The 56,244-nt window shown below is 64.3% G+C and carries 59 protein-coding genes, 1 tRNA gene, 1 other RNA gene and 2 pseudogenes (1 of these 63 only partly in view); 26 read left to right on the top strand and 37 right to left on the bottom strand.

Annotated features, from left to right (window positions below; translation table 11 throughout):
- The 13 genes from BW994_RS10480 to BW994_RS10425 all read right to left on the bottom strand — a co-directional run.
- Positions 1-54, bottom strand: partial view of a hypothetical protein gene (locus tag BW994_RS10480; RefSeq protein ID WP_029312184.1) — the 5' end (the start) only. The gene continues 375 nt to the left of window position 1, outside the view; the window shows 54 of its 429 coding nt (coding positions 1-54); its start codon is at positions 52-54; its stop codon lies off the left edge, out of view.
- 12 nt (positions 55-66) lie between these two features.
- The gene (locus BW994_RS10475) at positions 67-1,623 is read right to left on the bottom strand and encodes a tail protein (RefSeq protein ID WP_029312185.1); all 1,557 of its coding nucleotides are present in this window, start codon (positions 1,621-1,623) and stop codon (positions 67-69) included.
- Positions 1,624-1,626: 3 nt separating this feature from the next.
- A complete protein-coding gene (locus tag BW994_RS19660; RefSeq protein WP_170198552.1) occupies positions 1,627-1,764 on the bottom strand; it encodes a hypothetical protein in 138 nt (45 codons plus the stop codon).
- Positions 1,765-1,773: 9 nt separating this feature from the next.
- Positions 1,774-2,619, bottom strand: coding sequence for a hypothetical protein (locus tag BW994_RS10470; RefSeq protein ID WP_029312186.1), 846 nt, complete (start codon positions 2,617-2,619; stop codon positions 1,774-1,776).
- Positions 2,619-3,263, bottom strand: coding sequence for a hypothetical protein (locus BW994_RS10465; RefSeq protein WP_029312187.1), 645 nt, complete (start codon positions 3,261-3,263; stop codon positions 2,619-2,621). Before BW994_RS10465 ends, BW994_RS10470 begins: the two co-directional genes overlap by 1 nt.
- A 7-nt stretch (positions 3,264-3,270) precedes the next feature.
- Positions 3,271-3,675 carry a hypothetical protein gene (locus BW994_RS10460; RefSeq protein ID WP_029312188.1) on the bottom strand — a complete coding sequence of 135 codons (405 nt, stop codon included), beginning with the start codon at positions 3,673-3,675 and terminating at the stop codon, positions 3,271-3,273.
- Position 3,676: 1 nt separating this feature from the next.
- Complete coding sequence (locus BW994_RS10455) at positions 3,677-3,982, bottom strand: hypothetical protein (protein WP_029312189.1); 306 nt, start codon at positions 3,980-3,982, stop codon at positions 3,677-3,679.
- Between the two features lie 12 nt (positions 3,983-3,994).
- Positions 3,995-5,317 (bottom strand): hypothetical protein, encoded by a 1,323-nt coding sequence (locus BW994_RS10450; protein WP_029312190.1) that lies wholly within the window; start codon positions 5,315-5,317, stop codon positions 3,995-3,997.
- 191 nt (positions 5,318-5,508) lie between these two features.
- Positions 5,509-5,916, bottom strand: a complete 408-nt coding sequence (locus BW994_RS10445; RefSeq protein WP_029312191.1) for a hypothetical protein — start codon at positions 5,914-5,916, stop codon at positions 5,509-5,511.
- Entirely contained in the window at positions 5,913-7,325 is a 1,413-nt protein-coding gene (locus BW994_RS10440) for a phage portal protein (RefSeq protein WP_029312192.1), read from the bottom strand. Before BW994_RS10440 ends, BW994_RS10445 begins: the two co-directional genes overlap by 4 nt.
- A 3-nt stretch (positions 7,326-7,328) precedes the next feature.
- On the bottom strand, positions 7,329-8,732 hold the full coding sequence (gene terL / locus BW994_RS10435) for a phage terminase large subunit (RefSeq protein ID WP_245801557.1): 1,404 nt from the start codon (positions 8,730-8,732) through the stop codon (positions 7,329-7,331).
- A 144-nt stretch (positions 8,733-8,876) separates the two neighbouring features.
- Positions 8,877-9,719 (bottom strand): hypothetical protein, encoded by an 843-nt coding sequence (locus tag BW994_RS10430; protein WP_051657409.1) that lies wholly within the window; start codon positions 9,717-9,719, stop codon positions 8,877-8,879.
- A gap of 146 nt (positions 9,720-9,865) precedes the next feature.
- Positions 9,866-10,123, bottom strand: coding sequence for an usg protein (locus BW994_RS10425; RefSeq protein WP_029312328.1), 258 nt, complete (start codon positions 10,121-10,123; stop codon positions 9,866-9,868).
- Between the two features lie 274 nt (positions 10,124-10,397).
- Between BW994_RS10425 and groES the strand changes: the two genes are divergently transcribed.
- The 3 genes from groES (at position 10,398) to BW994_RS10410 (ending at position 13,105) form a co-directional block, all read left to right on the top strand.
- Complete coding sequence (groES, locus tag BW994_RS10420; RefSeq protein ID WP_029312329.1) at positions 10,398-10,715, top strand: co-chaperone GroES; 318 nt, start codon at positions 10,398-10,400, stop codon at positions 10,713-10,715.
- Between the two features lie 39 nt (positions 10,716-10,754).
- On the top strand, positions 10,755-12,407 hold the full coding sequence (gene groL / locus BW994_RS10415; RefSeq protein ID WP_029312330.1) for a chaperonin GroEL: 1,653 nt from the start codon (positions 10,755-10,757) through the stop codon (positions 12,405-12,407).
- A gap of 116 nt (positions 12,408-12,523) precedes the next feature.
- Complete coding sequence (locus BW994_RS10410) at positions 12,524-13,105, top strand: TMEM175 family protein (RefSeq protein ID WP_029312331.1); 582 nt, start codon at positions 12,524-12,526, stop codon at positions 13,103-13,105.
- Positions 13,106-13,130: 25 nt separating this feature from the next.
- Here BW994_RS10410 and BW994_RS10405 read toward each other — a convergent pair whose 3' ends face one another.
- Entirely contained in the window at positions 13,131-14,267 is a 1,137-nt protein-coding gene (locus BW994_RS10405; protein ID WP_342667845.1) for an MFS transporter, read from the bottom strand.
- Positions 14,268-14,348: 81 nt separating this feature from the next.
- Complete coding sequence (locus tag BW994_RS10400) at positions 14,349-14,867, bottom strand: DUF2244 domain-containing protein (RefSeq protein ID WP_051657410.1); 519 nt, start codon at positions 14,865-14,867, stop codon at positions 14,349-14,351.
- Between the two features lie 132 nt (positions 14,868-14,999).
- Here BW994_RS10400 and nth point away from each other — a divergent pair, with 132 nt between their 5' ends.
- From nth to ftsY, 5 genes are read left to right on the top strand one after another with little or no spacing between them, the layout of a single operon-like run.
- Complete coding sequence (gene nth / locus BW994_RS10395; protein ID WP_175612111.1) at positions 15,000-15,677, top strand: endonuclease III; 678 nt, start codon at positions 15,000-15,002, stop codon at positions 15,675-15,677.
- On the top strand, positions 15,674-17,146 hold the full coding sequence (locus tag BW994_RS10390) for an APC family permease (protein ID WP_029312335.1): 1,473 nt from the start codon (positions 15,674-15,676) through the stop codon (positions 17,144-17,146). Before nth ends, BW994_RS10390 begins: the two co-directional genes overlap by 4 nt.
- Positions 17,147-17,189: 43 nt before the next feature.
- Complete coding sequence (gene dapF / locus BW994_RS10385) at positions 17,190-18,023, top strand: diaminopimelate epimerase (RefSeq protein WP_029312336.1); 834 nt, start codon at positions 17,190-17,192, stop codon at positions 18,021-18,023.
- Positions 18,020-19,255, top strand: a complete 1,236-nt coding sequence (mtaB, locus tag BW994_RS10380; protein WP_029312337.1) for a tRNA (N(6)-L-threonylcarbamoyladenosine(37)-C(2))-methylthiotransferase MtaB — start codon at positions 18,020-18,022, stop codon at positions 19,253-19,255. Before dapF ends, mtaB begins: the two co-directional genes overlap by 4 nt.
- Complete coding sequence (ftsY, locus tag BW994_RS10375) at positions 19,255-20,181, top strand: signal recognition particle-docking protein FtsY (RefSeq protein WP_029312338.1); 927 nt, start codon at positions 19,255-19,257, stop codon at positions 20,179-20,181. Before mtaB ends, ftsY begins: the two co-directional genes overlap by 1 nt.
- 93 nt (positions 20,182-20,274) lie before the next feature.
- On the opposite strand, the gene BW994_RS10370 is transcribed toward ftsY, so the two are convergent.
- The 10 genes from BW994_RS10370 to BW994_RS10330 all read right to left on the bottom strand — a co-directional run bounded on the left by BW994_RS10370 (position 20,275) and on the right by BW994_RS10330 (position 27,009).
- The gene (locus BW994_RS10370) at positions 20,275-21,396 is read right to left on the bottom strand and encodes an NAD(P)/FAD-dependent oxidoreductase (RefSeq protein ID WP_029312339.1); all 1,122 of its coding nucleotides are present in this window, start codon (positions 21,394-21,396) and stop codon (positions 20,275-20,277) included.
- Positions 21,393-22,079: a methyltransferase domain-containing protein gene (locus BW994_RS10365; RefSeq protein ID WP_029312340.1), complete on the bottom strand. Its 687-nt coding sequence runs from the start codon at positions 22,077-22,079 to the stop codon at positions 21,393-21,395. The genes BW994_RS10370 and BW994_RS10365 overlap by 4 nt, the downstream gene beginning before the upstream one ends.
- 70 nt (positions 22,080-22,149) lie before the next feature.
- Positions 22,150-23,226: a type III polyketide synthase gene (locus BW994_RS10360; protein ID WP_029312341.1), complete on the bottom strand. Its 1,077-nt coding sequence runs from the start codon at positions 23,224-23,226 to the stop codon at positions 22,150-22,152.
- A 121-nt stretch (positions 23,227-23,347) separates the two neighbouring features.
- Positions 23,348-23,908: a hypothetical protein gene (locus BW994_RS10355; RefSeq protein WP_139334070.1), complete on the bottom strand. Its 561-nt coding sequence runs from the start codon at positions 23,906-23,908 to the stop codon at positions 23,348-23,350.
- 29 nt (positions 23,909-23,937) lie between these two features.
- Positions 23,938-25,095 carry an aminotransferase class I/II-fold pyridoxal phosphate-dependent enzyme gene (locus tag BW994_RS10350; protein ID WP_245594145.1) on the bottom strand — a complete coding sequence of 386 codons (1,158 nt, stop codon included), beginning with the start codon at positions 25,093-25,095 and terminating at the stop codon, positions 23,938-23,940.
- Positions 25,092-25,664 carry a 5-formyltetrahydrofolate cyclo-ligase gene (locus BW994_RS10345; RefSeq protein ID WP_051657420.1) on the bottom strand — a complete coding sequence of 191 codons (573 nt, stop codon included), beginning with the start codon at positions 25,662-25,664 and terminating at the stop codon, positions 25,092-25,094. Before BW994_RS10345 ends, BW994_RS10350 begins: the two co-directional genes overlap by 4 nt.
- Before the next feature lie 5 nt (positions 25,665-25,669).
- The gene (locus BW994_RS10340; RefSeq protein ID WP_029312345.1) at positions 25,670-26,302 is read right to left on the bottom strand and encodes a YcxB family protein; all 633 of its coding nucleotides are present in this window, start codon (positions 26,300-26,302) and stop codon (positions 25,670-25,672) included.
- A 20-nt stretch (positions 26,303-26,322) separates the two neighbouring features.
- Positions 26,323-26,480: non-coding RNA, 6S RNA (gene ssrS, locus BW994_RS20625), on the bottom strand.
- A gap of 9 nt (positions 26,481-26,489) precedes the next feature.
- Positions 26,490-26,813 (bottom strand): cell division protein ZapA, encoded by a 324-nt coding sequence (locus BW994_RS10335; protein ID WP_029312346.1) that lies wholly within the window; start codon positions 26,811-26,813, stop codon positions 26,490-26,492.
- A gap of 1 nt (position 26,814) precedes the next feature.
- Positions 26,815-27,009 carry a hypothetical protein gene (locus BW994_RS10330; protein WP_029312347.1) on the bottom strand — a complete coding sequence of 65 codons (195 nt, stop codon included), beginning with the start codon at positions 27,007-27,009 and terminating at the stop codon, positions 26,815-26,817.
- 101 nt (positions 27,010-27,110) lie between these two features.
- Here BW994_RS10330 and BW994_RS10325 point away from each other — a divergent pair, with 101 nt between their 5' ends.
- Together BW994_RS10325 and BW994_RS10320 are read left to right on the top strand one after the other, a co-directional pair.
- Positions 27,111-27,728, top strand: coding sequence for a DedA family protein (locus BW994_RS10325; RefSeq protein WP_245801556.1), 618 nt, complete (start codon positions 27,111-27,113; stop codon positions 27,726-27,728).
- A complete protein-coding gene (locus tag BW994_RS10320; RefSeq protein WP_029312349.1) occupies positions 27,725-28,591 on the top strand; it encodes a Rossmann-fold NAD(P)-binding domain-containing protein in 867 nt (288 codons plus the stop codon). The genes BW994_RS10325 and BW994_RS10320 overlap by 4 nt, the downstream gene beginning before the upstream one ends.
- A 125-nt stretch (positions 28,592-28,716) precedes the next feature.
- Here the strand turns inward: BW994_RS10320 and BW994_RS10315 are convergent, their stop codons facing one another.
- Positions 28,717-29,583 carry a formate/nitrite transporter family protein gene (locus BW994_RS10315; RefSeq protein ID WP_051657414.1) on the bottom strand — a complete coding sequence of 289 codons (867 nt, stop codon included), beginning with the start codon at positions 29,581-29,583 and terminating at the stop codon, positions 28,717-28,719.
- A gap of 253 nt (positions 29,584-29,836) precedes the next feature.
- The gene (ppa, locus tag BW994_RS10310; RefSeq protein WP_029312351.1) at positions 29,837-30,361 is read right to left on the bottom strand and encodes an inorganic diphosphatase; all 525 of its coding nucleotides are present in this window, start codon (positions 30,359-30,361) and stop codon (positions 29,837-29,839) included.
- 106 nt (positions 30,362-30,467) lie between these two features.
- On the opposite strand from ppa, the gene BW994_RS10305 reads away from it, so the two are divergent.
- A tRNA-Ile gene (locus BW994_RS10305) sits at positions 30,468-30,544 on the top strand.
- 25 nt (positions 30,545-30,569) lie between these two features.
- Here the strand turns inward: BW994_RS10305 and BW994_RS10300 are convergent.
- Entirely contained in the window at positions 30,570-31,103 is a 534-nt protein-coding gene (locus BW994_RS10300) for a hypothetical protein (RefSeq protein WP_029312352.1), read from the bottom strand.
- A 320-nt stretch (positions 31,104-31,423) separates the two neighbouring features.
- Between BW994_RS10300 and BW994_RS10295 the strand changes: the two genes are divergently transcribed.
- Both BW994_RS10295 and BW994_RS10290 read left to right on the top strand, forming a co-directional pair.
- Entirely contained in the window at positions 31,424-32,941 is a 1,518-nt protein-coding gene (locus BW994_RS10295; RefSeq protein WP_029312353.1) for an acyl--CoA ligase, read from the top strand.
- Entirely contained in the window at positions 32,938-33,900 is a 963-nt protein-coding gene (locus tag BW994_RS10290; RefSeq protein ID WP_029312354.1) for a 2-dehydropantoate 2-reductase, read from the top strand. The genes BW994_RS10295 and BW994_RS10290 overlap by 4 nt, the downstream gene beginning before the upstream one ends.
- Positions 33,901-33,912: 12 nt before the next feature.
- Here BW994_RS10290 and BW994_RS10285 read toward each other — a convergent pair whose 3' ends face one another.
- The 3 genes from BW994_RS10285 to BW994_RS10275 form a co-directional block, all read right to left on the bottom strand.
- Positions 33,913-35,553 carry an AMP-binding protein gene (locus tag BW994_RS10285; protein ID WP_029312355.1) on the bottom strand — a complete coding sequence of 547 codons (1,641 nt, stop codon included), beginning with the start codon at positions 35,551-35,553 and terminating at the stop codon, positions 33,913-33,915.
- Positions 35,554-35,647: 94 nt separating this feature from the next.
- Positions 35,648-36,451, bottom strand: a complete 804-nt coding sequence (locus BW994_RS10280; protein WP_029312356.1) for a sterol desaturase family protein — start codon at positions 36,449-36,451, stop codon at positions 35,648-35,650.
- Between the two features lie 91 nt (positions 36,452-36,542).
- A complete protein-coding gene (locus BW994_RS10275) occupies positions 36,543-37,346 on the bottom strand; it encodes a DUF642 domain-containing protein (RefSeq protein WP_035229175.1) in 804 nt (267 codons plus the stop codon).
- 666 nt (positions 37,347-38,012) lie between these two features.
- On the opposite strand from BW994_RS10275, the gene BW994_RS20420 reads away from it, so the two are divergent.
- Together BW994_RS20420 and BW994_RS20500 are read left to right on the top strand one after the other, a co-directional pair.
- The gene (locus BW994_RS20420) at positions 38,013-38,138 is read left to right on the top strand and encodes a hypothetical protein (RefSeq protein WP_281174440.1); all 126 of its coding nucleotides are present in this window, start codon (positions 38,013-38,015) and stop codon (positions 38,136-38,138) included.
- Positions 38,135-38,197 (top strand): annotated as a pseudogene (locus BW994_RS20500) (hypothetical protein); the annotation flags it as partial. The gene BW994_RS20420 and the pseudogene BW994_RS20500, both read left to right, overlap by 4 nt.
- Before the next feature lie 66 nt (positions 38,198-38,263).
- Here the strand turns inward: BW994_RS20500 and BW994_RS20495 are convergent.
- Positions 38,264-38,440: pseudogene (locus BW994_RS20495) on the bottom strand (AMP-binding protein); the annotation flags it as partial.
- A 196-nt stretch (positions 38,441-38,636) separates the two neighbouring features.
- On the opposite strand from BW994_RS20495, the gene BW994_RS10265 reads away from it, so the two are divergent.
- The 7 genes from BW994_RS10265 (at position 38,637) to BW994_RS10235 (ending at position 46,143) form a co-directional block, all read left to right on the top strand.
- Positions 38,637-39,665, top strand: a complete 1,029-nt coding sequence (locus BW994_RS10265; RefSeq protein WP_029312359.1) for a sugar ABC transporter substrate-binding protein — start codon at positions 38,637-38,639, stop codon at positions 39,663-39,665.
- Between the two features lie 271 nt (positions 39,666-39,936).
- On the top strand, positions 39,937-40,884 hold the full coding sequence (locus BW994_RS10260) for an ABC transporter permease (RefSeq protein WP_051657416.1): 948 nt from the start codon (positions 39,937-39,939) through the stop codon (positions 40,882-40,884).
- Entirely contained in the window at positions 40,884-41,624 is a 741-nt protein-coding gene (locus tag BW994_RS10255; protein WP_035229179.1) for an ATP-binding cassette domain-containing protein, read from the top strand. Before BW994_RS10260 ends, BW994_RS10255 begins: the two co-directional genes overlap by 1 nt.
- Positions 41,578-42,606, top strand: coding sequence for a LacI family DNA-binding transcriptional regulator (locus tag BW994_RS10250; RefSeq protein ID WP_175612110.1), 1,029 nt, complete (start codon positions 41,578-41,580; stop codon positions 42,604-42,606). Before BW994_RS10255 ends, BW994_RS10250 begins: the two co-directional genes overlap by 47 nt.
- The gene (locus BW994_RS10245) at positions 42,603-43,499 is read left to right on the top strand and encodes a ribokinase (protein ID WP_029312363.1); all 897 of its coding nucleotides are present in this window, start codon (positions 42,603-42,605) and stop codon (positions 43,497-43,499) included. Before BW994_RS10250 ends, BW994_RS10245 begins: the two co-directional genes overlap by 4 nt.
- 10 nt (positions 43,500-43,509) lie before the next feature.
- A complete protein-coding gene (locus tag BW994_RS10240) occupies positions 43,510-43,944 on the top strand; it encodes an RbsD/FucU family protein (RefSeq protein WP_029312364.1) in 435 nt (144 codons plus the stop codon).
- Between the two features lie 117 nt (positions 43,945-44,061).
- Positions 44,062-46,143 carry an AsmA family protein gene (locus BW994_RS10235; protein ID WP_051657417.1) on the top strand — a complete coding sequence of 694 codons (2,082 nt, stop codon included), beginning with the start codon at positions 44,062-44,064 and terminating at the stop codon, positions 46,141-46,143.
- 115 nt (positions 46,144-46,258) lie between these two features.
- On the opposite strand, the gene hydA is transcribed toward BW994_RS10235, so the two are convergent.
- The 3 genes from hydA to BW994_RS10220 all read right to left on the bottom strand — a co-directional run bounded on the left by hydA (position 46,259) and on the right by BW994_RS10220 (position 50,270).
- Positions 46,259-47,695 carry a dihydropyrimidinase gene (gene hydA, locus BW994_RS10230; protein WP_342743247.1) on the bottom strand — a complete coding sequence of 479 codons (1,437 nt, stop codon included), beginning with the start codon at positions 47,693-47,695 and terminating at the stop codon, positions 46,259-46,261.
- An 86-nt stretch (positions 47,696-47,781) separates the two neighbouring features.
- Positions 47,782-48,798, bottom strand: coding sequence for a hypothetical protein (locus tag BW994_RS10225; protein ID WP_051657418.1), 1,017 nt, complete (start codon positions 48,796-48,798; stop codon positions 47,782-47,784).
- A complete protein-coding gene (locus tag BW994_RS10220) occupies positions 48,798-50,270 on the bottom strand; it encodes an MBOAT family O-acyltransferase (RefSeq protein WP_245801555.1) in 1,473 nt (490 codons plus the stop codon). Before BW994_RS10220 ends, BW994_RS10225 begins: the two co-directional genes overlap by 1 nt.
- A gap of 408 nt (positions 50,271-50,678) precedes the next feature.
- Between BW994_RS10220 and BW994_RS10215 the strand changes: the two genes are divergently transcribed.
- From BW994_RS10215 to acuI, 3 genes are all read left to right on the top strand, one after another.
- Positions 50,679-51,818, top strand: coding sequence for an ATP phosphoribosyltransferase regulatory subunit (locus tag BW994_RS10215; RefSeq protein WP_029312369.1), 1,140 nt, complete (start codon positions 50,679-50,681; stop codon positions 51,816-51,818).
- 3 nt (positions 51,819-51,821) lie between these two features.
- Positions 51,822-53,111, top strand: a complete 1,290-nt coding sequence (locus BW994_RS10210; protein WP_029312370.1) for an adenylosuccinate synthase — start codon at positions 51,822-51,824, stop codon at positions 53,109-53,111.
- A 62-nt stretch (positions 53,112-53,173) separates the two neighbouring features.
- Positions 53,174-54,163, top strand: a complete 990-nt coding sequence (gene acuI / locus BW994_RS10205) for an acrylyl-CoA reductase (NADPH) (RefSeq protein ID WP_029312371.1) — start codon at positions 53,174-53,176, stop codon at positions 54,161-54,163.
- A 144-nt stretch (positions 54,164-54,307) separates the two neighbouring features.
- On the opposite strand, the gene BW994_RS10200 is transcribed toward acuI, so the two are convergent.
- The gene (locus tag BW994_RS10200; RefSeq protein WP_139334068.1) at positions 54,308-55,210 is read right to left on the bottom strand and encodes a glycosyltransferase; all 903 of its coding nucleotides are present in this window, start codon (positions 55,208-55,210) and stop codon (positions 54,308-54,310) included.
- Positions 55,211-55,255: 45 nt separating this feature from the next.
- Here BW994_RS10200 and pcp point away from each other — a divergent pair, with 45 nt between their 5' ends.
- Positions 55,256-55,900 (top strand): pyroglutamyl-peptidase I, encoded by a 645-nt coding sequence (gene pcp, locus BW994_RS10195; protein ID WP_029312373.1) that lies wholly within the window; start codon positions 55,256-55,258, stop codon positions 55,898-55,900.
- 153 nt (positions 55,901-56,053) lie between these two features.
- On the opposite strand, the gene BW994_RS10190 is transcribed toward pcp, so the two are convergent.
- A partial coding sequence (locus BW994_RS10190; RefSeq protein ID WP_175612109.1) for an ATP-binding protein occupies positions 56,054-56,244 on the bottom strand: 191 nt, incomplete at its 5' end.

The raw sequence follows: 56,244 nt of genomic DNA, 5'->3' as shown, positions 1-56,244 counted from the left end.
CCCCATCACCACGATCTGGCAGTCATTGCCGACTGAAAAACTGTTATATGGCATGATCTATTGTCCTCACACGGTTCCCAGCGGCAACGTCTGCTGACTGACCTGCACGGTCTGCCCGCCTTCGACATTGACGATGAATTTTTCATTGATCGCCTGATACTGCACCTGCACATCCGCCTGCACGTACCCCAGGCCCGTGCGCGAGGGCGGATTGTTCGAGATGTCGCACACCACCGCAAAAGGCAGCGAGCCGTTGGTCGAACCCAACATCCTCTGGCCCAGCATTGCGTTCAAAAACGACAGCAACGTCGAGCGGATATTCTGGAACAGCGTGGTATTGACCAATTGTCCGACATACCCGCCCATCCCGGCTGAGAGCGTATCAGCAATATAATTGGTCATCCTAGTGTAGTTATCGCCATTGGTCGCACTGTCGGACGATGAATTATGCCCCCCACGCACCCCCCAGAATGCACCACCCGGCTGCGGATTACTGATGACGTCGATCCCCGCCGAGAGCAGTGCCGCCAGGTCAGCCGTCGAATACGTATTGCTGGTCCCCGCCACCGCCTGACCGGATTTCTGGCTCCCGACCACACCATACAACGGCTTGTTCAGCGAAGACTGCTCCGGCGACAAATTCGCGAGCCGCCCCGCCACAAACCCCTGCGGCGAAACCAGACGCGTCACGCCGTTCGCCTGATCATACCACCACAGCCAATCGCCGAACATCAGCTTGGCTGCATAGGAATCGATGCCGGCCGTCTGCTTCGTCAGAACCGCGTTCGCGATCGTATCGCCCGGCGGCCCCGCCAGGATCATATAGCAGCCCTCATCGAGTCCGAACGCAACCTCAGTGCTCCATTGTGTCGGATCATCAAGATCGGCCAGCACAATGATGCTGCAACCCTGGCCCCGCAGCGCATACATTCCCGATCGGGGCAGCACATCCTGACCGATCACCATGCCCGAGGTCATTGCGGTCGCCCCATCGGTACCCGGCGAACCCGCCAGGAATGGAAACGCCCCCACCGATGGTGCCAAAGAGGACGTACCGGCACTCGCCACCACCAGGCGCGATGCGCCGCGCATCGGGCCGGTACCCGTGTTGATCGCACTCGCCACTGCCTGCCAGAATGCCGCGTCACTGCCGATGATGTTGTCAAACACCTCCGGCGTCTGCCCCGGCAAAGCAATCGTCACCCGCCAGGAATTCGCCGCCGATCCGGCCGAAACAGTCGCAACCAGGGCATTACCCAGGCTGCCGGTATACAAAGCGGTCAAGGTCAGCGCGCCCAGAATCGAAACCGACGCCGCCGTATCGGTCCCGTCGGTCACCCGCACGCAACGGAAATTGGATGCCCCTTGCTGCACACCGATGGCCACGACCGTCCCGATGTCATACTGGCGCGCCACCACTGGGCCGAACGCGGTCGCGTAATCGCCCATCGAGCCCACGATCATCGGTTCGTTCACCGGCCCCCAACTCGCACTACCCACCACACCCAGTACGTCGGTCGGCACACCGTTGAGCAGCAAGCTTTGCGGCGGCACGATCTGCACGTACAAATCCGGCACGATCAACGCGGTCGTGTTCAGCGCACCCGCCTGTGAAATCGGCATTGCTCAGCCCTCCGCCATGACGCGCACGACCGATTGCGCATGGCCATCGGCCACGATCTTCGCCATCGCCGCCGGATCGGCAATCATGTCACCGCGTTTGAAGCCGCCAAACGGCTTCACCACTACCATCTTGATTGTCATGAAATCTCCTTAACCGGATATACCGGCAATAAACGCGCCATTCGCCTCAATACCGCCAACCCCGAACAGCATCGCAGGCGTGATAGCGGCCAGCGTTGTCGGGTATTCAACAGTATAAATCAGATCGCGCCGGTACAGCGCGGCATCCGCACCCGCATCCGTGCTCGTCCCGCCCGCAAAAACCAGATGGCCGCACGACCCATCCGCCAGCTGAATGAAGTTCGGTGCCGCCAATGCCGGATCGATCTTAGCCGCCGCCGCATCCCGCGTCAGCGGGTCACGGCACCACAGCGAAATCCGAAACGCCTGCACCTGCCGCTTGATCTCCTGCAGCGCCAGGCCGCCCGCCACCACGCGCGCGGTGAACAGCCGCGCCGCCGGCACCGTCACGGTCGTGCCGGCGTAGTCGACCAACCATCCCGCCGCCCGCAGCAGCGCCGCCAGATTGCTCGCAACCGTCGGCGGCGTGTCGCGCGCCTGCACCGCATAGGGAAAAATCGCCCCATCCACCGCAATCCCGGCCAACTGCCCGGCCGCACACACGCCCGAAAAAGTCGCTGCTTGGTTCCCAATCATCACCGAAAGTGTAGCGGGCACCGGCGCCACAGCCTGCCAGACCCGTGGAAACCGCGTCGTATTCTTCACCACAGGATCGGCCGTGAACACGGTGGCGTGCATCACCCCCTGCGCCAGATCAGCCTCCAGCGCCGGCGCGTTCGGCAGGCCGCGATACACCCGGCACGTCACCGCACCACGAGGCCCCACCACGGCTGAAACCTCGCCCGTTCCGTTCGGATACACCGCAGTCGCGACCAGCGCAGCCAGCGCGTTTTCAACATCCGCCTGGTCCGCCATCACATCACACTTTCAGTCAGTGCAAGCCGCCAGATCCCGCCATAGGCGATCACCGCATCCACCACGAACTGTCGCCCCCGCGCATCGCGCACAATATCGGCCACCTGCGGCGTGAGCCCGGCAACCGCCGCAACCGCGCCCACATACCCCGGCAGCTTGGTATCGTCCGGCAGCCCGACCCGCCCACGATCACTCACGCCCCCCGGCAACAGCGCCGCCGGAAACCCCGCAAGAACAGCGGTCGCCGTCCCCGACAGGATCGCCCCATACGGATTGACCCCCGCCAACACCTGCGAACCCGGCCGCCACAGCGTCACCGTCTCATTGCACTGCACGCCCAGCACCGGCGCCGGTGGCTCATTGGTCGCCACCAGCAACACCCCCAACGGCCCGGCAATGTAATCTCCCGGCGCAACATACGCCTGATCCAGTACAAGCTGACGATACGGCACCCCGAACGGCGCCGGCCCGCGCGCCGAACCCGAAACCGGCACCGATAGCACCGCGAGCCGCACCGTCCGGTTCACCGCCACAATCGGGCAAGCACCATCCCGCGGTCGGTACGCATCACAGATCACGCCCGCCTTGCGCGCCGCCATACCCCCGCCATACGCGATGCGGTCAGCCAGCCTGACACCGTCCATGCAATCCTCAAACAATCAAAGTGATGCCGGCAGATTCCAAAGCAGGCCCCGGCGGCACCCCGATGAAACCGCACAGCCGCCGCCGCCAGCCATCGAACAGCGCATCGCGATCGCGCACTTCGCGGTGGTTATGCTGCCAACTCGCCGCAGCATCGGTATCAAGATTACCGCTCGCCAGCGGCACCGCCGCCTCCAGCCCGTTCAAGGTCGCCAGATAATTCACCACAACCACAACCTCGGTCGGAGCAAAATTATTCATCCGGTACTCGAGCGAACCATAAGCCTGGAAGAACCGCCAGGACTGAAATCCAGACGCCCCGGCACCATAGGCGGGATAGCCGCAGAACCGCCGTACATCGACCTTCTGCGCCTCGGTCAAAACCCCAGGCGCGCTGTCATAGCTGCCCGACATCTCAATACACCGAGCCGTCACCACGCGTGAAAAACACCGACCCAGTGCCCGAACCCAGCACCGCACTGGCGGTCGTCACCAGCTGCCCGGCGTCCACCAGCATGCGCGCGCCAGGCGGCACAGGGGTATCACGCACCCCTGCGGTAACCCCCGTCATACCAAACCGCACGAACGCAACCGACCCCGCCGCATTGTACACCAGCACGCTCGATCCGCCGCCGACCAGCGCGACGGACGCTGCACTGGTCGAGCCGGCCACGGAAGCCGTCCCGGCAGGCCGGAACGGTAACGAAGCTCCTGACGACATGATCGATCTCCTTCAGCCGATATGCTCGATCATCACCGCCCGCTTGAAATTCGCATTTGTCGCGGTCGGCACCACGATCGGGGTCGTCGTCGTGTCGGAAGGCGCACAGAACCCGCCGATCCAGTACCAGGATTGGGCAATGATCTGCTGCAGCCGATCGATCGGTTCACGCGTGACCATCGCGACACTGTCGATAATGTTCACGAGCGCATCCTTCGGCGCGACATCCTCCGCCCCGATCCCGGCAAAATCCGCCTCGATCAGCGCGCCCTTGCCGCAGATAATCGGCCGCCGTATGGCCAGGCCACCCGAATTCGTGAGCGGCTGCACGATCGCCTCGGTCGTCGTGACAAACCGCAGACCCAGGAAATCATTGACCATGCCCTGACGAAACACCGGGTTGTTCGAAGTCGCACCCTGAAACAACTGCCGGAAATCAGGATCGGAAAACAGCTGCCGCGCCGAGACCGGATCGAGATAGCAATTATACGCGCCATCGATTTCCGGCACCGCATTCTGCCGCAACGAGGCCACGGCATCCAGCAGCACCGACATCGTCAACGTATTGCCCGCCTGCAGGGCCGATGTCGTGAGCAGGCCGGACGGGCGGATGATCTTGCTCGCCGTTGCCGCAATCACCGGATTGCCGGCCGTGCCGTCACTGACAACAACGTCACTGGCAAACGTCAGTTGGCCCGAAAGACCACCCGGTGTCGACGATGTACTGTTCAAATCCGGCGTCACCGAAATCAGCGAATACACGCTGCTCCCCACCGTCACCTCCAACGGATAGGAAGCCGAAACCGCCGTCTGCACGCCATTGACATAAATCGTGGTGAATCCACGCACGTCATCAACCGCGATCGTCGGACCGGTGGTGCCCAGCGTCGTCAGCACGCGGGTATTGCCGCCGAAATACGGCGCGAACAACGCATTCCGCGCCAGCTCATCAAGGCTGCGTGCCGCCTGCTCGCCATTGGTCGAAGCGTTCTGCAAAAACTGCGACGCAATTCCCACGCGGCTGGTCACCATATTCAAATCCTGCGTCGCTGCATAGAAATTCAGCGTCACAGTATATTGCTCGACACCCCAGCCCTGCGGCGTCAAACCATTGTCCAGATTGGTATTGGTGCTGGCCGCCAACGGGGTCGTAACCGATGGTTTCAGCCCTGCCCTCGTCTTGGTCAGCGTCTCGCCGATCCCGACGGCGAAACTCTCGCGGTCCGCCACCATCCGGTAGCCCAGCCGCGACCGCAGCGCCTGCTCGAACTCACGCTCCAGAAACCCCTGCTGAATGATCGGCTGCAAAGATGCCGGAAAATTGGAAATACCCATGTTTGTCCCCTTGCGATGAACGCAAAAAAACCGCGCTTCCTGCGGAGGCGCGGCGAAATAAGAAAGCTGTTCTTTTTTGTAAAAAAGAACCAAAAAACTTCTATTACTTTAGTCTGTAGAATTGGACCGGCACGTACCTCAACGAAGAAAAGTTTTTTGCTCCTTTTTTGCAAAAAAGAAGCCTTCCTTTCTCACTGACTCCCCGCCCGCCGTAACAACGCAGCCCGCGCCGACCGCCACTCCTCTTCACTCAACTCCCGCGCATGCCGCGCCCGCGGCGGCTCGGCCCGCGGCACCGCCGCCGTCGAGGATGACGACCCGGCCCCGAACAACCATGGCTTCGCACGCTTCAACGCCACCATGATACCGGCCGGATCGGCAACCGACCCATCCTCCGCCAACGCCACACCATCCAGATCGATCAGCTTCAGCCCATCGAGATCGACCATCCCCGCGCGCACCGCCTCAACCTTGAGCTCCGCACGCTTCAGCCGCTCACCGGCTTCCCGCTGCACCGCGCCCAGCGCCAGCTCGGCCGCCTCAGCCCGCGCCTGCCAATCAGCCGGCGGCGATCCATCATCCGTTCTGTCTTCACTCATGCCACATCCTGTTGAGATTGATCTTGTTCCGCAACAATCCGGTCAAGCTCCGCCGCCACATCGACCACCGCATGGCTCGACGCGAGCGATTTCACAGCCGTCTCGCGCGACATCTGCCCAGCGTTCACCAAGGTCGCAATCGCCTGCGCCTCCTTCAGCCGATCATCCGCCGAGGCCGGATACCACCGCGGCCACCGCAAACTCAGCCGCACGTCCGCATCCACATCGGGCATCGCCTGCCCCATCACCCGGATCGCAAATCGCGCCCGTGCCCGCAGCACCATGCGCAGCAAAGCGAGCAACCCACCCTCGCCATACGAAATCCGCAAATTGTCCGCGAGCCAGATCAGACCCTGGTTCATCAACTCCAGCGCCCGACCCGATTGCGCAGCACTCAGCCGGTCCGCATTGGCCCGGTTACCATGCACGCTTTCCAACGCCATCTCGCGCAGCGTCCGCACATAATCGATCACCGCGGCCGAAGCTGTGCCCCCAATCTCCAGCAGCTTGGCATCACCCTTCTCGGAGACGATCAGAGCATTACCAGCGCCTTTGACCAGTTCGCGATCGGTGGTGGCGGGTTCCTTGATCAGCAACGTCGGATCAGACGCATATTTCAAGCCACGGCCCGCCTGCGATAACTGATAATCGATCTCGATGCCGGTATCGATTGCCGCCCTGAACGTGCAGGCCCCGTCGATCCCATCGCCACCCGGCAAGTTCTTGATCCACACGATCGGCACGAACCCCAGCCCATGCCGCACACTCCGCCCCTCGTCGATCTGCGGCAGCGCCTCATCGGCCACGGCCTGAGGCAGAAACCAGGTTTCACCACCGCCATCCCAGACCCGCTGAAACCAGTAGAACTGCCCAGGATCAACGTCCGGATAACCCTGCACCAGCAACTCCGCACCCCGAACCTTGTAGCGCTCAGTCACCGATGCCAGCGTGTCGGGCGCATCCTCCTGCCACACGGGCGTCAGATGCTGCGTCTCCAACACCGAGCAGAACAACCGCCCCTTCAGAACCCGCAACAGAATCGCGACCGACCCGACCGATCCGCGCAGCGCCGCATCGATCATCACCTCGTTCAAGCGGCATTCGCGCATCACATCGCCGAGTAATGCCTCGATGGCCGGGTCCTCGCACACGACCGCCGGAAAATGCCCGGCACTGAACAGCAGCGCTACCGAATCCTCCACTACGATGCGGCACAACCCATACCGAACCGATGGCCGGCGTGCCCGCAGCGGAATATATTCTCCCGCGCCGTTCCGCTCGTCGCCGAACGCATATGGCAGCGCATCGTAGATCGTCCCCTCCAACACCCGCCGATAGAGTTCGATCCGCCGCGCCCGCGGCGCCATGTGCGGATCGGCAGGAATCGTCTGACAGATCGTTTCAAACATCTTCTATCGCCCCATCAGAGTATGCAAAGCCGTCCGACTGACCGCCGGTATCTCCCCGATTGTCGTAACCGCCCGGGATAGTGCATCGACCTGGTCATCCTTGTCGCCGTTCGGAAATAATTGCAGTTCTTCAATAAAATCAGCTGTCCATCGAGCATCGACCAGCAGCATCCCGCCACGGCCGATCACCGCCGAAGACTGCAACGCCCGCACCAGTTTCGAACCGGTCTCAGGGCTCGAAACCACGTTGAAACCCGAAAGCGCACGCTTCAAATAAGCCATCTGCGCAACCCCGGCCTGCCCAGGGTCCTGCGCCAGGGAAATTATGGTCGCCACGCCATCGCCCCGCGCCGTCTGCACCAACAACCGCTCGACCTCTGCCGGGCCCACGCGCACCCGAATAACGTCGAGCACCACCAACCGCCCGTCCTCCAGCGCCCCCAATTTCAAGCCCACGGTCCAGTCAGGATCACGACCCGGCGACGCAACCGTCGCGGCCAGATCCCAAGCCCGAACGGTACGCACCACCGCAGGCGTGCCGGTAAATCGGCCGAGCAGCGGCACATCGAACGCCTCACATTGATCCACTGTCGGACTTTGTTGATAGAGCGCACTAAAAACCCGCTTGCCGACCGTTTCGCGCCGGCGGATGATTTCGGCTGTAGTCTGCCACTCGGGCCAGAGCGCCTCGCCAAGCACCCGTCCCAGCGGATCATCAGCCTCGGCCAAGGCGGGAAACCGCAGTGTGGACCAGTTCTGATCCTCCTTCATCAACCGCCCCGCCAGATCATCCACATGCCAGCGCGTCATGATCAACACGACCCGCCCGCCCGGCTTCAACCGCGACAGCAACTCCGCCCGATACCAGTCGAACAGCGAGCGTCGCGCAACCTTGCTGTCAGCTTCCGCCCAGGATTTCACTGGATCATCGATCAGGATCAGATCAGCCCGCCGTCCGGTAATCGGGCCGCGCACACCCGCGGCGAAATATTGCCCGCCACCCGTCAGCGAAAAGCGCCCAGCGGATCGGCTGTTCGCCTCCAGCGCCAGACCGAACGGTGCGCCTTGCTCGGCGATCACACCACGCAACCGCCGGCCGAAATGTTCGGCGAGGGAAGCAGTATGGCAAGCGGCGATCACCTCACTCTGCGGTTTGGAGGCAAACCAGTACGCCGGAAACAGCACCGAAGCGTAGGTCGACTTGGCAGCACCCGGCGGCATCTGCACCATCAACCGGTCGGTCGACCCATCCGCCACTCGCTGTAGCGCATCGATCAATACCAGATGATGCCGGGCCGGCTTTTGCCCCCATGTCGCACACAGCGTCTCGGCAAAGGCCTTGAAGTCCGTCACCCCGCCCGACGAGGCCGCTGGGCCCAGATCGTCGTCGCCTGCCGAACACTTCAACGCCGTGTCCGTACATAAAACCTCATCATGAAAGAATGGATAGCCCAAACTGGGGCAGGTGGGAAAGCTAAAATAACGTCGTGTTAGAAATTATTTTCCTGACCCGGAAAAATCCTCGGAATCATTTGTGTTTCCCGGTCGGCGTCACCGAAAGCCGAATGCCACCCCAACTTCACTGCGCACCACCAGCGTACTACTCGGCGGCTCGTAAAAACCATTGTTCAACGCCGATCCGGCATAATTGAAGTGCCGAACCCCAAGCCCGGCGAACAGATGCAAGGCATTGCTCAACCGCCAATCGGCACCGAGATGAACCGCCTCCTCACCGCTGGTCCCAAATCCCGCAGCAAACCCCAAGGCGGGCGCCGAAGCACGCCCGCCAACCACCGCAAGCCCCTCCGCCGTCGCTGAAATCACTAACCGATCACTCACTGCAACGTCGAACCGCGCGCCGACACCAGCGATCGCCGCCCGGTAGAACTCACCGTACCCACCGGCACCTCCGACATCGCGATACCAGTTCTGATACCCGGCCGTGACAAACGGAATCACATCGACCGCCGTCGAAAGCGCCAACGCCCTCCCCAATCGCACTTCAATCGAATTGAAGCGCGCATGATCGGTCGCGTCATACGGCGACAATCCCGGTGCCGCGCCACCCTGGATAAACCCATTATAGGCCAGCGGACCGCCGGCAAAATCATACACCACGCCGGAATAAATGCCTGGCATTCCCAACAGCGACCCCAAGCGCGATGCCTCCGCGCTAAAACCCGGCAGCACGCCGCTTTCCTGGTCCGATGCGCCGGCGAAACCCTCACTATACCGAGTACCCTGCACCGCAAATCCAAGCGCCACACGGGTTTCCGCCGCAATCACCGCCGGATTGAGCGCCACTGCCACACCATCCGCCCGCGCGACCACCCCTGTCACCGCCAGCAGAAACAGCACACCCACCAACCTGAAGATGAACGCCAACCGACTCATTGCCCGACCTTGCAAGACGAGCACTTATCGCACCAAATCGTTAAAATTTACTGACCAAACGCGGCTGGGCAATCCAAAAACCCGCGCCGTGTCCGCCGCGCAACGCTAACGCCCGCGACGTTCACGCCATCCGCAGTCGCCCGGGACTATTGCAACGTCAGCAAACTTCCATGCCGCATCTCACCCGGCGAAATCAACGCCGCCGAACCCACGCGTACCGAGTGCAACCGCCCCTCGATCTGCCGCGCCCAAAACGCCAGAAATCCGTTCAGAACCGGGTAGCGCGGCGCAATGTCCAACTCCTGCCAGACAAAACTCTGCAAAACGCCCGGATGATCCGGCATATGATACAAAATTTCCGCCGTCGTCAGCCGATACCCTTGTAATTGCTTACTTAAACTCATGGCATCACCCTCATAATCCGTTGAAAAAACCTTGTGCCACCGCGTCCTCTGTTTCATGAACATGGCATGACAACCGGGGGGTCTGGCAAGAAAAATCTGCGATATCAACGGATTAGCACTCAACACCCCAAACTGCTGCCGGCCTTGACACATCACCACCCAAGATTTAAACGTCTGGCACTCTCCCGATGAGAGTGCTAGCAGCGCCTGATGCCTCTTCAGGGTCGGCGCCGGCTGAGCCGTTTACGACCGTAACCAAATCAGGAGCGATCCGATGAAATTCCGTCCCCTCCACGACCGTGTGGTCGTCCGCCGGCTGAACGCCGAGGAAAAGACCGCCGGTGGCATCATCATCCCCGACACCGCCAAGGAAAAGCCGATGGAAGGCGAAGTCATCGCCGTCGGTGCAGGCGCGCGCAATGAAGCCGGCGCAATCGTGGCGCTCGACGTCAAGGCCGGCGACCGCATCCTGTTCGGCAAATGGTCCGGCACCGAAGTGAAGCTCGACGGCGAAGAGCTGTTGATCATGAAGGAATCCGACATCATGGGCGTCATCGAAGGCACTCCGGCCGCCAAGAAAAAGGCCGCCTGAACCTTCCCGACCCCATAATTTTCTAAAAGGAACACAACCATGGCTGCCAAAGACGTTCGTTTTTCAGCCGATGCCCGTGAGCGTATGCTCCGTGGCGTCGACGTTCTCGCCAACGCGGTAAAAGTCACGCTCGGCCCCAAAGGCCGCAACGTCGTCCTCGAAAAAAGCTTCGGTTCGCCGCGCATCACCAAGGACGGTGTCACCGTCGCGAAGGAAATCGAGCTTTCCGATCGCTTCGAGAACATGGGTGCCCAAATGGTCCGCGAAGTCGCTTCGCGCACCAACGATCTCGCCGGTGACGGCACCACCACCGCCACCGTTCTCGCCCAGGCCATCGTCCGCGAAGGCGTCAAAGCCGTCGCCGCCGGCATGAACCCGATGGATCTGAAGCGCGGCATCGACAAGGCCGTCATCGCTGTCGTCGAAGAGCTGAAGAAGCGCACCAAAAAGATCAACAACCCGACCGAAACCGCCCAGGTCGGCACCATCTCCGCCAACGGCGAAGCCGAAATCGGCAAGATGATCTCCGAAGCGATGCAGAAGGTCGGCAACGAGGGTGTCATCACCGTCGAAGAAGCCAAGGGCATCCAGACCGAGCTCGATGTGGTCGAGGGCATGCAGTTCGACCGCGGCTATGTCTCGCCCTACTTCATCACCAACCCGGAAAAGATGGTCGCGGACCTGGATAACCCCTACATCCTGATTCACGAAAAGAAGCTCTCCGGCCTCCAGCCGATGCTGCCGCTGCTCGAATCCATTGTCCAGTCCGGCAAGCCCTTGCTGATCATCGCTGAAGACGTCGAAGGCGAAGCCCTCGCGACCCTGGTCGTGAATAAACTCCGTGGCGGCCTCAAAATCGCAGCCGTCAAGGCACCGGGCTTCGGTGATCGCCGCAAGGCGATGCTGGAAGATCTCGCGATCCTCACCGGTGGTCAGGTCATCAGCGAAGACCTCGGCATCAAGCTGGAAACCGTAACGCTCGCCATGCTCGGCCGTGCGAAGAAGGTGTTGATCGAGAAGGAAAACACAACCATCGTCGAAGGCGCCGGCAAAAAGGCCGACATCACCGGCCGCTGCAACCAGATCCGCGCGCAGGTCGAGGAAACCACCTCGGACTACGATCGCGAGAAGCTGCAGGAACGCCTCGCCAAGCTCGCCGGTGGCGTCGCGGTCATCCGCGTCGGTGGCGCCTCGGAAGCTGAAGTGAAGGAGCGCAAGGATCGCGTTGACGACGCTTTGCACGCAACCCGCGCAGCCGTCGAAGAAGGCATCGTCCCCGGCGGCGGCGTCGCCCTCGCACGCGCCTCGCTGATCCTCTCCAAGGTCAAGGCCGACAACGACGATCAACGCTTCGGCATCGACATCATCCGCAAGGCAATCCTGGTCCCGATGCGCCAGATCGCCGAAAACGCAGGTGAAGACGGCGCCGTGATCTCCGGCAAAGTGCTCGACAAGGACGACTACGGTTGGGGCTTCGATGCCCAGTCCGGCGAGTTCAAGGATCTGGTCAAGGCCGGCATCATCGACCCGACCAAAGTGGTCCGCACCGCCCTGCAGGACGCCGCCTCGGTGGCCGGCCTGCTGGTGACGACCGAAGCCATGGTCGCCGAACGCCCCGAGAAAAAGGCACCCCAGGGTGGCGGCGGCGGCGGTATGGGCGGCATGGGCGGCATGGGCGATATGGATTTCTGATCCACCGCCTTCCGCTGATACGTCAAAAAGGCCGTGGAGCAATCCACGGCCTTTCTTTTTGCCGAACCGACCACGCCGCGTTGCACCGATTTTGAAACCATGAAAAAGCTCCAGGAATGGAAAAAGACCGTCTGGCCGCCTTCAGCGATGGCGTCATCGCCGTCATCATCACCATCATGGTGCTCGACCTGAAAATCCCGCACGGCACCAGCCTCACCGCACTCGCCACCGCCGCCCCAACCTTCGTCAGCTACATCCTCAGTTTCGTCTATGTCGCAATCTACTGGAACAACCACCACCATTTCTTCCAGCTCGTCCCGCGCGTCACCGGCGCCATCCTCTGGGCCAATTTGCACCTGCTGTTCTGGCTGTCACTCATCCCCTTCGCCACCGCCTGGCTCGGCGCACACCACACCGCCCCAATCCCAACCGCCCTCTACGGCCTCGCCCTGCTGATGCCCGCCATCGCCTGGTACATCCTGCAAACCACCATCATCCGCGCCCAAGGCAACAACTCGGCCCTCTCCAAGGCACTCGGGCGCGACCTGAAAGGCAAAACCTCCCCCATCCTCTACACCACCGGAATCATCCTCGCCTTCATCAACACCACCCTGGCCGATGCCCTCTACGCCCTGGTCGCCCTACTTTGGCTCATCCCAGACCGCCGGGTCGAACAAGCGATACCGCGGGAGGACTGATGCTGATCGCCTCATGATGCAGCCCTCAGGCGGTCCGCTGCTCGAGCCGGAAGGTCCACAGTGCGACGCCTAGGCCCAGCACAGCCATCAAGGCACCCACCAACGGCAGATCCAAATAGCTGACACCAACGCCCAGCGCCGCGCCGCCAACCCATGCCCCTGCCGCGTTGCCCAGGTTAAACGCGCCCTGATTGATGGTGGACGCCAGGTTCGGCGCATCCCGTGCGTAGTCGATCACGCGCGTCTGCAACGGCGACACCATCGTGAACACCGCAATCCCCCACACCAGCAACACGCCAATCGCCAGCACACCGCTGAAACTCACCAGCCGCAGCACCACCAGGATCACCGCCAGCGCCGAAAACGTCAGCACGATGGTCCGCGCCGAGTGCCGGTCCGCCAATCGCCCGCCGAGCAGGCCGCCGGCCGTCAACCCCGCGCCGAAAATCAGCAAGGCAACGCTCACCCAATGCGGTGACAGGCCGCTCACCTTTTCGAGCAGCGGCGCGATATAGGTGAACACGCTGAACAGGCTCATCGAACTCAGCACCGCCATCAGCATCGCCAGCAGAACCTGTGTGCGGCCCAGAATCCGCACCTCGTTCAGCAACCGCCCGCTGCCACCCGGCATGCCCTTCGGCAACAAAACGGCAATCGCCGCCATCGACAGCAGCCCGATTGCCATCACCGCCCAGAACGTCGCGCGCCAGCCTGCCGCCTGCCCCAGAATCGTCCCCGCCGGCACGCCCAGCACGTTCGCCATGGTCAGGCCCAGAAACACCAGCGCCACCGCCCGCGCCCGTTTTTCGCGCGGGACGAGATCCGCCGCGACCACTGAGCCGATCCCGAAAAACGCGCCATGCGACAGCGCGGTGATCACTCGCGCCGCCATCATCGTCCAATAACCGGGGGCCAGCGCGCACAGCGCATTGCCCAGCACGAACACGCCCATCAATGAAATCAGTGCGGTGCGCCTCTGCCATCGCCCGACCAACACGGCCACGAACGGCGAGCCGAACGTCACCCCGAGCGCGTAGGCGGTCACCAGATACCCGGCCTGCGGCACCGATACCGCGAAGTCCCGCGCCAACTCGGGCACCAGACCGACAATCACGAACTCGCTGGTGCCGATCGCGAAACTCGCGACGATCAGCGCTATCAAGGGTAAGGGCATACGCAACCGAAAAAAGTGAAGCGCGCAGAAGGCGCTACTTTTTCAAAAAACAGAAGCAGAAAACTTCTGTTAATTTCGCGTCTGAGGGTTGTCGAAACGCGGGGAGCGCAGGCGCGCGAACGCATCACCCAGCGCCGCCGCCAAATCCCGCCGCTCCGCCTCGCCGAGCGCCATGCCGACAATATGCCGCCCCTCGCGGTTTGCGATCGACAGGATCGGATTGCTGCCGGCGTTTTCTTCGAGTTGCACCCGCAACCACCCCGGCGCCATCGAAACCTGGGTCCGTCGCCCGCGCGGCGTTGTTCGGGTAATGGTCAACCCGGCCTCGGTCAGCAGAATCACCTCCGAAGCCCGCGCGCCGCGCATGTTCATCGAATATAGCACGATCGCGAGAACCAGCTCTGCGCCATTGAACCCGATCACCGGAAACGCGCCAAGGAAATACATCAGGCTGGTCACCAGGAACGATCCCGCGGCCATCACCCCGAACACGACATACATCCCGCGCCGGTCCATGCTGCGGTGCGGCGTCAAAATGGCTTCGAAAATCGGGGGTGGCCCCAGGTCAGCGGCGATGGTGTCGGACATAGCCTTAGTTTCGCATCGATTCCCGTCACCGCAAGAGCCGACGGCAGCCTTGCCAAACCCGCCCCACCCCGACACTAATCCGCCATGCCGACCGCACAAGCGCCAAAACCCAGACAAATCAAACCGAAATTGATGAAGCGGGCCGATATCGCCCCCTTCCTCACCGCCATCAGCCAGAACAACCCGACGCCGCAGACCGAACTCGTCTACACCACCCCGTTCACCCTGCTGGTCGCCGTCGTCCTCTCCGCGCAGACGACCGATGCCGCGGTCAACAAAGCCACCCCCGCCCTGTTCGCCGAAGCGCCCGATCCTGCGGCGATGGCCGCCCTGGGTGCGACCGGCATCGCGCGCCACATCCGGTCGATCGGGCTCTGGCAGGCGAAGGCGAAAAACGTCGCCGCCCTGTCCCATCTGCTGCTCGAACGCCACAACGGCGACGTCCCCGCCGACCGCGAATCGCTCGAAGCTCTGCCCGGCGTCGGCCGCAAGACCGCCAACGTCGTGCTCAACGAAGTGTTCGGCCACGCCACCATGGCGGTCGACACGCACATCTTCCGCCTCGGCAATCGCACCGGCCTCGCGCCCGGAACCAATGTCCGCCAGGTCGAAGACGGCCTGGTCGCCCGCATCCCACCGGCCATGCTCCGCCCCGCCCACCACTGGCTGATCCTGCACGGCCGCTACATCTGCAAAGCCCGCAAACCCGAATGCTGGCGCTGCCCAGGTGCCGGGTGGTGCGTTTACAAACCGAAGCCGACCTCCGCCGCATCACGATCTGTGGCCGCGATATCGAAAGGCAAATCATGAGCGCCGCCATACCCACCTACCGACTCGAAAAATCCCTGGGCCTGATCGCCATCGTCGCCTCCGCTGTGACGCAGGAATACGGTGCAGGGATCAATTTCGTGGTCACCCAGAGCATCGGCGTCTATCCGGCCATAAAAAATCTCGTCCCGTTGGCAATGTTCGTCACGGGCGCGGTCATCTTTCTGAAAGTCTTCCTGTACGCGCGCTTTTCCCAGGCCATGCCGCGCGCCGGATCGTCATATGTATGGACGGTCCGTGCCCTGAACCTGCCGCTCGGATTCATCCTGCATTTCGTCTGGTGGGCCAGCATCACCGCCGCCATGGGCTTCATTGCGTTCGCCTTCGGCAATTTCCTCGGCAATGCCCTGATCGCCGCCGGCATTCCGGGCGGCCACGCCATCCTGACTCCGCTCGGTCACGTCGTCACCGGCCTCGCCGCCCTGTGGGTTATCTACGGGATTCATATCGCCGGCATCCGCGACTACGGCCGTCTCGTCACGATTCTCCTGATTCTTGTGGCGCTCACCGCTCTCGCCGTCTGCATCATCGGGTTCACCACCAGCCCCGCCACCTTCGTCAGCACCGCCGGTGCCCGCACCGGCCTCACCTTGACCGCACCACCCCACCCCGGCCCGTTCGATGCCCACGCGTTTCTGGCCGTATGCACCCTGTTCATCTTTGCTTATGGCGGATTGTCCGGCGCACCCGCTTTGTCCGGGGAAACCCGCGATGCCGAACACACCATGCCGCGCGGCATCCTGCTCGCCTGGATCACCTCGGTCATCCTGTTCACCCTGGTCAGCGCCGCCCTGCTCCATGCCGCGCCGTGGTGGGCCGCCGAGGCATTGATCAAGCACAAACACGCCAATCTGGTCACGGCGCCGGGAATTCTCGGGCTTACCGCCCCGCATGACGTTGCTGCCGTTATCGGCCTGATCATCGCCCTCATCGTCGGCAAAACCCTCGCGCCGCAAATGGTCGTAACATCCCGCATGCTGTTCGCCTGGGCCGAGGATGGCCTGCTGCCGCCGATCTTCGCGCAAACCTCGCGTCGCCATGCCCCTGTCGCAGCCCTTACGCTCACGGTGGTGCTCGCCTCGCTGTTTCTCCTGCAAGCCACCTATATCGGCTGGGCGTTCGGCGTGGTCGCCCGGTCGATCACCATTCTGCTCGTCTGGCTCGCCGTCGCGGTCGCCGCCCTCAATCTTCGGCTGAACCCACGATTCCGAGCCAGCCCATGGTCGCGCCCCTTCCGCAATTCGGTCTTCACGATCCCGATCGCACTGCTTTCGATCGTCGTGACCCTCGCGTTCATGCGTTCCGTGATCATCCTGGCGCACGCGCCCTTCTATGTGCAGCCCTTGTTCCAGGGCGGGGTCATGGCGATCATCGGCGCAGCGCTCTATCGACGCGCGAAGGCCGCCCATCCAGACCTGGCCGAAACCACCGCAAGCCTCCCCCTCGAATAGCCACCCTTCCAACCACCGCCCCAACGCCATATACCGGGGCACCATGGACGCCAGCCTCTCCTTCGTGAAAATGCACGGCGCCGGCAACGACTTCGTCGTGCTGGACGCCCGCACGCACGCCATTCCGCTCACGACCGCCCAGGCCACCACCATCGCCGACCGAAGGCGCGGCATCGGCTGCGATCAGATCATCCTGATCGAAAACGCACCGACGGCCGACGCCTTCATGCGTATCCTCAACGCGGACGGCTCGGAATCCGGCGCCTGCGGCAATGCCACCCGCTGCGTCGCCGCCCTGCTCGCCGCCGAAACCGGTGCGCGCGCTCTCACCATCCAGACCAGCGCCGGCATCCTCGCCGCCACCATCAAAGGCCCCAACCTCGTCGAAATCGACATGGGCGAACCCCTGTTCAACTGGCAGGACATCCCCCTGCTCGAACCGATGGACACACTCAACCTCCGCCTCGCGCTCGGCCCGGTCGAAAACCCCGCCGCCTGCTCGATGGGCAACCCCCACGCGACGTTTTTCATCGAAGACTTCAAGCATCTCGCGCTCGACAGCATCGGCCCCCGCCTCGAACACGCCCGCATCTTCCCCGAACGCGCCAATATCGGCTTCGCCCGGATCGAGGGACGCGGCCGCATCCGCCTGCGCGTCTGGGAACGCGGCGCCGGCCTCACGCTGGCCTGCGGCTCCGGCGCCTGCGCCGCCCTGGTCAACGCGCACCGCCGCGGCCTCACCGACCGGCGCGCCGAGATTGAAATGGACGGCGGCATCCTCACCATCACCTGGCGCGACGACAACCACGTCCTGATGGAAGGCCCGGTCGCCCTGGTCTACGAGGGCACCATCGCCCCCGAACTGCTGCCCGCATGAGCATCGACATCCTCACCTTCGGCTGCCGGCTCAACGCCTTCGAATCCGAAGTCATGCGCGGCCACGCCGAGGCCGCGAACCTCACCGATACCATCATCGTCAACACCTGCGCCGTCACCGCGGAAGCCGAACGCCAGGCCCGCCAGGCCGTCCGCCGCGCCCATCGCGCCAATCCCGGCGCCGATATCATCGTCACCGGCTGCGCCGCGCAGATCGACCCGGACTCCTGGCGCACCATCGCCGGTGTCACCCGCGTCATCGGCAATGTCGAAAAACTCACGCAAGCGGCCTGGATAGCGACCGAACCGGTTCTGGTCGCCGAAATCATGCAGGTCCGCCAGACCGCGGCCCATCTGATCGATGGGTTCGGCACCCGGTCTCGCGCCTTCATCGAGGTTCAGCAAGGCTGCGATCATCGCTGCACCTTCTGCATCATCCCCTACGGCCGCGGCCCGTCCCGCTCGATCCCGATGGGCGCAATCGCCGATCAAATCCGCACCCTGGTCGCCAACGGCTATCAGGAAATCGTCCTCACCGGCGTCGATCTCACCTCCTATGGCGCCGACCTGCCCGGCACACCCAAACTCGGCCACCTCGTCCGCCGCCTGCTCGCCGCCATCCCAGAACTGCCGCGCCTGCGCCTGTCCTCGATCGACCCCGCTGAAATCGACGATGATCTCTGGCACGTGATCGAACACGAACCCCGCCTGATGCCCCACCTTCACCTTTCGGTGCAGGCCGGGTCGGATATGATCCTCAAACGCATGAAACGCCGCCACCTCCGCCACCACGTGATCGAGGCCACATCCCGCGCCCGCGCGCTGCGCCCCGGCATCGCCTTCGGCGCCGACCTGATCGCCGGCTTCCCGACCGAGGATGAAACCATGTTCAACGACAGCCTCCGCCTGATCGACGAAGCCGGGCTCGACTATCTGCACGTTTTTCCCTACAGCGCCCGCAACGGCACGCCCGCCGCCCGCATCCCCGCCCTGCCGATGGCCGAACGTCGCGCCCGCGCCGCCCGACTGCGCCAGGCCGGCGAACGCCGCGCCGCCGCCCGCTTCAAATCCATGATCGGCAGCACTATCACCGCCCTCGCCGAATCACCCTCCAACGGCCACTCGGAAACCTTCGCGCCGGTCCGCTTCGCCACCAGCGCCATCCCCGGCAGCCTCGTCACCGGCCGCGTCACCGGCGCCGATGCCACCTCGATCACCCTGGAAACCGCATAATGGCGCTCGGCTTCTTCTCCCGCCTCAAGGCCGGCCTCACCCGCAGCACCACCAAACTGACAACCGGCATCACGGATACCTTCACCAAACGCAAACTCGACGATTTCGCGCTCGAAGAACTCGAAGAACTGCTGATCGCCGCCGACCTTGGCCCCACCGTCGCCGCCAAAGTCATCCGCGCCTTCCGCCGCGCCCGCTTCGGTCAGGATGTCTCACCGCCCGAAATCCGCGCCGCCCTGGCCGATGAAATCGCGAAAATCCTCGCCCCCGTCGCCCAACCGCTCACCATTGACGAGACCAAACAACCCTTCGTCATCCTGATGGTCGGCGTCAACGGCACGGGCAAAACCACCACCATCGGCAAACTCGCCCAAATCTATGCGGATGCCGGGCAGAAACCGATGCTGGTCGCAGGCGATACCTTCCGCGCCGCCGCCGTCGAACAGCTCCAAATCTGGGGCAACCGCGCGCACGCCCCGGTCGTCATCGGCGCACAGGACGCCGACCCCGCCGGCCTCGCCTTCGACGCCATGACCCGCGCCGAACGCGAAGGTGCCAAAATCCTGCTGATCGACACCGCCGGCCGCCTGCACAACAAAGCGGCGCTCATGGAAGAACTGCGAAAAATCATCCGCGTCATCAAAAAACGCGACCCGACCGCCCCCCACGCGATCCTCCTCACCCTCGACGCCACCACCGGCCAAAACGCACTCACCCAGGTCAAAACCTTCAAAGACATGGTCGACCTCACCGGCCTGATCGTCACCAAACTCGACGGCTCAGCCCGCGCCGGCGTCGTCGTCGCCCTCGCGGAATCCACCGGCCTGCCGATCCACGCCGTCGGCGTGGGCGAACAAGCCGCCGACCTGCGCCCCTTCGACGCCACCGAATTCGCCCGCGCCCTCACCGGCGCCGATCCGGTCTGATACTCAGGGGTTCCGGAGGTGATGGCTAAGGAAGTAAGGCCAGGGGTTCTGCCCTGGCGTTACTTACCTTCACTACCACCCGCAACACCCTCCTCAGTACAGCGCCGACCGCGCCCGGGGCGGCACGCGCGTGTACTGGGCCGCGAGGCGCAGGAGGCTTGGGAACGTGCCGGCGACGCCGAACAGGGCGCGTTGCGCCAGCGGCATGCGGGCGAGGCGATAGAGGGCGGCGGCGCGCCTGATCTGCCCGCTGATGTCGCGCCGCAGGGCGCGGTGATAGGCGGATGCGGTGTGTCCGGCGATGATCGCATTTGCCGCGCGGGTTGCGCTGTGCAGGGCGATCGCCATCCCATCGCCGGTGAACGAGGGGATCACCCCGGCCTGATCGCCCAGGCGGTATATACGATCCGGGTCGTTCGCGGTCGGCCGGTGGACGAAGCCGTAGGGCACGCGAAAAATCGTCAGCGGTTGTTCGAGCAGCGGCACGGAGCCGATCAGCCGGTCCGCCAGCAGGGTGTTGCGTTTTACTAAATCGGCCAGCAGTGCTGTCCAGGTGCCGCCGACACGCTGCAACCGCGCCCGGTCGACCAACAGCGACAGGTTGGCCATACCGTCCTCGACCATCTGCAACCCGGCGTAGCCATCGTCGAACAGGATCAGGTCGATATGACCGGCCAGCGCCTGCCGCGCCGCGGGGTTCAGCTGGAAATACATTTTGAACCCGACCAGCGCTTCCGGTTCGGCCGCCTGTCGCCGCACGCCGCGCAGGTCGTGCTTGCCGGTGGCCAGCAGCAGCATATCCGGGCGGATCGGCGCCTCGCCGGCCAAATCCAGTCGCAGCCCATCGCTGCAATCCACCCCGCGGATGGCAACGCCGCGCCGCACGACCGCGCCGCATGATGCCGCGTGGTCGAGCAACGCCGCATCAAGCCGCCGCCGGGTGATCCCCAATCCCTCGAACGGCAGCCCGACGCTCACCGCCGCGTCATCGCGCACCAGGCGCAGCCGTGAAATCCGGTGGCCACCCAGCACTGCGGCGTCAAAGCCGATCGCCGCGAGCGAAGCCTGCGCCTCGACGCTCAGAAACTCGCCACAAATCTTGTGCGCCGGCGCCGCATCACGCTCGAGCACCGTAACGTCCCTGCCCGCCCGCGCCAGCGCAGCGGCGGCGGCGGCACCCGCCAATCCCCCACCGGCCACGACAATTGCTGTCATGACGCGCGCGACACGCCGTACCGGAACGGAAACTGCCAGCGAATATCCGCCTGCACGCCCGCCGCCGCGAGTGCTGCCTGCCAATCGCCCCGGCGAAAACCTCGCGCGATCGAAACCGTTCCGTCGGAGGCCACAATCCGGTGCCACCCCATCAGCCGCGCCAGCACCCGAAACCCGTAATACGGCACCGCATGCCGATGCAGATCCGTGATATACCACCCTCGTTCCGCCGTCCGGTCCAGCCAGCGCAAAAACTGCACCAATTGCCGGTCATCCAGATGATGCGTGAATTGCGACGTCACGATGAAATCGGGTTTCGGGTCCGGCGCCGCCTCGAATACATCGCCGGTGCGATAGACAATATCCATGCCTGCCGGCGTCGCCGCGCGCGCGGCCACGGCGCTGCGCGGATTGAGATCGATCCCGCTCAACCGCATTGCAACGCCGCGCTTGTCTGCCCAGCGTGCAATCGCCCGCAGCAAATCCCCATCGCCAAACGCGACATCAAGCACGGACACCCCACCCGCCGGCGCCACCGCGGCCAACCAGCGCAACACCGGCCGATGCGTGAACGTCACCCGGTTCACCTTCGCCAGATCGCCGATGCAGCGCGCATAAACCGCAGGATCAAGGCCAGGGTCGTCCATGACTTCGGGTTCGGTACTGCGGTAGGTCAGGGTCATGTGATATTCCGTCAGCAAGCAAAACGAAGCAAAAACCGTCTAGTCCCGCGACGAACCGTGTGGCGCACCGTCACACCACGCTGAACCGGAACGTTTCGGCCACCATGCCGGGCCCGAATGCCATCGCCATGCCGCGCGCGCCCGCGGTCGCCCGCTCCATCATCCGCTTGAGCACGAACATCACGGTCGCCGATGACATATTGCCATGCGCCGACAGCACCGCGCGTGACGGTGCCAACGCCTCCGGCGCGAGCCCAAACCCGGACTCGACCGCGTCGAGCACCGTGCGCCCGCCGCCGTGGACGGCCCATAAGTCGACCGCCTGGGTCCCCTCGCCGCGCAGCAACCCGCCCGCATCCGACCGCGCCAGATCCTCGCGCAACGCCTGCGCAATCTTGCCCGGCACCCCGCCCGAAAGATGCATCAGAAACCCCTGCGCCCCGATATGCCAGGTGATAAGATCCTCCGTTTCGGGAATCGTCGCTGCCCGGAAATCCGCCATCGCAAACCCTTCGGGCTCCGCGGTCACCAGCGTCGCCGCACAGCCATCGCCGAACAGCATGAACGTCAGCGCGGTTTCAAGGTCATCGGTCTCCTGCAAATGCAGCGTGCAAAGTTCGAGGTTGACGACCAGAACCTTCGCCGCCGGATCGGCCAGCACCGCCGCCTGCGCAATCCGCAGCGCAGGCACCGCGGCCGAACACCCCATGAACCCTACCAGCGTCCGCTGCACATCCGCCCGCAGGCCCAATCGCCACGCGATATGCTGGTCCAGCCCCGGCGCCGTGAAACCCGTACATGAAGCGACGACCAGATGCGTAATCCCATCCATCGCGTCGCCCAACCCCAGCGCACCGATCGCCTGACCGGCCAATTCCGGCGCGGTTCGCTCATATTGCGCCATCCGCTTACCGATATCGGGAAAGTCGCCACGCCGGTAGAAATCCTGCGCATCGACATCCCCGGCGACCAGATCACCCATGGCCAGATGCGAATACCGATGCCCGATCGCGGCGCGCTCCGCCATCCGCGAAAACACCGCGGCCTTACGAGGGTCCAGCATGGTTCGCGCGTAATCGACAAACCCTTGATGAATATCGTTTTCGGGCACCGCAGTGCCAATCCGGTTGATATAAGCCGTGGTCATTGCGCTCGCTTCCATGACATTGACGCGGCACACCGCACCGTCTTCACTAAATGAGCATCGTCAAGGCAAAGACAAGCAAGCAGGGTCAAATCGATCGATCGCACACGCCGAACCGCGCCATCTACCAGCCGTGATGGTGCCAATAGCCGCCATGATATGCCCGATATCGCCGCTCCGGCCGTGAATTATCCGGCTCAGGCCCCAGATAGCGCCGGTACGCCGCCACCCAGTCCCCCGCCATCATCGCCCGCGCCTTATCGAGCGACAGTTGACGCCGGCACACCAGCCGCACCATCCGCGCCTCCAGCCGATCCTTGGCGTATGATCCCCATTCACCCGGCCCGAAATGCGGCTCCGGCCACAGGTTGAGCGGCGAATCAGGCGATCCTCCCAGATCGAGCGGGATCAAATGATCCTCCTCGTACTTCCAGGGCCTGGTATCCGCGTAACCATAAGCCCGGATCTGCGATTTTTTCAGCCGCTCGGTATAGCGCACGCCCGGCCGCACCGATCGCGTCCATCCCCGCACACAAATCGTCTGATCGATCGTCCCCGGCGTCACAGCCGGATTGATCGCCCCGGGCGTCATCGCCCGATCCGGCAACGATGCGGTCGGCAAAATGGTGCGCGCCCAACCCGTTACCGGCAGCCACAACGCAAAGATGATAAATAAAATCTTCACACGCAGTCTATAGCGCAAATTCATTAAGATCAGGTTAGCGCCGCAAGACCCATCCGCAACCGATCCATCGCGCGCGCCAGTTTTTCCGGGCTCTGCGCAAAACACACCCGCAAATGCCCTTCCCCCGCCGCACCGAACGCCACACCGGGCGCCACAGCCACCTTGTGCTCCACCACCAGGCGCCGCGCCAACGCCAGGCTGTCATCCACACCGTCGATCCGCGCGAAGGCATAGAAACTCGCCGCCGGCGCCTGCAATTGCACCCGGTTCAACCCCGCCAGCCCCTCCAGCACGATCGCCCGCCCGCGTGCACAGAAATCGCGGAAATCCGCCACGAAATCCTCGCACCCCAGCGCCGCCAGTGCCGCCTCCTGCGAATAGGGTGCCACGGTCGAATGCGTCGCCTCGGTCAACTCGCCGATCGCATCGCGCAGCCCCGCCGGCACCACCAGCCAGCCCACCCGAAACCCGGTCATCGCCCAGGTTTTCGACACCGAATTTGCCACCATCACCCGATCATCCGGCAGCGCATGATCCAGCACGGAGGGTGCGGCCACCGCCCCATCGAAGGTCAGACGCGAATACACCTCATCGGAGAGCAGCCACACGCCATGCCGCCGGCATAGTGCGAGAACCCCCGCCACCTCGGCGTCGCTCGCCATCCACCCGGTCGGGTTGTTGGGCGAATTCAAACAGAACACCCGGGCGCCGGCCAGCACCGTGTCCAGCCGCGCCAGATCAAGCCGAAACCCGCCCGCGCCATCCTCATCCAGCCCAAACCGCGTCACCTCGGCCCCACGCGCCAGCGCCGCACCGGCCAAATTCGGCCACTCCGGCTCATGGATCACCACGCGATCCCCGGCCCGCACGATGGCGGCAAACGCCACCGCAATCGCCGCCATACCCGAAGCGGTCACCACGATCCGCCCCTCATCCACCGGCAATCGATGCAGCCCCGTCAAATAATCCGCCAGCGCCGCCCGCAACGCCGGCTTGCCGCGGCTATCGACATAATGCGTATCACCCGCCGCCACCGCCCGCATCAAAGCCGCTGTCGCCGCTTCCGGCGGCGCGAAATCGGACTCCCCGAACGCCAGATTGACCACCGAGCGATCACCGAACGCGATCCGCCCGATATCACCGATCTTCGAGCGCGGAATCTGCGAAATTCCCATCAAATCAATCATGCGGCTCGTCCATCCATCCTGATCACCCCAAGCTCCGTCGCCACAGCATCCAACCGCTCATCCTTCGGTCCCACCGGTACCGCCGGAATTTCCTGGCAGGCAAACGCGCAACCCAACCGAAACGCCCCCGGCAGTCCCGCCAGCGTCCGATCGTAATACCCACCACCATACCCCAGCCGATTGCCCGCCCGGTCGAACGCCAGCAAGGGCACCAGCACGAAGTCAGGCACCACCACGTCTCCGACCGGATGCGACGTACCGAACCGACCTGCCACCAGCGCCTCGCCCGGCACCCAGCGCCGGAATATCAGCGGCAGACCGCGTTTCGGCGTCTCCGGCAGGCATAATTCGTGCCCGAACTGTGCCAGCGCCAGCATCAAAGGCCGCACATCGATCTCATCGCCGATCGGCCAGAAGCCGGATACGACTGCCCCTGCCTGCGGCTTACAAACACTGAGACTATGCGCCATCAAACGCATACCGGCTTGCGCGGCATTATCCCCGCGTCGTCGCGCCGACGCCACTTGTCGTGCCATGCGCTTGGCATCGCGGCATGTGTCGTCATCCATCGGCATTACCGGCGACGCGCTGCCGATCTGGCCTGGGTCCGATCACGCAACGCGACTTTCAATTGGCCGAGCGCGGTTACAAACCCCTCGTCCAAGTCGCGCTTCGGCAGAACGATCCATGAAGTTCCCAATATTCCAATTCTGAAAATCCGCCCCGTTTCGATCATATCCGATACGTCCGTCCAAGGATGGTCTAGCCTTGAACTGAAATCCTGGACGTGCAAACCATTTAAATCCAACGATATATCAACCTCGCGTGGCACATCACCCCGCGCATCGCGCGCTCGTTTCGCAAGTCCACTAAGCGCTGCTCGGTAGCCAAGAAAATACATGAGAGACAGCACAACGGCGCTAATTGCCGTTGAGATGAAGATATCATCGGCCAATGCTACACCGACGAGTGCAGCGGCATGTCCGCTGATATTGATCCCCTCGCGTAAGCCCTGGTGTACGGCGTAATATAGCCATTCATAATTCAGAAATGCGGAAATTGCTGCAAGGTCCAAGAATATCAGTGGCAAAAACAAAAATCGCTTTCGCGGAATGTATCCGCCCGCATCTACGCAGTCTTTCGGTGTTACCCTCAAAGTCGCACTTACCGGCTCGATCGCGGCAAAAAACGCCGTCTCGTCACTCATTGAGAAACAATGGAATCATGTGCGAAGCCGCCCTGGCCGTTGACGATGTCATCCTCCCAAGGCCTGCAGAGCAGGTGGGCGCCGGAAATACCGGAACCACGGTTCCGACAGAGCCAGCTCCCTGGGAGTACTTATTGGCCCCGGGGATGAACGTGCCTGACGCACCGGGCAGCCTCGCCGACATAACTTAGGACTCCGCGAGGTCCGCTGCAATCTCTTCCGCACGCGCGGCAATGCGCCGCAGCCGCGCGTTATGCTCGGGTGAGGACGGCTTGGCCGGTTTGCTCGCCTTCGCCATGTCCAGCGCCGCCTTGGTATCGTGCAATTCATCAGCCAGCAGCAGCGACGCCAGCACCAGCAACCGCGATTCACCCGACTGCCCGCCGATCGCCTTGATGCTGCTGATCCGCCGGTCGATCTCCGATGCCATCTCCGTCAGGCGCGGCTCCTGCCCATCCTCGCAGGTCACGGCGTACGAATATCCGTTGATCCGAATGGTTACCTGCGCCATCTCACCCGTGCTCCGCTTCGCCGATCGATGCGAGCGCATCGCGCAACTGCGCGATCAGCCGATCGAGCGCCGCCGCCACATCCGGGCGCGTACACGCCGCAGCCGCCGCATCGGTTCGCGCCGCCCGCGCGGCGATCTGGCCCAGAGCAGCCTCCAGGCGGTCAAGCGTGTCGATTTCAGTTTCCGGCTCAGTCATGCCATGACTATCGGAGATTTTGCGTTACATGGGAAGCCGGTAAACCTTATCAAAATAACCAACCCACCAAGGGATCAATGCTCCACTTCTTTCACCACGCGATGGAACCATGGATTGCCGCCTACGGCAGCGTCGCCGTCGCACTCCTGATCCTGCTCGAAAGCCTCGGCCTGCCGCTCCCAGGCGAAACCGCTTTGGTCTCGGCCGCAATCTATGCCGGCACCACCCACCGGATCGATATCTTCATCCTGATCGCCAGCGCCGCGCTTGGCGCCATCATCGGCGGCGTCCTTGGTTACTGGATCGGCCGGCGCGCCGGCTACCCGACCATTCTGCGCCACGGCTCGCGCATCGGCCTCACCGAACGCCGCCTGCTCGCGGGGCGCTGGCTGTTCGCCAATCACGGCGGTAAAATCGTGGTATTCGGCCGCTTCTTCGCAGTACTGCGCGCCCTCGCCGCCCTCATCGCCGGCGTCACCATGATGGACTGGCGGCGCTTCGTCGTGTTCCAAAGCATCGCCAGCATCCTGTGGGCCACCCTCTACGGCGGTGCCGCCTATGTTTTCGGCAAACAGATCGAACACGTCGCCGGCCCCATCGGTGTTGCGATCGCGGTTGCCATCGGCATCGCGGTCGTCGTCACCATCCTGCTGTTCCACCGCCATGGCGACAGGTTGGAACGCATCGCCGCCGCCCGTGCGCGCCGCGAGCAATCATGAACGATCATCTCGTCATCGCCGGCCTCGGCTTCTCCGGCCGCGCCATCGCCATCGCGGCACGCAACGCCGGCTTTCGCGTCACCGCCACCGCGCGCAACCCCGCCGCCAAGCACGCCCCCGCAGGCATCGCACTCATCCCCTTCACCGAAGCCGGCGCCGCCATCGCCACCGCCACCCACCTCGTCGTCACCGCGGCGCCCACCGAATCCGGCGATCCGGTCCTGACGCTGCACCAAACCAGCCTCGAAGCCGCCACCCACCTGCGCTGGATCGGCTATTGCTCGACCACCGGCATCTATGGCGATCACGGCGGCGGCACGGTCGATGAAACCACCCCGCCCGCCCCCGGCACCGACCGCACCCGCCGCCGCGTCGCCGCCGAAACCGCCTGGTCCCAACGGTCGCACCGCTGCGCGATCGACATCATGCGCCTCGCCGGCATCTACGGCCCCGGACGCTCGGTGCTCGACGATCTGCGCGACGGCACCGCCCGCCGGATCGACAAACCCGACCATAAATTCAGCCGCATCCATGTGGATGACATCGCCCACGGCACACTCGCCGCCATCGCCACCGCCACAACCGGCACCCGCACCCTGAACTTCAGCGACGACGAGCCCGCTCCCAGCGCCACCGTCATCGCCTACGCCGCCGGCCTCCTCGGCATCGAACCGCCCCCCCTGATCGCGTTCGACGATGCCAAACGCAGCATGTCACCCATGGCGCTCTCGTTCTGGGGCGAAAATCGCGTCGTGCTGAACCAGCGCACCAAAGCCAGCCTGAACCTCGCCTGGCGGTACCCGACGTATCGCGAGGGACTGGCGGGAATACTTGAGAGCGAGCGCGGGACGTCAAGTGAGTGAAGCAAGCACTGCTTTTTTGTAAAAAAGCAGCAAAAAACTTTCTTTAATTCAGGGTACGGGCGTTTCCACGGGCACAGTCCAAGACAAACAAAAGTTTTTTGCTTCTTTTTTACAAAAAAGAAGTCCTACCCTCCCTTATCCTTATTCTCACCCTCATGAATTTCCTCAGCCACAGTCCCATGATTCAACAGCGCCACCAGCGCCACGCCGCCCAAAATATTTCCAAGCAAAGTCGGCGCCAGAAACCCTCCAAAATACTGCCCCAGCGAAGCCGTACCGGTCAGCACGGCATAGGCCGCCTCAGCCGACCCCGCGACCACGTGGGATAGCTTGGCGATCGCAACCACATAGGTGATCAGCAGCACGGTCAGCAACCGCGCCGATCGCGCGCTCGGCAGAATCCACACCATCAGCGCGATCAACCAACCGGCAAACATCGCCTTCACGAAGGTCACACCGAACGCGGCATGCACCGCCTCACGCCCGATCACCCCGAGCGAGGCCACCACCGCATCCGAGAATACGCCATGCACCAGCAACAGCGCGGCAAACACCCAGGTTCCCACCAAATTCATCACCAGCACGATCGCCCATAACCGCCCGATCGCCACCGCCGTCGCACCATCACGCCGCGTCAACAGCGGCAGCACCGCGGTCAGCGTGCTCTCGGTGAACAATTGCTGCCGCCCCAGCACCGCGATGATAAACCCGACGCTATAGCCAAAACTCGCGATCAGATGCCGCCACGTGCTCGCCGGCAGATCCGCGCGGATCAACGCCTCGGTCAGAAACGAAAACCCCATCGACAGGCCGGCGGCAAACCCCGAAAGCGTCAGCGCGCCGTTCGATCGCTCAAGCTCGTCCTCACCCTCTTCACGGATGATTTCGTGAATCACCAGTGGCCGCAGCCCGGAATGCTGCGCGGCCTGCGACTGCTCGCCCTGATCCAGATGCGGCGAGTCCGATCCAGCAGCCTTGGAGCCCTCAGCCACAACAAACCCCAATCATCATGCGTTTCACTCCGTTCGAAGCGAAGCACATGATGATCGGTCTGGTCAGACTCAAGATCATATCGGCAACGGTTTGCTAGCGCAGTCTCCTAAGGCTAGGCCGCCAAAAGGAGCACTGCTTTTTTGTAAAAAAGCAGCAAAAAACTTTTTTAATCTGGGCCGTGGGCGGTTTCACCAGCACGACCCTACGAATAAACGCTTTTTCTTCTTTTTTGCAAAAAAAAGAAGCCCTAACCTAACCCTTATACCGCGCCAAACTCCCGGCAATCGCCGCCTCGGCCGCCGCACGACCCTCCCAACCGGTCACCTTTACCCATTTCCCCTTCTCGAGGTCCTTGTAATGGGTGAAAAAATGCTCGATCGCGTCGCGCGTAATCGCCGGCAATTGTGAAACCTCGTTGATGTCGCTCCACTGCGGATGGATCTTGTCATGCGGCACACAGACGATCTTTTCATCCATCCCGGCCTCATCTTCCATCCGCAGCACCCCGATCGGCCGCGCCCGGATCACCGCGCCCGGCACCACGGCCGCCGGCGTCAGCACCAGCGCATCCGCCGGGTCGCCGTCATCGGCCAGCGTGCCCGGGATGAACCCGTAAGCCGCCGGATAGGCCATCGGCGTGAACAGAAACCGATCGACCATGATCGCCCCGCTGTCCTTGTCGACCTCATATTTCACCGCCGACCCCTGCGGGATCTCGATCACTACATGAATATCCGACGGCGGTGCCTTGCCGGCCGAAAGCTTGCTCACATCCATGGAAAAACTCTCCTGCTAATCCCGCGCGCCTCATACAAGCCCAGCCCGCCATTGCCAATCGCCCCCCTTGCCCAGACCGAGCGGCTTGCTCATACAGGCCCGGTGTGCGCCGGTAGCTCAACTGGTTAGAGCGGACCGCTCATAACGGTTTGGTTGCGGGTTCAAGTCCTGCCCGGCGCACCACGCAATCAGCGCACAGCCAACCGGCTCAGCCCCGCTTGCCAGCCGGCAGCGTCACCAGCCCGAACGGAAAGAACCGATCACAACCCTGCAACTTCAACGACACCGCGGCATCGATGCCCCGGGCACGGTGCGCTTCGGTCAGCGCAGCAAGCGTCGCGATCGCGGCGGTACGCTCGGCATCCTCGGCACAGACGTTAAGGAACCCGAACTCGGCCGGCTTCGCCGCATCGGCCTGCCGCCGCAGGCGCCGGGCACGCGCATCGACCTTCTTCGCATGGATACATAGCTCAATCGCCCGGGCAAATGCTTGCGCGCTCATCCGGCGCAACGTTGCCTGAAACGCAGCCGCGTCCGCCGCATTCAACGCGGCAATCCGCTCCCGCGCCTCGGTCTCCGCCACATCGATCAGGTCGAACGGTAGAATATCAAGCTCATACCGCTCCGATAGCTGATCCGCCTGCATGATATCCGGCTCCACCGCAATCAGCGCATCAAGATCGAAGCAGCGCAACTCCCGCGGAAATCTGACAACATTGGTATCAGTATAGGTCAGCAGCACGGTCGGTTCCTCTTGCGGTTATTCTGATTTCGGCGGGACGGATGTCAAACGCGCCAGTGACGGTAACAGAGGGAGCCCGAAAACACGAAATCAAGAGACGTGCGCATCCCACAAGCATCATAGCCGCGGCCTTGCGGCGAAGACGACGATCGGGTTCATCGAACGTCCCACATCTGGCTAACGACAAATACCATGCAGGCGTGACTACGCGATTGCGGTCCACCTGGATGTGACAAACGTCACATTGCCGTATCGCAAGGATCGCCCGCCCTTGCCGCCCCGATCGAACCGCGCGAGACATGGTCCCGAGGAGACGGCACATGAGCGAAACAATCCACCATCTTGCAACCAGCCACACCGGCCCGGCCACGGTCGGCGCGCCGGGCCAGCCCTGGCTTGACGGCCCCGGCCTCGCCACGCTGGTCCGCACAACATGCGCCACGCTCAACACCCACGGCATCGGCCGGGGCGACCGCGTCGCGATCGTGCTGCCCAACGGCCCGGCAGCCGCCACCGCCTTCATCGCCATCGCCGCCATGGCCGCCGCCGCCCCGCTCAACCCGGCCTATACCGAGGCGGAGTTCGAATTCTACCTCGACGATCTCCGCCCGCGCGCGGTCATCGTGGCGGCCGGCACCGCATCGCCGGTCCGCACCGTCGCGTCCCGGCTCGCCATCCCATTGATCGAACTCACCGAAACCGCCCCGGCCGGCGCCTTCACGCTCGATTGCACAAGCCTGCCCCAAACCCCGCCGTCCCGTCCCGGCCCCGCCGAACCGGACGATGAGGCCCTGGTCCTCCACACCTCCGGCACCACCGCACGGCCGAAAATCGTGCCGCTCACCGGCCGCAACCTCTCCGCATCCGCCCATCACATCGCCACCAGCCTCGCCCTCACCGCCGACGATACCTGCCTGAACGTGATGCCGCTGTTCCACATCCACGGCCTGGTCGCTGCAACGCTCGCCTCCCTCGCCGCCGGCGCGCGCGTCTGCTGCACCCCCGGCTTCAACGCCTTCCGCTTCGCGACCTGGCTGCACGAAGTCCAACCCAGCTGGTACACCGCCGTCCCGACCATGCACCAGGCCATCCTGATGCGCGTGCGCGGCGAGCCCGCCGCCATGCGCGCCGCCCGCCTGCGCTTCATCCGCTCCTCCTCCGCCTCGCTGCCGCCGCAGGTCATGACCGAACTGGAAGATGTATTCGCCGCCCCGGTGATCGAGGCCTACGGCATGACCGAGGCCGCCCACCAGATGGCCGCGAACCCGCTGCCGCCACGCCCCCGCAAGCCCGGCTCGGTCGGCCTGCCCGCCGGCCCCGAAATCGCCATCATGAACGACGCCGGCACCCTGCTCGACCAAGGTGCCACCGGTGAAGTCGTCATCCGTGGCCCCAACGTCACCCTGGGCTACGCCGGCAACCCCGAAGCCACCGCGCGCGCCTTCACCAACGGCTGGTTCCGCACCGGCGATGAAGGCCGCCTCGATGCCGATGGCTATCTGCACCTCACCGGCCGGCTCAAGGAAATGATCAACCGCGGCGGCGAAAAAATCAGCCCACTCGAAGTCGACGTCGCCCTCCTCGATCATCCAGGCGTCGCCGAAGCCTGCACCTTCGCCGTGCCCCACGCCAAACTCGGCGAGGAGGTCGCCGCCATCGTGGTGCCGCGACCCGGCAGCTCCCTCACCGCGCAGGACGTCCGCGATTTCGCCGCCGCCCGCCTCGCACCGTTCAAAGTGCCCCGCCAGATCCTGATCATGGATGCCATCCCCAAAGGCGCCACCGGCAAGGTCCAGCGCATCGGCCTCGCCCAGCGCCTCGGGCTCGTCACCGCATGAGCCGGATCTGCGTCTTCGGGGCGGGCGCCATCGGCGGCCTGGTCGCAGCCCGGCTTCAAGCCGCCGGCACCGATGTCTCGATCGTCGCGCGCGGTCCCCATCGCGCCGCCATCGAGGCGAACGGCCTGATCCTGCTCTCCGGCGGTGAACGCATCACGACCCGCCCCCGCGTCGCCGACGCGGCGGACCTCGGGCCGCAGGACTACGTGCTGATCACGCTGAAAGCCCAGGGCATCGAACCCGCCCTGCCGCAACTCCGCCCCCTGATCGGCCCCGCCACCACCATCATCGCCGCCATCAACGGCGTGCCCTGGTGGTACACCCACGGCCTGCCCGCCCCCTTCACCGATCGCCGGATCACCGCGGTCGATCCCACCGGCGCCGTCACCGAGGCGCTGCCGCCCGGCCAGACGCTCGGCTGCGTGGTCTACCCCGCCGCCGAAATCCTCGAACCCGGCGTGATCAACCACACCTACGGCGACCGCTTCGTGCTCGGCGAACCCGATGGCACGCGCACCGACCGCGCCGAGACCATCAGCCGCGCCCTGATCGCCGCCGGGCTGAAAGCACCGCTCCGCCCGCGCATCCGCGACGATATCTGGGTCAAGCTCTGGGGCAACATGGCGTTCAACCCGATCAGCGCCCTCACCGGCGCCACGCTCGACCGCATCACCGCCGACCCCGGCACCAGCGCCGTGGCCCGCGCCATGATGGCCGAAGGCCAGGCCGTCGCCGAAGCGCTCGGTGCCCGCTTCAGCATCGATCTTAACAAGCGAATCGCCGGCGCCGCCGACGTCGGCGCCCATAAAACCTCGATGCTGCAAGACCTCGAACGCGGCCGCCCGATCGAAATCGAGGCCCTGCTCGGCGCCGTCGTCGAAATCGCGGGCTGGGTCGGAATCCCGGTCCCGATCAGCACAACCATCCTCGCCCTCACCCGCCAACGCGCGCAGCGTTAGTTCGGACCTCGATCAGCCCGCGATCCCCAGTTCCGCGACCATGATATCCCGCATGATGAATTTCTGGATCTTGCCGGTCACCGTCATCGGAAACCCCTCGACGATGCGGATATGGCGCGGAATCTTGTAATGCGCGATCTGCCCCTCGCAGAACGCCACGATCTCCTCCGCCGTCACGCTCTCGCCCGCCGCCGGCTGAATCCATGCGCACGGCACCTCGCCGAACCGCGCATCCGGCACCGCGAACACCGAGGCCCCGGCCACTTTCGGATGACGGAACAAAAACTCCTCGACCTCGCGCGGATAAATGTTTTCGCCACCCCGGATCACGATATCCTTGCTGCGCCCCACGATGGTGCAATACCCCTCGGCATCGATCACGCCGAGATCGCCGGTATGCATCCACCCCGCCTGATCAATCACCTCGCGGGTCTTCTCCGCCTGATCCCAGTACCCGAGCATCACCGAATACCCGCGCGTGCAAATCTCGCCCCGCTCACCCACCGGCACGATCCGCCCCTCCGGATCGATAATCTTGACCTCCAGATGCGGATGAATCCGCCCCACCGTCGCCACCCGCCGCTCTGCCGTATCATCCACCGCCGACTGAAAACTCACCGGTGATGTCTCGGTCATGCCATAGCAAATGGTAATCTCGGGCATATGCATCCGCTCCATCACCCGCCGCATCACCTCGATCGGGCAGGACGTCCCGGCCATAATGCCACCCCGCAGCGATGACAGGTCGAATTCGCCAAACGCAGGATGCTCCAACTCCGCAATGAACATGGTCGGCACGCCATACAGATGCGTGCATCGCTCATCGCTTACCGCCGCCAGCGTCGCGCGCGGATCGAACCCCTCACCGGGATAGATCATCGCCGCCCCGTGCGTCACCGCCGCGAGATTACCCATCACCATGCCGAAACAATGATACAGCGGCACCGGAATACAAATCCGGTCCCCAGCCCGCAGCCCGATCCCCTCGCCCACGAAAAACCCGTTGTTCAACACATTGTTGTGCGACAACGTCGCCCCCTTCGGCGCGCCGGTCGTCCCCGAGGTGAACTGAATGTTGATCGGATCATCAAACTGCAAATCCAGGCGCAAACGGGCAAGCGTTGTCCGCGCCGCATCGGTCGCCCCGGCGGCAACATCGTCGAACCGCATCATCCCCGCCGGCGCCGGCCCATCGCCGATCACGATCCGCCAGCGCAGATGCGCAAGCCGCGCCGGCGGAATACTCTCCAGCATCGCAACGTAATCGCTGCTCTTGAACCGCCGCGCCAACACCAGCGCCTTGCACTGCACGGCATTCAAGGCGAATTCCAGCTCGGAAACCCGATACGCCGGATTGACCGTAACCAGGATCAACCCCGCCTTGGCCGAGGCAAATTGCAGCACCGCCCAGGCAACATTGTTCGGCGAAAAAATCCCGACCCGATCGCCCCGCTCAAGCCCCAACGCAATCAACCCGGCCGCGCACGCATCAACCTGCGCATCGAACGCCGCATAATCCAGCCGCACACCCTCGGCGCAGGCGATCAACGCATCCCGCGCCGGATGCGCCCGCGCCGCCGCCTCCAGCGCCGCCCCAATCGTCACGCCAAGCCGCGGCGTCGCGCTCAACCCCTGGACATAGCTTGGCGTCATCGCGTCACTCCGATTTTTGCCGGAGCCTAGACCACGGATCGCCGCGTGGGAATGGCGATCGCGCGGGGCGTTTCACCCGTGCTGCGGCACGACCCTACTCGCGGACGGTCATGACGCTCGGCCCGCGCGGACCAAGCGGGCTCATCAACTGGCCACCTAACGTGGCCGGCATCTGCGTGTCGATGCCGTATTCGGTCGGCCAAGCCGCCGGCAGATGAAACGTGCCGAACACCCGGTCGAGCACCGGCAGCATCGCGGCGTAGTTTCGGTCACGCCAGGCGTCGTTGGTATGATGCCACCGGTGAAAAAACGGCGTTGCAACAACCGACTCCAGAAACCCGAACCGCCAACGCACATTGGCATGCACGAAAAAGCCCCACATCGTCCCGATCACGACAACCACCGCCGGTAGCGCCGGCCCTTGCGCGAGCCCCAACGCGAATACCGGAACGAACCCGCACAGCCGGGTCAATACCATGTCGACCGGATGCGCCCGGGTATTGCTCAGAAAATCAACTTCCTCGGCACTATGGTGCACAGCATGAAACCGCCAGAGCAGCGGCACCTCGTGCGACCACCGATGCCCCCAGTAAAACCCCGTCTCGGCCAGCAGCACCGATAAGCCCAGCCGAACACCAACCGGCAGACCCGCAACCGCGGCCAGAAACCCACCGGGCATCAGATTATGAACAGCGGCCCCAAGCAATGAAAGCGGTACCGCGAGAACCACCCCGATCAATACGGAGTTCATCACGTAATACGCCAGGTCGATCGCAATCTGCTTGCGAAACACCCGCTGCGGCCGCACCGCGACCAACCGTTCGAGCGGCACGAAAATCGCCGCCAGCAACACGAGCCAGACCGTCAGCCGAAGTGCTTCAAGAATAAATGCTTGCATTGCAAACCCCCCCAAGCCCAACGTGAAGCAACCGCCCGGGCCGTCAAGCCCGAGCGGTTGTATCCCCAGACGATGGTATCGTCGTCCAGACTCAGACCTTGTCGGACTTCCGCGCCGTACGCCGGCGGCGGATCACCAGACCAAGCCCGACCAGACCCGCACCAAGCAGCGCGAGCGAAGAAGGCTCCGGCACGGCCACTTTCTGCACCGAAACGCCATCGAGCAGCGCCACCGGCGGGTAGCCGGTCGGCGTCCCGATCGACAGGAACGACAGCGTCTCATTGGCTGCGTTGGCGACGAAGTTGAACGACGCAGTCTGCCAACCGGTGAAACCCTTGCTCGCATTATTCAAAACATTGGTGTTCTGTGTCGAACCGCCGAACGAAACCGCCAGCTGCTCAGTCGTTGCGCCTGTACGGCTCTGAAGCTGTGCGCCCGCCCAGTCGAAGGACACGGTATAGGTGCTGCCCGATACCAGATTCGAAATCGCCTGGCTGATGCTGCTGCTGACGCCGTTCGTCGGATCGCCATCGAGACCGATAAACGCGCCGCCATCCGGCGAGGCCGTCACCGTCGGAGCTGAGCCCGACCAAAGCTTCTCAACTCCAGTATTAGAATTAGACCCTTGACCCCATTCCGAGTACGCATCCTGGGTGGTCGATGCCGTGGCGCTTGGAAACCAGAGTTCATAGCCATTGTTACCGGTCCAACCCGTGATGAACTGAGACGCGGTAAACCCGTTCAACTTACCCGTGCCGAACTGAGTGCTCGTCGTCACCGACGGGGAGGTTTGTTCAAACCCACCGTTCGTAACGAGATTGGTGCCTGCATGGGCAACCGCCGCAGAGCCCGCCGCCGCCAGAGCACTCGCCAATAAAATCGTCGCAATACGCATTGTTAAGTCTCCATCGTCTAAGGACATCAGAACTGTTAGGCGGTCCCCGCCGACCCAATCCTCGCGTCCGCCACCACGGCAGATTGCTCTTTAAATGTCCAATTTTGTAGCGCTTTTTTTAAAGCAAACACCGTGCCAAAAATATTTATCTATCTGAATCAATAGGTTAAAAGTTATTCGCAACAATTAGATTCAAAAATGTAAAGAATCCCGACACATCGGACAGCTCGACTGCCCCATCCACCGAGACAAAACCAAGGAGTCTAGCCCAGTCGCGCGACATCCCTTGAGATTGCCCTGCCCCCCGCAACCGACCCTCACACGGCTGTATCGTGGTAATCCGCATGCGACGAAATCGGGCGCGACCCTTGCAACACAGCGCTCAATGCCACGGACCGGTATGGCTCCGGCCGGGCCTCGCTCGAAACATCCTTCATGGAGGCCCTCGCCACACGGCTCTATGGCACCCTTAATCTGCCGCACCGTTCGAACATCTACCACGAAAGCGCGCCGGTCGGCTGAAAGCAGAGCGTCGGCGTCCCCGTCGCAACAAACGTTCCGGAAGATCTGGACAAGACCGACTCCATCCTATGTCTCCACGAGCATCCCGCCTCCCCGACCGAGGCCCGTGCGGTCGGTATCGAAACGGTGTATCAGGATCGCGCTTTGGTCGAAGATCTCACCGTGTGGCAGAATATGTATCTCAACCGCGAGCTCAAGCGCGGCATCGGCCCGGTCCGCTGGCTCGATCGGCGCCGCCGTCGCCGGCGGCGAGGTCTGATCGGCCGGTGAAGCGCGCCCGCGGCCCCACCCTGCGCGATGTCGCGAACACCGCCGGCGTCTCCGCCGCCGCGGTGTCGTTCGTCCTGAACAACACCAAGCCGATCGCCCCGCTCAAGCCCCAACGCAATCAGCCCGGCCGCGCACGCATCAACCTGCGCATCGAACGCCGCATAATCCAGCCGCACTCCCTCGGCGCAGGCGATCAACGCATCCCGCGCCGGATGCGCCCGCGCCGCCGCCTCCAGCGCCGCCCCAATCGTCACGCCAAGCCGAGGCGTCGCGCTCAATCCCTGGACATAGCTGGGTGTCATCGCGTCACTACGATCTTTGCCGGAGCCTAGACCACGGCCCGCCGCGTGGGAATGGCGACACCGACCTAAATCGCCAGCACGATTCGCCATTTACAATCGACCCGACCCACAATATAAATCGATTAACCCCGTTGGGTTGCGCTATGAAGACGTCCAAATTAATGAACCTGATCAACAAAATCATGCGGAGGAATCAATGAATCATCGCCACAATCGGCCGGCCCGCGCCGGCGCGCTGAAGTCCCTGCTCGCCGCCGCGTCGGCCAGCGCCATTGCCCTGTTCGCCGGCGCCCCGGCCCATGCCGCAACGCCAAAAACCCGCGTCGCCATCATCGTCCGTGACTTCGGCAACCCGTATTGGCGCGCCCTGCGCGACGGCGCCGTCGCCGAAGGCAAAAAACTCCATATCCCCGTCAGCGTGCAGGCCGGCGCCACCGAAACCGACTCGATCGGCGAAAATGCCAAAATCTCGACCATGGCGAACGAAGACTTCACCTGCTTCGGCGTCGTCCCCGTCAACGCCACCAACATCATCACGCCGCTGATCCCGGTCTCGAACAAACACATCCCGATCATCAACCTCGACAGCGGCCTCGATCCCGCCGCCGTCAAAGCCGCCGGCCTCACCATCACCAGCTTCATCGGGTCCGACAACACCAACGCCGGCCAGATCGCCGGCGCTTACATGCTGAAAATGCTGCACGACAAAGGCAACGTCGCCATCCTGCAAGGCATTCCCGGCGAAGAAAACGGCATCAACCGCGACAACGCCTTCCGCAGCACCACCGCCGGCAAACTCACCGTCGTGCAAGCCGAAGCCGCCGACTACGAACGCAGCCGCGCCCTGACCGAAGCCGAAGCCATGCTGCGCGTCCACCCCGATCTCAACGGCATCTTCGCCGCCAACGACGAAATGGGCCTCGGCGCCGCACAAGCCATCGCCAACGCCGGCAAATCCGCCACCATCAAAGTCGTCAGCATCGATGGCGTCAAAGAAGCCCTCGAATCCGTCAAATCCGGCAAACTCTCCGGCACCGTCTCGCAATACCCCTACGCCGAAGGCGAAATGGCGGTCCAGGCCTGCCACCAACTCGCCATGGGCAAATCCATCCCCGCCCACGTCACCGCCCCCATCAAACTGATCACCCCCCAAAACGCCGCGAAAGCCCTGAAATCCTTTCCCCGCCCCTTCTTCACCTTCACCGACCCGTTCGGCACACCCTGAGACCGATGGTCGTGGGGATTGGCGTGTCGGCTGAGCAAGGCCAGGGGGCTCTGCCCCCTGGACCCCCGTTAAAGGCGGAGCCTTTAAAATCCACTAGTTTTAGGCAAGGGGAGGGCGCTACCTTGGTAGCTCCGTCGATCTGGTCTGGACAGCCCTCCCCTTGCCTAAAACTAACGGGTTCTAAGGGCTCCGCCCTTAGCGGGGTCGAGGGGCAGAGCCCCTCGCCTTCTTCGTCCCACAAGCCAACCCCCACAACCATAGGTCTAAGCGTATGACCAACCGGGTGGGGGTGATGCTGCGGGACCCGGGGTTTTGGGGGGACAATGCGGCGTTGATCGGGTTGGTGGTGATTGGGGCCGTGTTTTCGGTATTGACGCCATTTTTCCTGACCTGGGCGAACATCAGTGACTTGCTGGTATCGGCCTCGATTTTGCTGGTGTTGGCCACGGCGCAGCAGTTTTCGATTGTCACGGGCGGCATCGATCTATCGATCGCGGCGAATCTCCCTTGGGCGGCGGTGGTATTCGGGCTGGCCTATAATGGCGGGCTGGGCATGCCGGTTTCGATCATCGCGGCGATTCTGGCGGGCACGCTGGTCGGCGTCGTGAACGGTCTGGTGATCGCGAAGCTGAAGGTGAACGATTTCATCGCAACGCTGGGCATGCTGGGCGTGATGAACGGTGTGGCGCTGATCGTCAGCGGCGGACAGTCCTTTGCGGTGAACAGTCATTTCCTGCAGGGCCTGGCGCTGGGTTCGATCGGCCCGATCCGATATTTCTACCTGATTGCCATTTTGATCGCGGCGGGCGCGCATCTGTTGTTTACGCATACCGCGTTCGGCACGCACGTGCTGGCGACCGGCGGCAACCGTGATGCCGCCCGCAACATGGGCATTCCGACCGACCGGATGAAAATCGCGGTCTATGTGATCGATGGTGCGCTGGTCGGCCTGGCGGCTATTTTGCTGGTTGCGCGCACCGGCGGGTCCGACCCGTCGTTGCAGACCTCGCAATTGCTGACCTCGATCGCCTCGGTCGTGCTCGGCGGCAGTTCACTGTTCGGCGGCAGGGCGGCGGTGCTTGGCACGGTGGCCGGCGCGCTGGTGCTGACCACGCTGTTGAACGGGTTCACGCTGTTGCAGGTGTCGGAATATTATCAGCCGATGGCGGTCGGCATCGTCGTCATCGCCGCCGCGGTCCTGAGCCGGTTGCAGAAATAATGAGCCCCATTCTCGAAATCCACGATCTGAAAAAATCCTTCGGCGCGGTCGAAGCGTTGCGCGGGGCCGAACTGATCTGCCCGGCCGGTGAGGTCACTGCCCTGGTGGGTGACAACGGCGCCGGCAAATCCACCCTGATCCGCTGCATCACCGGCGTGCACCCGCCCGATTCCGGCACGATCGCCTTCAAGGGTGCGCCGATCCATTTCGCCTCCCCGACCGAGGCCCGTGCGGTCGGTATCGAAACGGTGTATCAGGATCTCGCTTTGGTCGAAGATCTCACCGTGTGGCAGAATATGTATCTCAACCGCGAGCTCAAGCGCGGCATCGGCCCGTTCCGCTGGCTCGATCGGCGCCGCATGATCGATGAAACCCATGCCAAGCTCAGCCGCCTGCTGGTCAACATGCCGCCGGTGCGCGCCAAGGTGCGTCGCCTGTCGGGCGGCCAGCGTCAATCCATCTCCATCGGCCGCGCGGCAAGCTGGGGCTCGGCTCTGGTCATCATGGATGAACCCACCGCCGCACTCGGCCTGCGCGAGCGCGGCGCGGTCGAAACCTTGATCGGCAATCTGCGCGGCGAGGGCATCGCGCAATTGGTCATCAGTCACGATCTCGAACAGGTCATGCGTATCTCCGACAGTGTCTGGGTCATGCGCGCCGGCCGTACCATCGCGCATTGGCGCACGCAGGAGGTTGACCGCACCCGCATCGTCGCCGCCATCGCCGGCGGCGAAGTCTGACCGGCCGGTGAAGCGCGCCCGCGGCCCCACCCTGCGCGATGTCGCGAACAGCGCCGGCGTCTCCACCGCCACGGTGTCGTTCGTCCTGAACAACACCAAGCCAGTCGCCCCGGAAACCCGCGCCCGGGTCGAGGTCGCGCTGGCCGCGCTCGACTATCGGATCAGCCCGTCCGCCCGCGCCCTGCGCACCGGCCGCCACCACGCGATCGGGCTGCTCCTGCCTGACCTCGCGAACCCGTTCTTCCCCGCCCTCGCCCAAGCCGTTACCGATGCCGCATGGGCGCGCAACCACGCCCTCATCCTGGCCAGCAGCGGCAGCGACCCGGCAACCGAAGCCGAAGCCCTGGCCGCCCTGGCCGAACGGGCCGACGGCATCATCTGGATACCCGGCACCGATGCGCCGCACCCCCTGCCCACCGGCCCCACCGTCATTCTCGATCGTCCCAGCCCCGCCCTCGCCGCGTTCGACAGTATCAGCGCCGACCACCGCGCCGGCGGCGCCCTGGTCGCGGCCGCGTTCCGCGCCCAGGGCCGCCACCGCATCGGCCTGCTCGCCGGCCCCGCCGCCTCGCCGAGTGCAGCCGCGCGGGTCGAAGGTTTCCTCGCCAACGCCACCGACCTTACCCTGATCTGGCACCACGAACTGCCCTTCACCTTCGCCTTGCCCGAAGCCGCCACCGCCTGGCTCGCCGATCCGCGGCTCGATGGCGTGTTCGCCGCCAGCGATGTCGTGGCGATCGGCGCCCTGCGCATCCTGCGCAGCCTCGGCCGCATCGTGCCGCACGATGTCGCGGTGATCGGCTTCGATGACATCCCCTGGGCCGCCCTCACCGAACCCCCGCTCACCACCATCCGCCAACCGGTCGCAGCCCTCGGCGCACAAGCCGTCGCCACCTTGTTCGACCGCATCGCCCACCCCGATCACGCCGCCACGCAGCATCGCCTGCCGGTCACCCTGATCGAACGCCAATCCACGCCATGATCGTTCTCGGCAGCGCGAACATGGATATCGTGGCCCGCACCGAGCGCGCCCCCGCCGCCGGTGAAACCGTGCTCGGGCGCGACTACGCGCTCTACCCCGGCGGCAAAGGTGCCAACCAGGCCGTCGCCGCCCGCCGCGCCGGTGCCGCCATCAACTTCATCGGCTGCCTCGGGCGCGATGCCTACGGCGAAGCCCTGGTGCACGCCCTCACCGTGGAGGCGATCGACTGCGCCGCCACCATCCGAACCGCCACCCCCACCGGCATCGCCATCATCACCGTCGAAGCCGGCGGCGAAAACCGCATCATCGTCATCCCCGGCGCCAACCACGACCTCACGCCGGACCATCTGCCGCCCGCCCTCCCGCCCGCAACCATCCTGCTGACCCAGCTGGAAATCCCGATCCCCACCGTCCTCGCCGCCGCCGCCCGCGTCCGCGCCGCCGGCGGCACCACCATCCTCAACGCCTCCCCGATCGCCGGGATCGACGCCGCAACAAGCACCCGCCTGCGTGCCGCCGCCGACATCCTGCTGGTCAACGAAACCGAAGCCGCCGCCCTGCTCGGCCTGCCGCATCTGAATGACGCAGCCCAAGCCGCCGCCAGCCTCGCCGCCGGCCACCGTGCCGCCATCATCACCCTCGGCGCCGATGGCGTCGTCTGGGCCAGCGAGCACGGCACCTTCGCCCTGAAATGCCACGATGTTGCCGTGGTCGACACCACCGGCTGCGGCGATGCCTTCGCCGGCGGCTTCGCCAGCGCGCTCGAACGCGGCGCCACCCTCGCCGAAGCCGTCGCCTTCGGCAACGCCGCCGGCGCCCTCGCCGCCACCAAACCCGGCGCCCAACCCGCCATGCCTAGTCAAGCCGAAATCACCGCTCTGCTCACCAACTAAGGACATCGCCATGCTCCGCGGCCTCGATCCCCTGCTCACCGCCGACCTGCTCCACGCCCTGCGCGCCATGGGCCACGGCGACACCATCACCATCGTCGATGCCAATTTCCCCGCCGCCGCCTGCGCCAAACGCCTGATCACCGCCCAGGGCAGCGATGCCAGCGCCATGCTCCGCGCCATCCTCAGCGTCCTGCCGATCGACGATTTCATCCCCCACCCGCTGCTCACCATGCAGGTCGTCGGCGAACCCGCAACCATCCCCCCCGCCGTCGCCGAACTCCGCGCCATCGCAACCGAAGCCGGCGCCGCACACTCCCAAATGGCCACCACCGACCGGCACGATTTCTACCGCATCGCCCGCGACAGCTTCGCCATCGTCGCCACCGGCGACCGCCGCCTCTACGCCAACATCGCCATCACCAAAGGCGTCATCCGGCTCGCCTGAGCGAAAAACATGAGCAAAAATCAACATTCATTGCAGTCATGACACCCTGACGCCACATCCACCCGTCAGAGCCAATCCGGCTCAGGGGGAATTTTTGATGACACCGGTGCCGACATCATGACCCGACGCGGCAAAACCGCACTGGTCGCCACCGCAATTCCGGTCGCGGCAGTCGTCCTGCTCGCCCTGTTCTGGAACTGGGACTGGTTCATCCCCATCGTCGACTCCCAGGCCTCGAACAGCCTCGGCCACAAGGTCACCATCAAACATCTGCACGTCGCCCTCGGCCGGGTCACCACCGTGCAGGCCGATCAGGTCGTCGTCGCCAATCCCCAGGGCTTCCCCACCCACGCCCCGCTCGCCGACATCAAACGCCTCACCGTCAGCATCAACATCATCGACTACATCTTCCACGGCCGCACGGTCATCCCCGCGATCAACCTCGACCACCCGGTGATCGATGCCGTCGCAACCCCGCAAAAATCCACCAACTACAGCATCCCCGCCACCAAACCGGCCGCCAAACCAGCCCCCTCGCCCGAAATCGGCACGCTCTCGATCAAAGCCGGCAAAATCCACTTCGTCGATCCCGCCCTGAAAGCCGATGTCCACCTCGCCGTGAAAACCGAGTCCGCCACCGGCGTCGTCGCCAAATCCGGCCAGACCCAGCAACTCGCCGCCACCGCCACGGGCACCTACAACCAGCAACCCATCACCGGCACCTTCACCGCCGGCGCCCTGCTCACCATCCGCAGCACCACCCAACCCTTCCCGATCGACCTCGCCCTCGCCAACGGTGCCACCCACGTCGCCCTCATCGGCACCGTCGCGAACCCGCTGCACTTCGCCGGCGCCAACCTCCACCTCACCCTCGCCGGCGCCAACATGGCCGATCTCTATGCCCTCACGGGCATTCCCATCCCCGCCACGCCGCAATACCGCATCACCGGCAACCTCGCCTATCACCCCGGCGATATCGACTTCACCGATTTCCACGGCATCGTCGGCGATAGCGACCTCGAAGGCAGCATCCACGAAAACCCCGGCGCCGCGGTCGACCACGGCACATCAAAACCGGTCGTCCACATGAACCTGACCTCGAAACGCGTCGATCTCAACGACCTCGGCGGCTTCATCGGCACCAAACCCGGCGGCACCCACGAAGCCGGCATCAGCCCCGCCCAACGCGCCGCCATCGCCAAATCCCAGGCCGAACACAGCAACCTGCTGCCCGATAAACCCTTCAACCTGCCCAAACTCAACGCCGCCAACATCTACCTGACCTACAAAGCCGCCAGCATCGTGGGAAAATCGATGCCGCTCGACCGCCTCGCGGTCAATCTCAGCATCGTCAACGGCGCCATCTCGCTGCACCCGGTCAGCTTCGGCGTCGGCACCGGCCAGATCGCCGGCACCATCGCCCTCACCCCGCAACCCGACAAACAAATCCACGCCGTCGCCAAGGTCGATTTCGACAACGTCAACATCGCCACCCTGATGGCCGCAACCCACGTCTTCAAAGGCGGCGGCCTGCTGCAAGGCAAAGCCAGCCTCGATGCCACCGGCAACTCCATCGCAAGCTGGGCCGGCAACGGCAACGGTGGCCTCGCCCTCTACATGACCGGCGGCAACCTCAGCGCCCTGCTCGTCTCACTCTCCGGCCTCGAATTCGGCAACGCCCTGATCGCCGCCCTCGGCCTGCCCCATCAAACCGACGTGCGTTGCTTCGTCGGCGACTTCGGCCTGGCCCACGGCCTGCTCAGCACCCGCACCCTGCTGCTCGATACCGGCACAGCCATCGTGCGTGGCGGCGGTACCGTCAACCTCAAAACCGAAACACTCGACTATCACATCCAGTCCAAACCCAAACACTTCAGCATCGGCTCACTCCCCTCGCCGATCAACATCACCGGCACCATGAAAAAACCCAGCATCGGCCCCGCCAAAGCGCCGCTCGCCCTCCGCGGCGGCGCCGCCGTCGCCCTCGGCATCGTCGCCGCCCCGCTCGCCCTGATCCCAACCATCCAGTTCGGCACCAAAGACCCCCACGTGTGCGAAGCCCTGGTCTCCTCCGCCGAAACCCAGGTCCGCACCAACCAACCCGGCAAACCCAGCCACCCCACCACATCCCAAACCCGCCACAAGCCCACCACATCCCAACTCAACCGCCAGGAACTCACCAAAACCCACCACCCCTGAGCCCACAACACCAACCCCTCGGTCTATGTGTGAGTTGGGGGACTTGGGTGGGAGGAAAGCAAGATCAGGGGGCAGAGCCCCTTGGCCTTCCTTCCTCCCACCCAAGTCCCCCAACTCAAGCATAAGCCGATGGGTTGAAGTTGTTGGCCAGGTGGCCGGTGGGTTTGATGAGGTCGTAGGCGGCGCGGGGGATGAAGCGGCCGCTGCCGGGTTCGGCGGTTATGGTATTGTTATGCATCACGATGATCCCGCGCCGCAGGGTGGTAATGGGGAGTCCGGTGACGATCTTCCCTTCATAGGGCGTGTAATCGATCGCATGTTGCATGGTGGCATTGGTCAGGGTGATTTGCGCTTTGGCGTCCCACAGCACGATATCGGCGTCGGCTCCCGGGCTGATCCGGCCTTTTCGGGTCAACCCGAACAGGTGTGCGGGGTTGAAGGCGGTCAGGCGCACGAAATCGCTGGCGCTGATCCGCCCGGTGGCGACGCCCTCGCTGAACAGCAGCATCATGCGCGCGCCGAGGCCGGGCACCCCGTTCGGAATATCGCGGAACGATGCGTCGGCTCCGGCGCTGCGCTTCCCGGCGGTACCATCGAAGCGGTAGCCGCTATGGTCGGAGGAAATGACATCGATGGTCCCGCGCCGGATCTGCGCCCACAGGTCAGCGGCGGCACCGGCCTCGCGCGGCGCCGGGCTGCACATGAATTTCGCCCCTTCAAAGCCCGGCCGGTCCATATCGGCGGCGGTGAGCGTCAGGTATTGCGGGCAGGTTTCCGCCCAAACCTTCAGGCCGCGCGCCTGCGCCCGCGCGATTTCCTCGGCGACTTCGCTGCACGAGACATGGAAAATCTGAATCGGCTGATCGACCAGTTCGGCCAGCGCGATCGCGCGCATGGTCGCCTCGCGCTCCACCGCCACGGGTCGCGACCAGGCGTGATATTTAGGCCCGGTCAGCCCGGCGGCGAGCAGGGCCTCGGTCATCCAGCCGATGGCGTCGTAATTCTCGCAATGCACCGTCACCAGCGCGCCGTGCCGGCGTGCGGCGGCGAGAATGCGCAAAAACCCGCGATCATCGACATGCAGCGGGTCGTAGGTCAAAAACACCTTGAGGCTGCGAATACCCGCCGCGATCAGGGCCGGGATCTCCTCGTGGATCACCGCATCGGTCGGATCGGTGATGATCTGGTGAAACCCGTAATCGATCATGCCGCGCGCCGCCCGCGCCTGATATTCGGCAAGGCTCGGCCCGATCGCGCGCCCCTTGAACTGGGTGGAAAACGTGATCGCCGTGGTCGTCCCCCCGGCAAACGCCGAGGCGCTGGCGCTGATGAAACTCTCCTCGTCGGTCGTGCCGTCCGCGCGCAATTGTTCGATATGGCAATGCGTATCCACCCCGCCCGGCAACACCAGCAACCCGGTGGCATCGATCACCCGATCCCCGCGCAGATCATGCCCGACCGCCGCAATCGTCTCCCCGACGATCCCGACATCGGCAGCGAACTGCTCCGCCGCCGTCACCACCGTGCCGCCCTTGATGACCGTGTCGTACATCATCCCCGCCCCGCGTTGCCGTCCCGGATTATGGCGCAGAACGCCCGCCGGTTCCAACCGGCCGCACAAGGGTACGCGCCCTCACCTCACCGGGCCGCCACCACCCCCACCGCCGAAGGACAACGCCCCGCGCGATGCCGCACCGCCGCCGAAGGCATCGCCACCGTCCGGTGCAACAGCGGCGCCAACCCGCGCGCCACCGCAATCGAATGCAGATACTGGCACGGCTGCGCCAGATGATCTTCGCTGTCATAAAAATCCGCGGGCGGATACCGGCTATGGTTGGGCAATTCCAGAAACAACCCGCCGCGCGTCACGAACACGGCGCGGACCGCGGCAATCGTCGCGTCCGGCAGCGCCACCGTGTCGAAATCGGTCGGCAACCCACCGATCACGATCACCCCGCGCGCCACCTCGGTGCGCACGAACCGCGCGATGATCGCGGTGCCATAACCGCGCCTGATCCCGCGCGCGCGGGGGTCCACCCGGTGCAGCAGCGCCAGAAACGCCGGGTCGGCCGTTGCGAGCGTGGTGCCCACCCGGTCACCCTCCGCATCGAATTGCGCCGCGAGCAACGCCCGCGGATGCCCCATGCCCGCCGCATGCGCCGCCATTTCCGCCAGTGCCTCCAGCCCATCCGGCATGGTATTGCCGAACGCACCGGCCACGAACCGCCCCACGCCCAACCGCCATAGCAACCCCCGATCATCACGAAACAGCCAGGCGCCGTCGATGCTCATGCGATTTTGCGCCGGCGTCACATCATATTGCTGCATCTCCAACGGCAGATACACCACATCCCCCGCATGGAGCAGCGCCGCCCAGCGCGTGAACAGATCATCGAGCCCGATGCCGACCGCCACGCCGCCGTTCTCGCAATTGATCCCCAGCATCGCCCCGATCACCCGGCACGAATGCGAAAACGGCGCGTTCGACCCCGCCAGTATCACCAGCTTGGGCGATGTCAGCACCGCCCCCCGCGCCAGCTTCGCCGCCATTTCATGCCGCAACATCCCGACCGAGAGCGGCCGATGCAACACCAGCCCGAACGCCGCCAGATACAGCGCGATCGATGCCAGGGCGCAAACCACCAACCGGCGCATCAGAACTGAAAATAAATGAAGGGGCGTGCGAACGGCGCGAAAAACAGCGCCTGCACCGAAAACGCGAACCCCGCGACCAGCGCTGCATTCCGCCCCCGCTCGCGCAGCGTATGAATGTCCGGCGCGAGCAGAATAATCCCCCAGGTCAACGCCAGCAGCGCAGCGGCCTGCACCACGCTCATGGTCCGCGCCGCCCCCAGATACGGCAGCACCGGCACCGAAGTCACCACATGCCGTAAAATCGGCAACGCCTTCACGATCATCGCCGGCAGCAACACGCCCGCGGCGCCGCACAACCCGCGCAGCATGATCCAGCACGCCCGCAGATTATCCGCCCGAAACGGCACCCACGCAATCAACACCGCCAGCACAGTCACCGCCTGCGCCACGCGCGCAGGCAACCGCCAGCCCGTCCGGCGCCATTGCTGATTCACGATCAAATAAAGCCCGTGCAGCCCGCCCCACGCCATGAACCGCCACGCCGCGCCATGCCACAACCCGCCCAGCAGCATCGTGATCATCAAATTCACATTGCGCCGCACCGCGCCATGCCGGTTGCCGCCCAACGGGATATACAAATAATCCCGCAAAAACCCCGACAGCGTCATGTTCCAGCGTCGCCAGAAATCGGCAATGTCGCGCGCCTGATATGGCGAGCGGAAGTTGAGCGGAAACCGCACCCCCACCATCCGCGCGAGCCCGATCGCCATGTCCGAATAACCGGAAAAATCGAAATAAATCTGCGCCCCATACGCCAGCAACGCCACCCAGGCCTCTACCAGCGACAGCGAATGCCCCCCCGCTGCCGCCCGAAATCCCGGATCGGCGAACCGCGCCAAACTGTCCGCCAGCACCAGCTTCTTCGCCAGCCCCAGCAAAAACACCTCGAGCCCCGCCACCAGATCATCCCGCCGCACCCGCCCATCGAGTGCCGCAAACTGCGGCACGATCTCCCGTGGCCGCACGATCGGCCCCGCCAGCAAATGCGCGAAAAACCCGACGAAACAGGCATAATCCAGAAACCCGCACACCAACGCCTCGTCGCGGTACGAATCCACCAGATACATCACCTGCTGAAACGTGAAAAAACTGATCCCCAACGGCAACACAATGCCCAGATCAGGCGCCCGCACCCCCAACCACCCCGCCCCGGTCGCCACCAGCAACCCCGCATATTTGAACCAGGCCAGCAACCCCAGATCCGTGACCAACCCCACAACCAGCCACCAAAACCGCCACCGCGCGCGCGACCGGCGCATCACCCGCACCAGCCCAAAATTCCCAATGATCGACCCCACCAACAACGGCACAAACACCGGCCGCCACCAGCCGTAAAACACCAGACTCGCCACCAACAACACCACCAACGCCGCCCGCCCGCCCCAGCACCAGCCCGCCAACGCAAAACCAGCCAGAAACAACGGCAAAAACCCAACCACAAACACCGATGAGTTGAACAACACCGAAAACACCCGCCAAGGTTGCAAGCCACCATGTCACAGCCCATCACCCATTTCCAGCATTTTACCGCCCGGCGGGTTGGTGCTGGGGAGAGAAAGAAGGCCAGGGGCTCTGCCCCTGGACCCCGTTAAAGGCCCCGCGGGCAAGATGCCCGCTACCATATGATAAGGCGCGCGACGCGCGCCGGGCTTTAAAATCCATTAGTTTTAGGCAAGGGGAGGGCGACACAGTTCAGATCAGCTTAACCACCGAGGCAGCGCCCTCCCCTTGCCTAAAACTAGCGGGTTCTAAGGGCTCCGCCCTTAGTGGGGGTCGAGGGGGCAAAGCCCCCCGCCTTGCTTCCCTCCAGCACCGGCCCGGCCGGTTGGTACAATGTCGGAAACCGGTGCTATAGGCTCGCTGCACTTGGGACCGTTGCCATGACTGACGATTTACCGCCTCATCCTGCGTTGTTGCCTGTGGGGTTCACCGATTTATTACCGCCGGATGCCGAGGCTGAGGCGCGTCTGACCGAGACGTTGACGGCGCGATTTGGCGCGCACGGTTATCAGCGTGTCAAGCCGCCGTTGGTCGAGTTCGAATCGACGTTGTTTGCCGGTTCGGGTGCTGCGGTGGCGGAGCAGACGTTTCGGTTCATGGACCCTGAGTCCCAGCGCATGATGGGTTTGCGCGCGGACACGACGCCGCAGATCGCCCGGATCGCGACGACCAGGCTGGCGGCGGCGCCGCGTCCGTTGCGTCTGGCCTATGCCGGGCAGTGTCTGCTGGTGCGCGGTTCGCATCTGGCGCCGGAGCGTCAGGTGGCGCAGGCCGGCATCGAGCTGATCGGCCCAGACCTGCCGGAGGCGGATGCCGAGATCATCATTGCCGCGGCGGCGGCGTTGGAAGCGGCGGGTGTGGCGAGCATCAGCATCGATCTCACAATGCCGCCGCTGATTCCGGCGCTGCTGGGCGACACTGCGGGCCAGCCCGCTTTGGTCCGCGCGCTCGACCGCAAGGATACCGCGGCCATCGCGGCCCTGGGCGGCGCGCTCGCCCCCACCTTGCGCGCCTTGCTCGAAGCCGCCGGCCCCGCCGAGCCGGGCATGGCGGCCCTCGCCGCAATCGCCTTGCCGGATGCCGTGCGTGGCTTGGCCGACCGGCTGGCCGCCACCATCGCCGCCATCCGCCATCGCGCGCCTGCGTTGCGCCTGACGATCGATCCGGTCGAGTTCCGCGGCTATCGCTATCATACCGGCGTCGCGGTCACCATTTTCGCCCCCGGCCGCCAGGCCGAGCTTGGCCGCGGCGGGCGGTATCTGTGCGACAACGGCGAATCCGCGACGGGCATCACCTTGTATCCGGACACGATCCTGAAAGTCGCCCCCCGCCCCGCCGCGCGCCCGCGCCTGTTTTTGCCGGCGGGCACCCCGCCTTCGGTGGCGCAGGCGTGCCGCGACCAGCAGTTCGCCACCATCGCCGGCTTGCTGCCGGTGGCGGACGACATCACCGAGGCCAAACGCCTGCTCTGCACCCATGTCTGGCGTGACGATCACGCCGTCGCTCTTCAAGGATTCTGATCAATGGCAAATGTCACCATCATCGGCGCGCAATGGGGCGACGAGGGCAAGGGCAAGGTGGTCGACTGGCTCGCCTCCCGCGCCGACATCGTCGTCCGCTTCCAGGGTGGCCACAATGCGGGCCACACGCTGGTGGTCGGCAACCAGACCTACAAGCTCTCGCTGCTGCCGTCGGGTCTGGTGCGCGGCAAGCTCGGTATCATCGGCAACGGCGTGGTGATCGACCCGGTCGCCTTGCTGGCCGAAATCACCCGCATGCGCGATCAGGGGCTGACAATCTCGCCCGAAACCCTCCGCATCGCCGACAACGCCCCCCTGATCCTACCGGTCCACGCCGCGATCGATGCCGCGCGTGAAACCGCCCGCGGCGACCGCAAGATCGGCACCACCGGCCGCGGCATCGGCCCCGCGTATGAGGATAAAGTCGCCCGCCGCGCCATCCGCGTCTGCGATCTCGCGGAGCCCGAAACGCTCGACTGGCGGCTCGATGAGCTTCTGCTCCACCACAACACCTTGCTCGCCGGCCTCGGCGCCGCCACTTTTGAGAAGGCCGCCCTGCGCGACCAGCTGCTCGCCCTCGCACCGCAGATCCTGCCCTTCGCCGAGCCGGTGTGGGAACGCCTCGCCGCCGCCCGCAAATCCGGCGCGCGCATCCTGTTCGAAGGCGCGCAGGCCGTCATGCTCGATGTCGATCACGGCACCTACCCGTTCGTCACCTCGTCCAACACCGTCGCCGGCCAGGTCGCCGCCGGGTCGGGCATCGGCCCGGATGCGATCGGCCGCGTCCTCGGCATCGCCAAGGCCTATTGCACGCGCGTCGGCTCCGGCCCGTTCCCGACCGAGTTGCTCGATGAAACCGGCCGCCTGCTCGGCGAGCGCGGCCATGAATTCGGCGTCGTCACCGGCCGCCCGCGCCGCTGCGGCTGGTTCGATGCCGCTCTGGTCCGCCAGGCCGTGAAAGTCGGCGGCATCACCGGCCTCGCCCTGACCAAGCTCGACGTGCTCGATGGCATGGAAACCCTGCAAATCGGTGTCGGCTACATGATCGACGGCATCGAATTCAAACATTTCCCGCCCGGCGCCGCCGCTCAGGCCAAGGCCCAGCCGATCTATGAGACCATCGAAGGCTGGACCGGCTCAACCCGCGGCGCCCGCTCCTACGCCGAACTCCCCGCCCAGGCGATCAAATACGTCCGCCGCATCGAAGAACTGGTCGAATGCCCCGTCACCCTGCTCTCGACCAGCCCGGAGCGTGACGACACCATTCTCATGCAGGACCCGTTCGCCGACTAGGCAAACCACACCCCGCTTTCCATCGGAAAGCAGGGCGTCCCTTCCATTTTCGGGAGACCACCATGACCGACGCCTTCCAAGCCCTCGTCATCCGCAAGACCGAAACCGGCCAGATCTGCGAACCCGCCACCATCACCGAAGCCGATCTGATGGATGGCGACGTCACCGTCGCCATCAGCCACTCCACGGTCAACTACAAGGACGGCCTCGCCGTTACCGGCCGCGCCCCGATCGCCCGGCGCTTCCCGCTGATCCCCGGCATCGATTTCGCCGGCACCGTCACCCAATCCACCCACCCACGCTTCACCGCGGGTGACGCGGTCCTGCTGAACGGCTTCGGCGTCGGTGAAACCCACCACGGCGGGTTCGCCGCCCGCGCCCGCGTCAACGGTGACTGGCTGATCCACCGCCCGGCCGGCCTCAGCGCCGCCCAGACCATGGCGATCGGCACCGCCGGCTACACCGCCATGCTATGCGTCATGGCACTCGAGGCCGGCGGCCTCACCCCGACAAATGGCGATATCCTGGTCACCGGTGCCGCCGGTGGCGTCGGCTCGATCGCGGTGGCATTGCTCGCCCGCGCCGGCTTCCGCGTCCTCGCCTCCTCACGCCGCGCCGCATCCGAAGCCGCCTATTTGCAAACCCTCGGCGCGGCCGACATCATCGATGCCGCAACCCTCGCCGCCCCCGGCAAACCCTTCGCCAAGGAACGCTGGGCCGGCGTGATCGACTCGGTCGGCAGCCACACCCTCGCCAACGCCCTCGCCCAGACGCGCTACAACGGCGTCGTCGCCGCCTGCGGCCTCGCCCAGGGCAGCGACCTGCCAACCACCGTCCTGCCCTTCATCCTGCGCGGCGTCACCCTCGCCGGCATTGATTCCGTGATGGCACCCCGCGCCAAACGCGAAACCGCCTGGGCCCGCCTCGCCACCGAGCTCGACCTCGCATCGCTTGAGGCCATCACCACCACCATCGGCCTCGCAGGCATCCCCGCCGCCGCCGATGCCATCACCACCGGCCAGGTCCGCGGCCGCATCGTCGTCGCCCTATAGGCAAAAAAAAAGCGGCACTTTCGTGCCGCCAAGTTTAGGGAGGAAACGTCCAAGAAAGCAGACAGCGACAGAGTCGCCGTTGCTGTTAATCGATATAGCGCGACCCTTCGCCCCTGCAAACTTAAATTTGTGCAATGCAGCATGTCAGTTTTCGAACATCCGAAAACCCAGCAGCGACACATCTTGCCCCGCCCCCTCATGCCGCCGCCCATACGCCGCCAACCGCCCGGCCAGCTGATGCAACCGCACCGCCCACGCCATGTCGATCACCTGAAACCGCTCCGCCAGATCCCCCAGCCACGCCACATAGCGCGGCACATGCGCCGCACACAGCGCCCCGATGCCCCGCGCCACCGGATCGTCCCAGTTCCACTCCCCCGCCGCTATCGCCCCGATCCCGCCCAGCTTCGGCCCATGAAAATGCAAAATCCCGGCATGCGGATCATACGGCCAGTACGGCTTGGCATTCAGCCCCGGGTCCAGCCGGTCCCAATAGCCCCGAAACGCCTCGTTCAGCGCCACCTGATCATCGAACTGCGCCCCGCGATCCTCATCCAGCCTGGCGTTGATCACCGCCTCGAACCCCGCCTGCGCCGCCCGCATCGCCGGGAGGTTCATCACCATCACCCCCGCATTGAAGTAATTCCAGGCATCCGGCGCAAACTCCGGCGCCGCCGCAAACACGCGCGGCCGGATCGCACCGAATTCGATCGGTCGCAAAAACACCACATCGCAATCCGTATACAGCGCGAACCCCGCATCCCGATCGACCACGGGAATCGCCAGCCGCAACCAATGCCCCGCCGAATGCGCCCGAAAACTCCCCCGCGCCGTCGCCGCCGCCATCGCATCGCTGCAGGGCGGCACCGCATCGATCACCATCACCCCCCGCTCTTCCATCCACCGCGTGCACTCACCCCGCGCCCCATAATACAACAGGCGCGGCTCCAACCCCGGACACAACCGCGACGACATCACCGCCAACTGCGCCAACGCCCCCGCCTCACCACGCGCCCCAGCCTCATCGAGTGCAAAATACCAGCGCATCATCCCCCCTTCGCAGCCACCGCCAACCCCACCTATACTCTGGCCATGCGCATCCTCATCACCGGCTTCGAACCGTTCGACGGCGACACCATCAACCCCTCCGCCCTCCTGGTCGATTCCCTGGCCACCACCCCACCGCCCGGTGCCACCCTCATCCCGCTCATCCTGCCCTGCGCCTTCGCCCCGCTCCACCACACGCTGCAAACCGCCCTCGAAACCCACCAGCCCGCCATCACCATCAGCTTCGGCCTCGCCGGCAACCGCCAGGGCATCAGCCTCGAACGCGTCGCCCTCAACATCATCGACGCTCGCATCCCCGACAACGAAGGCAACGCCCCGATCGACGAACCCGTCCTCCCCAACGCCCCCGCCGCCTACTTCACCACCCTGCCGATCAAAGCCGCCATGGCCGCCCTGCACGCCGCAGGCATCGATGCCCACATCTCCCAAACCGCCGGCACCTACGTCTGCAACGCCACCGCCTTCACCACAATGCACCTCGCCACCACCCGCTACCCCACCATGCGCGCCGGCTTCATCCACATCCCCTACCTGCCGACCATGCCCGCCGCCCAAGCCGGCGCCCCCGCGCTCGACCTCACAACCCTCCACCGCGCCGCCAGCCTGATCATAAAAACGTGTCTCGAATGCAACACCGACCGGCGAATCACCGGCGGCGCCGTCTCGTGAGATTGCCTGCGGATTCCGGAGAATTCGCCCATTGATTCCGATTTTAATTCGCCCACCATTCCGACCTTTATTCGCCCAGGAATTCCGAGATTTATTCGCCCGGGTGGTGGTCTCTGTGGCTACTGATTTTGTTGCTCTCTCGTTCTCCTGGGGTCAAGCGTTTTTTGGGCTGGACTTTCTGGTCTTACGCAGGCTTTCGCCGCTGAGTTCGATCCGGTGGGCATTGTGGATCAGACGGTCGAGGATGGCGTCCGCATAGGTTGGGTCACCAATCACGTCGTGCCATTGCGCCGGCGGAATTTGACTGGTGATGATCGTCGAGCGGCGCCCGTAGCGTTCCTCGA

It is taken from the genome of Acidiphilium rubrum (assembly GCF_900156265.1).
Lineage (GTDB): Bacteria > Pseudomonadota > Alphaproteobacteria > Acetobacterales > Acetobacteraceae > Acidiphilium > Acidiphilium rubrum.
Note: the sequence above shows the minus strand (reverse complement) of the source record. Positions and strands in the feature narration are given on the sequence as shown.

What these genes read in the sequence shown, in the direction of transcription:
- BW994_RS10280 (WP_029312356.1), bottom strand. Translation starts at nt 36,451, where the DNA reads ATGCAAGCATTTATTCTTGAAGCACTTCGGCTGACGGTCTGGCTCGTG.
- pcp (WP_029312373.1), top strand. Translation starts at nt 55,256, where the DNA reads ATGCGCATCCTCATCACCGGCTTCGAACCGTTCGACGGCGACACCATC.
- dapF (WP_029312336.1), top strand. Translation starts at nt 17,190, where the DNA reads ATGGACGCCAGCCTCTCCTTCGTGAAAATGCACGGCGCCGGCAACGAC.
- BW994_RS10330 (WP_029312347.1), bottom strand. Translation starts at nt 27,009, where the DNA reads ATGACTGAGCCGGAAACTGAAATCGACACGCTTGACCGCCTGGAGGCT.
- ftsY (WP_029312338.1), top strand. Translation starts at nt 19,255, where the DNA reads ATGGCGCTCGGCTTCTTCTCCCGCCTCAAGGCCGGCCTCACCCGCAGC.
- mtaB (WP_029312337.1), top strand. Translation starts at nt 18,020, where the DNA reads ATGAGCATCGACATCCTCACCTTCGGCTGCCGGCTCAACGCCTTCGAA.
- BW994_RS10240 (WP_029312364.1), top strand. Translation starts at nt 43,510, where the DNA reads ATGCTCCGCGGCCTCGATCCCCTGCTCACCGCCGACCTGCTCCACGCC.
- BW994_RS10475 (WP_029312185.1), bottom strand. Translation starts at nt 1,623, where the DNA reads ATGCCGATTTCACAGGCGGGTGCGCTGAACACGACCGCGTTGATCGTG.
- BW994_RS10320 (WP_029312349.1), top strand. Translation starts at nt 27,725, where the DNA reads ATGAACGATCATCTCGTCATCGCCGGCCTCGGCTTCTCCGGCCGCGCC.
- BW994_RS10245 (WP_029312363.1), top strand. Translation starts at nt 42,603, where the DNA reads ATGATCGTTCTCGGCAGCGCGAACATGGATATCGTGGCCCGCACCGAG.
- BW994_RS10345 (WP_051657420.1), bottom strand. Translation starts at nt 25,664, where the DNA reads ATGGATGACGACACATGCCGCGATGCCAAGCGCATGGCACGACAAGTG.
- BW994_RS10350 (WP_245594145.1), bottom strand. Translation starts at nt 25,095, where the DNA reads ATGATTGATTTGATGGGAATTTCGCAGATTCCGCGCTCGAAGATCGGT.
- BW994_RS10275 (WP_035229175.1), bottom strand. Translation starts at nt 37,346, where the DNA reads ATGCGTATTGCGACGATTTTATTGGCGAGTGCTCTGGCGGCGGCGGGC.
- BW994_RS10285 (WP_029312355.1), bottom strand. Translation starts at nt 35,553, where the DNA reads ATGACGCCAAGCTATGTCCAGGGGTTGAGCGCGACGCCGCGGCTTGGC.
- groL (WP_029312330.1), top strand. Translation starts at nt 10,755, where the DNA reads ATGGCTGCCAAAGACGTTCGTTTTTCAGCCGATGCCCGTGAGCGTATG.
- BW994_RS10410 (WP_029312331.1), top strand. Translation starts at nt 12,524, where the DNA reads ATGGAAAAAGACCGTCTGGCCGCCTTCAGCGATGGCGTCATCGCCGTC.
- hydA (WP_342743247.1), bottom strand. Translation starts at nt 47,695, where the DNA reads ATGTACGACACGGTCATCAAGGGCGGCACGGTGGTGACGGCGGCGGAG.
- BW994_RS10335 (WP_029312346.1), bottom strand. Translation starts at nt 26,813, where the DNA reads ATGGCGCAGGTAACCATTCGGATCAACGGATATTCGTACGCCGTGACC.
- BW994_RS10445 (WP_029312191.1), bottom strand. Translation starts at nt 5,916, where the DNA reads ATGAGTGAAGACAGAACGGATGATGGATCGCCGCCGGCTGATTGGCAG.
- BW994_RS10425 (WP_029312328.1), bottom strand. Translation starts at nt 10,123, where the DNA reads ATGAGTTTAAGTAAGCAATTACAAGGGTATCGGCTGACGACGGCGGAA.
- BW994_RS10460 (WP_029312188.1), bottom strand. Translation starts at nt 3,675, where the DNA reads ATGTCGGGCAGCTATGACAGCGCGCCTGGGGTTTTGACCGAGGCGCAG.
- BW994_RS10290 (WP_029312354.1), top strand. Translation starts at nt 32,938, where the DNA reads ATGAGCCGGATCTGCGTCTTCGGGGCGGGCGCCATCGGCGGCCTGGTC.
- BW994_RS10365 (WP_029312340.1), bottom strand. Translation starts at nt 22,079, where the DNA reads ATGACCCTGACCTACCGCAGTACCGAACCCGAAGTCATGGACGACCCT.
- BW994_RS10235 (WP_051657417.1), top strand. Translation starts at nt 44,062, where the DNA reads ATGACCCGACGCGGCAAAACCGCACTGGTCGCCACCGCAATTCCGGTC.
- BW994_RS10325 (WP_245801556.1), top strand. Translation starts at nt 27,111, where the DNA reads ATGGAACCATGGATTGCCGCCTACGGCAGCGTCGCCGTCGCACTCCTG.
- BW994_RS10455 (WP_029312189.1), bottom strand. Translation starts at nt 3,982, where the DNA reads ATGTCGTCAGGAGCTTCGTTACCGTTCCGGCCTGCCGGGACGGCTTCC.
- BW994_RS10200 (WP_139334068.1), bottom strand. Translation starts at nt 55,210, where the DNA reads ATGCGCTGGTATTTTGCACTCGATGAGGCTGGGGCGCGTGGTGAGGCG.
- BW994_RS10265 (WP_029312359.1), top strand. Translation starts at nt 38,637, where the DNA reads ATGAATCATCGCCACAATCGGCCGGCCCGCGCCGGCGCGCTGAAGTCC.
- BW994_RS10430 (WP_051657409.1), bottom strand. Translation starts at nt 9,719, where the DNA reads ATGAGTCGGTTGGCGTTCATCTTCAGGTTGGTGGGTGTGCTGTTTCTG.
- acuI (WP_029312371.1), top strand. Translation starts at nt 53,174, where the DNA reads ATGACCGACGCCTTCCAAGCCCTCGTCATCCGCAAGACCGAAACCGGC.
- BW994_RS10465 (WP_029312187.1), bottom strand. Translation starts at nt 3,263, where the DNA reads ATGGACGGTGTCAGGCTGGCTGACCGCATCGCGTATGGCGGGGGTATG.
- BW994_RS10400 (WP_051657410.1), bottom strand. Translation starts at nt 14,867, where the DNA reads ATGTCCGACACCATCGCCGCTGACCTGGGGCCACCCCCGATTTTCGAA.
- BW994_RS10470 (WP_029312186.1), bottom strand. Translation starts at nt 2,619, where the DNA reads ATGGCGGACCAGGCGGATGTTGAAAACGCGCTGGCTGCGCTGGTCGCG.
- BW994_RS10225 (WP_051657418.1), bottom strand. Translation starts at nt 48,798, where the DNA reads ATGCGCCGGTTGGTGGTTTGCGCCCTGGCATCGATCGCGCTGTATCTG.
- ppa (WP_029312351.1), bottom strand. Translation starts at nt 30,361, where the DNA reads ATGGATGTGAGCAAGCTTTCGGCCGGCAAGGCACCGCCGTCGGATATT.
- BW994_RS10260 (WP_051657416.1), top strand. Translation starts at nt 39,937, where the DNA reads ATGACCAACCGGGTGGGGGTGATGCTGCGGGACCCGGGGTTTTGGGGG.
- nth (WP_175612111.1), top strand. Translation starts at nt 15,000, where the DNA reads ATGAAGCGGGCCGATATCGCCCCCTTCCTCACCGCCATCAGCCAGAAC.
- BW994_RS10255 (WP_035229179.1), top strand. Translation starts at nt 40,884, where the DNA reads ATGAGCCCCATTCTCGAAATCCACGATCTGAAAAAATCCTTCGGCGCG.
- BW994_RS10360 (WP_029312341.1), bottom strand. Translation starts at nt 23,226, where the DNA reads ATGACCACGGCTTATATCAACCGGATTGGCACTGCGGTGCCCGAAAAC.
- BW994_RS10450 (WP_029312190.1), bottom strand. Translation starts at nt 5,317, where the DNA reads ATGGGTATTTCCAATTTTCCGGCATCTTTGCAGCCGATCATTCAGCAG.
- BW994_RS10390 (WP_029312335.1), top strand. Translation starts at nt 15,674, where the DNA reads ATGAGCGCCGCCATACCCACCTACCGACTCGAAAAATCCCTGGGCCTG.
- BW994_RS19660 (WP_170198552.1), bottom strand. Translation starts at nt 1,764, where the DNA reads ATGACAATCAAGATGGTAGTGGTGAAGCCGTTTGGCGGCTTCAAACGC.
- BW994_RS10440 (WP_029312192.1), bottom strand. Translation starts at nt 7,325, where the DNA reads ATGTTTGAAACGATCTGTCAGACGATTCCTGCCGATCCGCACATGGCG.
- BW994_RS10295 (WP_029312353.1), top strand. Translation starts at nt 31,424, where the DNA reads ATGAGCGAAACAATCCACCATCTTGCAACCAGCCACACCGGCCCGGCC.
- BW994_RS10215 (WP_029312369.1), top strand. Translation starts at nt 50,679, where the DNA reads ATGACTGACGATTTACCGCCTCATCCTGCGTTGTTGCCTGTGGGGTTC.
- BW994_RS10340 (WP_029312345.1), bottom strand. Translation starts at nt 26,302, where the DNA reads ATGAGTGACGAGACGGCGTTTTTTGCCGCGATCGAGCCGGTAAGTGCG.
- groES (WP_029312329.1), top strand. Translation starts at nt 10,398, where the DNA reads ATGAAATTCCGTCCCCTCCACGACCGTGTGGTCGTCCGCCGGCTGAAC.
- BW994_RS10210 (WP_029312370.1), top strand. Translation starts at nt 51,822, where the DNA reads ATGGCAAATGTCACCATCATCGGCGCGCAATGGGGCGACGAGGGCAAG.
- BW994_RS10370 (WP_029312339.1), bottom strand. Translation starts at nt 21,396, where the DNA reads ATGACAGCAATTGTCGTGGCCGGTGGGGGATTGGCGGGTGCCGCCGCC.